The organism is Serratia sp. CC22-02 (assembly GCF_900182895.1).
Classification (GTDB): domain Bacteria; phylum Pseudomonadota; class Gammaproteobacteria; order Enterobacterales; family Enterobacteriaceae; genus Serratia; species Serratia nevei.
Map to the genome: position 1 here is coordinate 1 of NZ_FXUD01000009.1, position 52,062 is coordinate 52,062.

Annotated in this window: 74 protein-coding genes (1 of these 74 only partly in view); 13 read left to right on the forward strand and 61 right to left on the reverse strand. The window is 56.6% G+C overall.

The features are described from left to right. Positions 1-343: 343 nt before the first annotated feature. The gene (locus tag QOL81_RS22360; RefSeq protein WP_004929699.1) at positions 344-886 is read left to right on the forward strand and encodes a gamma carbonic anhydrase family protein; all 543 of its coding nucleotides are present in this window, start codon (positions 344-346) and stop codon (positions 884-886) included. Between the two features lie 38 nt (positions 887-924). Here the strand turns inward: QOL81_RS22360 and aroE are convergent, their stop codons facing one another. Genes aroE through dprA form a run of 5 tightly spaced genes read right to left on the reverse strand, consistent with a single transcriptional unit; the run spans position 925 to position 4,469 of the window. Then, the gene (gene aroE / locus QOL81_RS22365; protein ID WP_283440035.1) at positions 925-1,743 is read right to left on the reverse strand and encodes a shikimate dehydrogenase; all 819 of its coding nucleotides are present in this window, start codon (positions 1,741-1,743) and stop codon (positions 925-927) included. Positions 1,744-1,754: 11 nt separating this feature from the next. After that, the gene (gene tsaC / locus QOL81_RS22370; RefSeq protein ID WP_047729720.1) at positions 1,755-2,324 is read right to left on the reverse strand and encodes an L-threonylcarbamoyladenylate synthase type 1 TsaC; all 570 of its coding nucleotides are present in this window, start codon (positions 2,322-2,324) and stop codon (positions 1,755-1,757) included. Between the two features lie 7 nt (positions 2,325-2,331). Next, positions 2,332-2,877 (reverse strand): DNA topoisomerase family protein, encoded by a 546-nt coding sequence (locus tag QOL81_RS22375; protein ID WP_019456195.1) that lies wholly within the window; start codon positions 2,875-2,877, stop codon positions 2,332-2,334. 25 nt (positions 2,878-2,902) lie between these two features. Beyond that, entirely contained in the window at positions 2,903-3,376 is a 474-nt protein-coding gene (gene smg / locus QOL81_RS22380; RefSeq protein WP_033650013.1) for a DUF494 family protein Smg, read from the reverse strand. Next, positions 3,348-4,469, reverse strand: a complete 1,122-nt coding sequence (gene dprA / locus QOL81_RS22385) for a DNA-protecting protein DprA (protein WP_060441500.1) — start codon at positions 4,467-4,469, stop codon at positions 3,348-3,350. The genes smg and dprA overlap by 29 nt, the downstream gene beginning before the upstream one ends. A 133-nt stretch (positions 4,470-4,602) precedes the next feature. Here dprA and def point away from each other — a divergent pair, with 133 nt between their 5' ends. From def to mscL, 5 genes are all read left to right on the forward strand, one after another. Then, positions 4,603-5,112 (forward strand): peptide deformylase, encoded by a 510-nt coding sequence (gene def, locus QOL81_RS22390; protein ID WP_015379260.1) that lies wholly within the window; start codon positions 4,603-4,605, stop codon positions 5,110-5,112. 17 nt (positions 5,113-5,129) lie between these two features. Beyond that, a complete protein-coding gene (gene fmt / locus QOL81_RS22395; RefSeq protein WP_060424591.1) occupies positions 5,130-6,074 on the forward strand; it encodes a methionyl-tRNA formyltransferase in 945 nt (314 codons plus the stop codon). Positions 6,075-6,147: 73 nt separating this feature from the next. Then, the gene (rsmB, locus tag QOL81_RS22400; protein ID WP_169318807.1) at positions 6,148-7,437 is read left to right on the forward strand and encodes a 16S rRNA (cytosine(967)-C(5))-methyltransferase RsmB; all 1,290 of its coding nucleotides are present in this window, start codon (positions 6,148-6,150) and stop codon (positions 7,435-7,437) included. 55 nt (positions 7,438-7,492) lie between these two features. After that, entirely contained in the window at positions 7,493-8,869 is a 1,377-nt protein-coding gene (gene trkA, locus QOL81_RS22405; protein ID WP_004929716.1) for a Trk system potassium transporter TrkA, read from the forward strand. 136 nt (positions 8,870-9,005) lie between these two features. After that, positions 9,006-9,422 (forward strand): large-conductance mechanosensitive channel protein MscL, encoded by a 417-nt coding sequence (mscL, locus tag QOL81_RS22410; RefSeq protein ID WP_025304493.1) that lies wholly within the window; start codon positions 9,006-9,008, stop codon positions 9,420-9,422. Between the two features lie 57 nt (positions 9,423-9,479). Here mscL and QOL81_RS22415 read toward each other — a convergent pair whose 3' ends face one another. The 42 genes from QOL81_RS22415 to fkpA all read right to left on the reverse strand — a co-directional run bounded on the left by QOL81_RS22415 (position 9,480) and on the right by fkpA (position 33,176). Then, entirely contained in the window at positions 9,480-9,686 is a 207-nt protein-coding gene (locus QOL81_RS22415) for an alternative ribosome-rescue factor A (RefSeq protein ID WP_033639242.1), read from the reverse strand. A gap of 75 nt (positions 9,687-9,761) precedes the next feature. Continuing rightward, positions 9,762-10,193 (reverse strand): Zn(2+)-responsive transcriptional regulator, encoded by a 432-nt coding sequence (zntR, locus tag QOL81_RS22420; RefSeq protein ID WP_033636251.1) that lies wholly within the window; start codon positions 10,191-10,193, stop codon positions 9,762-9,764. Further along, positions 10,181-10,567, reverse strand: a complete 387-nt coding sequence (locus QOL81_RS22425; RefSeq protein WP_060424588.1) for a DnaJ family domain-containing protein — start codon at positions 10,565-10,567, stop codon at positions 10,181-10,183. Before QOL81_RS22425 ends, zntR begins: the two co-directional genes overlap by 13 nt. A gap of 148 nt (positions 10,568-10,715) precedes the next feature. Then, positions 10,716-11,105: a 50S ribosomal protein L17 gene (gene rplQ / locus QOL81_RS22430; RefSeq protein ID WP_004929726.1), complete on the reverse strand. Its 390-nt coding sequence runs from the start codon at positions 11,103-11,105 to the stop codon at positions 10,716-10,718. Positions 11,106-11,145: 40 nt separating this feature from the next. Beyond that, positions 11,146-12,135: a DNA-directed RNA polymerase subunit alpha gene (locus QOL81_RS22435; protein ID WP_002919219.1), complete on the reverse strand. Its 990-nt coding sequence runs from the start codon at positions 12,133-12,135 to the stop codon at positions 11,146-11,148. Between the two features lie 25 nt (positions 12,136-12,160). Continuing rightward, positions 12,161-12,781: a 30S ribosomal protein S4 gene (gene rpsD, locus QOL81_RS22440; protein ID WP_025304496.1), complete on the reverse strand. Its 621-nt coding sequence runs from the start codon at positions 12,779-12,781 to the stop codon at positions 12,161-12,163. 30 nt (positions 12,782-12,811) lie between these two features. Then, a complete protein-coding gene (rpsK, locus tag QOL81_RS22445; RefSeq protein WP_004929731.1) occupies positions 12,812-13,201 on the reverse strand; it encodes a 30S ribosomal protein S11 in 390 nt (129 codons plus the stop codon). Positions 13,202-13,217: 16 nt separating this feature from the next. After that, entirely contained in the window at positions 13,218-13,574 is a 357-nt protein-coding gene (rpsM, locus tag QOL81_RS22450; protein ID WP_004929734.1) for a 30S ribosomal protein S13, read from the reverse strand. A gap of 148 nt (positions 13,575-13,722) precedes the next feature. Further along, on the reverse strand, positions 13,723-13,839 hold the full coding sequence (gene rpmJ / locus QOL81_RS22455) for a 50S ribosomal protein L36 (RefSeq protein ID WP_002227352.1): 117 nt from the start codon (positions 13,837-13,839) through the stop codon (positions 13,723-13,725). Between the two features lie 33 nt (positions 13,840-13,872). After that, positions 13,873-15,204, reverse strand: a complete 1,332-nt coding sequence (gene secY, locus QOL81_RS22460) for a preprotein translocase subunit SecY (protein WP_004929740.1) — start codon at positions 15,202-15,204, stop codon at positions 13,873-13,875. A gap of 7 nt (positions 15,205-15,211) precedes the next feature. Continuing rightward, the gene (rplO, locus tag QOL81_RS22465; RefSeq protein ID WP_004929742.1) at positions 15,212-15,646 is read right to left on the reverse strand and encodes a 50S ribosomal protein L15; all 435 of its coding nucleotides are present in this window, start codon (positions 15,644-15,646) and stop codon (positions 15,212-15,214) included. 3 nt (positions 15,647-15,649) lie between these two features. Continuing rightward, positions 15,650-15,829 carry a 50S ribosomal protein L30 gene (gene rpmD / locus QOL81_RS22470; protein WP_048232028.1) on the reverse strand — a complete coding sequence of 60 codons (180 nt, stop codon included), beginning with the start codon at positions 15,827-15,829 and terminating at the stop codon, positions 15,650-15,652. A 6-nt stretch (positions 15,830-15,835) separates the two neighbouring features. Next, positions 15,836-16,336, reverse strand: a complete 501-nt coding sequence (gene rpsE, locus QOL81_RS22475) for a 30S ribosomal protein S5 (protein WP_004929747.1) — start codon at positions 16,334-16,336, stop codon at positions 15,836-15,838. Positions 16,337-16,350: 14 nt separating this feature from the next. After that, positions 16,351-16,704 (reverse strand): 50S ribosomal protein L18, encoded by a 354-nt coding sequence (gene rplR / locus QOL81_RS22480; protein WP_004929748.1) that lies wholly within the window; start codon positions 16,702-16,704, stop codon positions 16,351-16,353. Positions 16,705-16,713: 9 nt separating this feature from the next. Then, the gene (rplF, locus tag QOL81_RS22485; RefSeq protein WP_004929751.1) at positions 16,714-17,247 is read right to left on the reverse strand and encodes a 50S ribosomal protein L6; all 534 of its coding nucleotides are present in this window, start codon (positions 17,245-17,247) and stop codon (positions 16,714-16,716) included. Positions 17,248-17,261: 14 nt separating this feature from the next. Further along, the gene (gene rpsH, locus QOL81_RS22490) at positions 17,262-17,654 is read right to left on the reverse strand and encodes a 30S ribosomal protein S8 (RefSeq protein ID WP_004929753.1); all 393 of its coding nucleotides are present in this window, start codon (positions 17,652-17,654) and stop codon (positions 17,262-17,264) included. A gap of 30 nt (positions 17,655-17,684) precedes the next feature. After that, positions 17,685-17,990 (reverse strand): 30S ribosomal protein S14, encoded by a 306-nt coding sequence (gene rpsN / locus QOL81_RS22495; RefSeq protein WP_019456186.1) that lies wholly within the window; start codon positions 17,988-17,990, stop codon positions 17,685-17,687. Positions 17,991-18,003: 13 nt separating this feature from the next. Further along, positions 18,004-18,543 (reverse strand): 50S ribosomal protein L5, encoded by a 540-nt coding sequence (gene rplE, locus QOL81_RS22500; RefSeq protein WP_004929756.1) that lies wholly within the window; start codon positions 18,541-18,543, stop codon positions 18,004-18,006. 14 nt (positions 18,544-18,557) lie between these two features. Further along, a complete protein-coding gene (gene rplX / locus QOL81_RS22505) occupies positions 18,558-18,872 on the reverse strand; it encodes a 50S ribosomal protein L24 (RefSeq protein ID WP_019456185.1) in 315 nt (104 codons plus the stop codon). 9 nt (positions 18,873-18,881) lie between these two features. Beyond that, positions 18,882-19,253: a 50S ribosomal protein L14 gene (rplN, locus tag QOL81_RS22510; protein WP_000613954.1), complete on the reverse strand. Its 372-nt coding sequence runs from the start codon at positions 19,251-19,253 to the stop codon at positions 18,882-18,884. Positions 19,254-19,425: 172 nt separating this feature from the next. Continuing rightward, the gene (gene rpsQ, locus QOL81_RS22515) at positions 19,426-19,680 is read right to left on the reverse strand and encodes a 30S ribosomal protein S17 (protein ID WP_004929760.1); all 255 of its coding nucleotides are present in this window, start codon (positions 19,678-19,680) and stop codon (positions 19,426-19,428) included. Continuing rightward, positions 19,681-19,872, reverse strand: a complete 192-nt coding sequence (gene rpmC / locus QOL81_RS22520; RefSeq protein ID WP_004929762.1) for a 50S ribosomal protein L29 — start codon at positions 19,870-19,872, stop codon at positions 19,681-19,683. Continuing rightward, on the reverse strand, positions 19,872-20,282 hold the full coding sequence (gene rplP, locus QOL81_RS22525) for a 50S ribosomal protein L16 (protein WP_004929764.1): 411 nt from the start codon (positions 20,280-20,282) through the stop codon (positions 19,872-19,874). Before rplP ends, rpmC begins: the two co-directional genes overlap by 1 nt. A 12-nt stretch (positions 20,283-20,294) precedes the next feature. Beyond that, a complete protein-coding gene (gene rpsC / locus QOL81_RS22530; protein ID WP_004929766.1) occupies positions 20,295-20,993 on the reverse strand; it encodes a 30S ribosomal protein S3 in 699 nt (232 codons plus the stop codon). A gap of 17 nt (positions 20,994-21,010) precedes the next feature. Then, a complete protein-coding gene (rplV, locus tag QOL81_RS22535; RefSeq protein WP_002223844.1) occupies positions 21,011-21,343 on the reverse strand; it encodes a 50S ribosomal protein L22 in 333 nt (110 codons plus the stop codon). Positions 21,344-21,357: 14 nt separating this feature from the next. Beyond that, positions 21,358-21,636, reverse strand: a complete 279-nt coding sequence (gene rpsS, locus QOL81_RS22540; RefSeq protein WP_004929772.1) for a 30S ribosomal protein S19 — start codon at positions 21,634-21,636, stop codon at positions 21,358-21,360. 14 nt (positions 21,637-21,650) lie between these two features. Beyond that, entirely contained in the window at positions 21,651-22,475 is an 825-nt protein-coding gene (rplB, locus tag QOL81_RS22545; protein WP_004929775.1) for a 50S ribosomal protein L2, read from the reverse strand. 18 nt (positions 22,476-22,493) lie between these two features. Further along, positions 22,494-22,796, reverse strand: coding sequence for a 50S ribosomal protein L23 (gene rplW, locus QOL81_RS22550; protein ID WP_004929776.1), 303 nt, complete (start codon positions 22,794-22,796; stop codon positions 22,494-22,496). Then, positions 22,793-23,398: a 50S ribosomal protein L4 gene (gene rplD, locus QOL81_RS22555; RefSeq protein ID WP_004929779.1), complete on the reverse strand. Its 606-nt coding sequence runs from the start codon at positions 23,396-23,398 to the stop codon at positions 22,793-22,795. The genes rplW and rplD overlap by 4 nt, the downstream gene beginning before the upstream one ends. 10 nt (positions 23,399-23,408) lie before the next feature. Continuing rightward, a complete protein-coding gene (gene rplC, locus QOL81_RS22560; RefSeq protein ID WP_015379265.1) occupies positions 23,409-24,038 on the reverse strand; it encodes a 50S ribosomal protein L3 in 630 nt (209 codons plus the stop codon). 32 nt (positions 24,039-24,070) lie between these two features. Beyond that, positions 24,071-24,382, reverse strand: coding sequence for a 30S ribosomal protein S10 (rpsJ, locus tag QOL81_RS22565; protein ID WP_001181005.1), 312 nt, complete (start codon positions 24,380-24,382; stop codon positions 24,071-24,073). A gap of 379 nt (positions 24,383-24,761) precedes the next feature. After that, entirely contained in the window at positions 24,762-25,241 is a 480-nt protein-coding gene (gene bfr / locus QOL81_RS22570; RefSeq protein ID WP_060424586.1) for a bacterioferritin, read from the reverse strand. A gap of 73 nt (positions 25,242-25,314) precedes the next feature. Continuing rightward, the gene (gene bfd / locus QOL81_RS22575; RefSeq protein WP_015379266.1) at positions 25,315-25,509 is read right to left on the reverse strand and encodes a bacterioferritin-associated ferredoxin; all 195 of its coding nucleotides are present in this window, start codon (positions 25,507-25,509) and stop codon (positions 25,315-25,317) included. Positions 25,510-25,639: 130 nt separating this feature from the next. Then, positions 25,640-26,824, reverse strand: coding sequence for an elongation factor Tu (tuf, locus tag QOL81_RS22580; protein WP_015376315.1), 1,185 nt, complete (start codon positions 26,822-26,824; stop codon positions 25,640-25,642). A 70-nt stretch (positions 26,825-26,894) separates the two neighbouring features. Further along, positions 26,895-29,009 carry an elongation factor G gene (gene fusA, locus QOL81_RS22585; RefSeq protein ID WP_028127620.1) on the reverse strand — a complete coding sequence of 705 codons (2,115 nt, stop codon included), beginning with the start codon at positions 29,007-29,009 and terminating at the stop codon, positions 26,895-26,897. Between the two features lie 93 nt (positions 29,010-29,102). After that, a complete protein-coding gene (gene rpsG / locus QOL81_RS22590; RefSeq protein WP_004956203.1) occupies positions 29,103-29,573 on the reverse strand; it encodes a 30S ribosomal protein S7 in 471 nt (156 codons plus the stop codon). Positions 29,574-29,669: 96 nt separating this feature from the next. Beyond that, positions 29,670-30,044, reverse strand: a complete 375-nt coding sequence (rpsL, locus tag QOL81_RS22595) for a 30S ribosomal protein S12 (protein WP_004930426.1) — start codon at positions 30,042-30,044, stop codon at positions 29,670-29,672. A gap of 143 nt (positions 30,045-30,187) precedes the next feature. Continuing rightward, positions 30,188-30,475 carry a sulfurtransferase complex subunit TusB gene (gene tusB / locus QOL81_RS22600; RefSeq protein WP_019456119.1) on the reverse strand — a complete coding sequence of 96 codons (288 nt, stop codon included), beginning with the start codon at positions 30,473-30,475 and terminating at the stop codon, positions 30,188-30,190. 9 nt (positions 30,476-30,484) lie between these two features. Beyond that, complete coding sequence (gene tusC, locus QOL81_RS22605; protein WP_070914501.1) at positions 30,485-30,844, reverse strand: sulfurtransferase complex subunit TusC; 360 nt, start codon at positions 30,842-30,844, stop codon at positions 30,485-30,487. A gap of 7 nt (positions 30,845-30,851) precedes the next feature. Then, complete coding sequence (tusD, locus tag QOL81_RS22610) at positions 30,852-31,241, reverse strand: sulfurtransferase complex subunit TusD (RefSeq protein ID WP_015379269.1); 390 nt, start codon at positions 31,239-31,241, stop codon at positions 30,852-30,854. Next, positions 31,241-31,963: a helix-turn-helix transcriptional regulator gene (locus QOL81_RS22615; RefSeq protein ID WP_004930418.1), complete on the reverse strand. Its 723-nt coding sequence runs from the start codon at positions 31,961-31,963 to the stop codon at positions 31,241-31,243. The genes tusD and QOL81_RS22615 overlap by 1 nt, the downstream gene beginning before the upstream one ends. A gap of 373 nt (positions 31,964-32,336) precedes the next feature. Continuing rightward, positions 32,337-33,176 (reverse strand): FKBP-type peptidyl-prolyl cis-trans isomerase, encoded by an 840-nt coding sequence (fkpA, locus tag QOL81_RS22620; protein WP_038878056.1) that lies wholly within the window; start codon positions 33,174-33,176, stop codon positions 32,337-32,339. Positions 33,177-33,532: 356 nt separating this feature from the next. Here fkpA and QOL81_RS22625 point away from each other — a divergent pair, with 356 nt between their 5' ends. Further along, positions 33,533-33,760, forward strand: coding sequence for a SlyX family protein (locus tag QOL81_RS22625; protein ID WP_033649297.1), 228 nt, complete (start codon positions 33,533-33,535; stop codon positions 33,758-33,760). Positions 33,761-33,775: 15 nt separating this feature from the next. Here QOL81_RS22625 and QOL81_RS22630 read toward each other — a convergent pair whose 3' ends face one another. The 7 genes from QOL81_RS22630 to kefG all read right to left on the reverse strand — a co-directional run bounded on the left by QOL81_RS22630 (position 33,776) and on the right by kefG (position 40,913). Then, positions 33,776-34,948, reverse strand: coding sequence for a MalY/PatB family protein (locus QOL81_RS22630; protein WP_060424580.1), 1,173 nt, complete (start codon positions 34,946-34,948; stop codon positions 33,776-33,778). Between the two features lies 1 nt (position 34,949). Next, on the reverse strand, positions 34,950-36,389 hold the full coding sequence (nhaC, locus tag QOL81_RS22635; RefSeq protein WP_060424576.1) for a Na+/H+ antiporter NhaC: 1,440 nt from the start codon (positions 36,387-36,389) through the stop codon (positions 34,950-34,952). A gap of 122 nt (positions 36,390-36,511) precedes the next feature. Continuing rightward, the gene (locus tag QOL81_RS22640) at positions 36,512-37,540 is read right to left on the reverse strand and encodes a LacI family DNA-binding transcriptional regulator (RefSeq protein ID WP_102985419.1); all 1,029 of its coding nucleotides are present in this window, start codon (positions 37,538-37,540) and stop codon (positions 36,512-36,514) included. Between the two features lie 92 nt (positions 37,541-37,632). Beyond that, positions 37,633-38,220, reverse strand: a complete 588-nt coding sequence (slyD, locus tag QOL81_RS22645) for a peptidylprolyl isomerase (protein ID WP_038878063.1) — start codon at positions 38,218-38,220, stop codon at positions 37,633-37,635. Between the two features lie 112 nt (positions 38,221-38,332). Then, positions 38,333-38,536, reverse strand: coding sequence for a YheV family putative zinc ribbon protein (locus QOL81_RS22650; RefSeq protein WP_015379274.1), 204 nt, complete (start codon positions 38,534-38,536; stop codon positions 38,333-38,335). Positions 38,537-38,550: 14 nt separating this feature from the next. Next, positions 38,551-40,359: a glutathione-regulated potassium-efflux system protein KefB gene (kefB, locus tag QOL81_RS22655; RefSeq protein ID WP_169318808.1), complete on the reverse strand. Its 1,809-nt coding sequence runs from the start codon at positions 40,357-40,359 to the stop codon at positions 38,551-38,553. A gap of 2 nt (positions 40,360-40,361) precedes the next feature. Further along, on the reverse strand, positions 40,362-40,913 hold the full coding sequence (kefG, locus tag QOL81_RS22660) for a glutathione-regulated potassium-efflux system ancillary protein KefG (protein ID WP_033645385.1): 552 nt from the start codon (positions 40,911-40,913) through the stop codon (positions 40,362-40,364). 129 nt (positions 40,914-41,042) lie between these two features. Between kefG and QOL81_RS22665 the strand changes: the two genes are divergently transcribed. Next, positions 41,043-42,956, forward strand: a complete 1,914-nt coding sequence (locus QOL81_RS22665; RefSeq protein WP_060424569.1) for an ABC transporter ATP-binding protein — start codon at positions 41,043-41,045, stop codon at positions 42,954-42,956. A 3-nt stretch (positions 42,957-42,959) separates the two neighbouring features. On the opposite strand, the gene tauD is transcribed toward QOL81_RS22665, so the two are convergent. The 6 genes from tauD to QOL81_RS22695 all read right to left on the reverse strand — a co-directional run bounded on the left by tauD (position 42,960) and on the right by QOL81_RS22695 (position 47,920). Beyond that, positions 42,960-43,808 carry a taurine dioxygenase gene (tauD, locus tag QOL81_RS22670; RefSeq protein ID WP_033636267.1) on the reverse strand — a complete coding sequence of 283 codons (849 nt, stop codon included), beginning with the start codon at positions 43,806-43,808 and terminating at the stop codon, positions 42,960-42,962. Continuing rightward, positions 43,805-44,641 (reverse strand): taurine ABC transporter permease TauC, encoded by an 837-nt coding sequence (gene tauC / locus QOL81_RS22675; protein ID WP_033645254.1) that lies wholly within the window; start codon positions 44,639-44,641, stop codon positions 43,805-43,807. Before tauC ends, tauD begins: the two co-directional genes overlap by 4 nt. Further along, positions 44,638-45,405: a taurine ABC transporter ATP-binding subunit gene (gene tauB / locus QOL81_RS22680; RefSeq protein ID WP_283440036.1), complete on the reverse strand. Its 768-nt coding sequence runs from the start codon at positions 45,403-45,405 to the stop codon at positions 44,638-44,640. Before tauB ends, tauC begins: the two co-directional genes overlap by 4 nt. Positions 45,406-45,414: 9 nt before the next feature. Continuing rightward, positions 45,415-46,410, reverse strand: coding sequence for a taurine ABC transporter substrate-binding protein (gene tauA, locus QOL81_RS22685; protein WP_060424564.1), 996 nt, complete (start codon positions 46,408-46,410; stop codon positions 45,415-45,417). 114 nt (positions 46,411-46,524) lie between these two features. Then, positions 46,525-47,307: a PhzF family phenazine biosynthesis protein gene (locus QOL81_RS22690; RefSeq protein ID WP_070914496.1), complete on the reverse strand. Its 783-nt coding sequence runs from the start codon at positions 47,305-47,307 to the stop codon at positions 46,525-46,527. 10 nt (positions 47,308-47,317) lie between these two features. Continuing rightward, positions 47,318-47,920: a LysE family translocator gene (locus QOL81_RS22695; protein ID WP_060424559.1), complete on the reverse strand. Its 603-nt coding sequence runs from the start codon at positions 47,918-47,920 to the stop codon at positions 47,318-47,320. 119 nt (positions 47,921-48,039) lie between these two features. Here QOL81_RS22695 and QOL81_RS22700 point away from each other — a divergent pair, with 119 nt between their 5' ends. The 3 genes from QOL81_RS22700 (at position 48,040) to QOL81_RS22710 (ending at position 50,271) form a co-directional block, all read left to right on the forward strand. Beyond that, positions 48,040-49,020 carry a hydrolase gene (locus QOL81_RS22700; RefSeq protein WP_047729705.1) on the forward strand — a complete coding sequence of 327 codons (981 nt, stop codon included), beginning with the start codon at positions 48,040-48,042 and terminating at the stop codon, positions 49,018-49,020. Then, entirely contained in the window at positions 49,017-49,250 is a 234-nt protein-coding gene (locus QOL81_RS22705; protein WP_004930376.1) for a YheU family protein, read from the forward strand. The genes QOL81_RS22700 and QOL81_RS22705 overlap by 4 nt, the downstream gene beginning before the upstream one ends. A 151-nt stretch (positions 49,251-49,401) precedes the next feature. Beyond that, positions 49,402-50,271: a phosphoribulokinase gene (locus QOL81_RS22710; protein ID WP_033636275.1), complete on the forward strand. Its 870-nt coding sequence runs from the start codon at positions 49,402-49,404 to the stop codon at positions 50,269-50,271. Between the two features lie 38 nt (positions 50,272-50,309). Here QOL81_RS22710 and QOL81_RS22715 read toward each other — a convergent pair whose 3' ends face one another. Beyond that, the gene (locus tag QOL81_RS22715; RefSeq protein ID WP_004930372.1) at positions 50,310-50,717 is read right to left on the reverse strand and encodes an OsmC family protein; all 408 of its coding nucleotides are present in this window, start codon (positions 50,715-50,717) and stop codon (positions 50,310-50,312) included. A 382-nt stretch (positions 50,718-51,099) separates the two neighbouring features. On the opposite strand from QOL81_RS22715, the gene crp reads away from it, so the two are divergent. Beyond that, the gene (gene crp, locus QOL81_RS22720; protein WP_004090925.1) at positions 51,100-51,732 is read left to right on the forward strand and encodes a cAMP-activated global transcriptional regulator CRP; all 633 of its coding nucleotides are present in this window, start codon (positions 51,100-51,102) and stop codon (positions 51,730-51,732) included. 50 nt (positions 51,733-51,782) lie between these two features. Then, positions 51,783-52,062: the beginning of a YccS/YhfK family putative transporter gene (locus QOL81_RS22725; RefSeq protein ID WP_060424556.1), read on the forward strand. The gene runs 1,799 nt beyond the window's last position; the window shows 280 of its 2,079 coding nt (coding positions 1-280); it begins with the start codon at positions 51,783-51,785; the stop codon falls past the right edge of the window.

Genomic DNA, 52,062 nt, shown 5'->3' on the forward strand with positions numbered 1-52,062 from the left:
GCAGTGAGTTAGGCGCTTTCGCTTGCTAACTCGAGGTGGCGTATATTACGCTTTCCTCTTTCAGAGTCAACCCTAATTTTCAGGATTTTTTCTCTTTCTTCCCGGCCGCCGTGTGAAGTGAATCACTTGCGCCGTGTCGATGGAGGCGCATTATAGGGATCCGAGTTTTTTGCACAACCCCTTTTTTGATCTTTTCTTTCTGTTTGCACACTTTTCAGCCCTTCCGGGTGGATCTTGTGCGATCAGGGCCATTTTCCGCAGGATCCGGTGCTGCTGTTGGTTGTAATTCCATCGCCAGAGTCTAGTATTGCCGGTAAATATGATCCCGACGTGAGGCAGCATTATGTCCGATGCAGTACGTTCTTATCTTCAATACACCCCCAAACTCGGTCAGCGCGTCTTGATCGATCCTTCCAGCGTCGTGATCGGCGACGTCGATCTGGCGGATGACGTCAGCATCTGGCCGCTGGTCGCTATCCGCGGCGACGTCAATGCGGTAAAGATCGGCGCGCGCAGCAATATTCAGGACGGCAGCGTACTGCATGTGACTCACCGTTCCGAACACAACCCAGACGGTTATCCCCTGCTGATTGGGGAAGACGTGACCGTGGGCCATAAAGCGATGCTGCACGGCTGCGCCATCGGCAACCGGGTGCTGGTCGGTATGGGATCGATCCTGTTAGACGGTGTAGTAGTAGAAGACGACGTAATGATTGGTGCCGGCAGTTTGGTGGCGCCGGGCAAGCGCCTGGCGAGCGGCTATCTTTATATGGGCAGCCCGGCACGCCAGGTTCGGCCGTTGACCGCCGCCGAGTTGGAGGGATTGCTTTATTCTTCTAACAACTATGTACGCTGGAAAGACGAATACCTGTCGGAAGATATCTGATGGGCGCCCCGTTCCCTATAAAGAGAACGGGGTAGGATTTATGCCGCCAGCTCGCTGCGCAGCTGGCGCAATACCGGCTCGATCTCTGGCATCACTTCGTGCCAAAGCAGGAAAGCATGCGCCGCCTGCCCCACCAGCATACCCAGCCCATCGGCATATTCCGTTGCCCCCCGCTGCTGCGCCCAGGCCAGGAATGGCGTGACGCCCTGCTGATAGAACATGTCATAACAACGGGTTTTCGCGTTGACTACGCCCGCGGGCAAGGCCGGGATCTCCCCGCTGATGCCGGACGCCGTCGCATTGATCACCAGATCGAACGCTTGCTGATCCAGTTGATCCATCGGCGCCGCCGAGATTTCCCCCAAATGCCGGAAAGCGTGGGCCAACTCTTGAGCCCGGCTGAAGGTGCGGTTGGTGATCGTGAGCCGGCAGCCGAAAGACAGCAGCGGTAGGATCACACCGCGCGCTGCGCCGCCGGCGCCCACCAGCAGAATGCGATCCTGCGGCCGGATCAATTGTTGACGCTGCAGATCGGTCAGCAAACCGACGCCGTCGGTGTTATCCCCCAATAGACCGCCATTCGGCAATACCTTCAGGGTATTGACCGCCCCGGCCATCGCTGCACGCTCGCTCAGCTCGGAGGCGAGCTCATAAGCACGCTCTTTGAAAGGCACCGTGACGTTCGCCCCCAGCCCTCCGGCGTGGATAAACGCCTGCAGGCTGGTTTCAAAACTGTCCAACGGCGCCAACACCGCTCCATAAGGATGCTCAATGCCAGTCTGGGCAGCGAACAGCGCATGAATTCGCGGCGACTTGCTGTGACCAATAGGGTTGCCAAATACCGCAAACTTCTCCATGCCCATTACCTCTAGCCCTGACGGATCTGTTCGCCGGTCAGAGCATCTCTGATTTCGGAAGGATTAAGACGGCCACCCACCTCGCCGGCCAATACCGGGAAAGCAGTGCCGAATTGTCGTGTGACTTCATCCGCACTGCGGCACGGCTCCAACCCACTGAGATTGGCACTGGTCGATACCAGTGGCTTGCCGTACTGCCGACACAGCCGCTGCACCAACGGGTGATCGCTAACGCGCACCGCCAGCGAGCTGAAACGCCCGGTCAGTAAACGTGGCGTCTCCGGGCGAGCAGGCAACACCCAGGTTACCGGCCCAGGCCAGCTGGCGAACATCGTCGCGCGCTGCTGTTCGCTGAGCGCACTGTCGTCGATATAAGGCTTAAGCTGCGCATAGTCGGCGGCGATCAGAATCAGCCCCTTTTCCCACGGCCGCTGTTTCAACGCCAGCAGCGCATTGACCGCCTGTTCGCTGTCGGGATCGCACCCCAGGCCGAATACCGCTTCGGTAGGATAGGCAATCACCTGCTGTTGATGCAAAGCATCGATGATAGATACAAGGTTCGGGCTTAATTCTGAGTTCATGATGTGATTATTCTGTAGTCGCGACGGGTTTTCCGCACAGCTTGCTGGCACAGCACAGGACGGGGCCTTTTGCCGTGCGCTTTTCCATCAGCAGCGGATAATGGCAATAGGCACATTCACCGGCGACGGGTTTAACATTGAGGGCAAATTGGCATTCCGGGTAACGATCGCAGGAGTGAAAAACCTTGCCATAGCGCGATTTACGCTGCAGCAGTTTGCCCTGACCGCACTGCGGACAGGTAATGGCGGTTTCGTCAGGCTTATCGATCACTTCAGTATGATCGCACTGCGGATAATCGCTGCAACCGATAAACATGCCATAGCGCCCCTGGCGCAGCACCAACGTCGCCTGGCACTTCGGGCACTGCTGCCCATCCAGCACTTTGACGATATGCCCATCGGCCTGCGCTTTCAGCGGGCGAATATATTGGCATTCAGGGTACTGGGAACAGCCGAGGAAGGGGCCATGGCGACCGCTACGGATCACCAGCTCGGCCCCGCATTCCGGACAGGGTTCATTTTGCCTGGCGGCAAAAATCGCGTTTTTTGTCATAACGTCTTCTATGCGCGTTATCAGCTCAATGCAGATAACCTTCGTTCACTTCAAACAACAGTTCTTCCATTTGCTGATAGGCGCTTTCATATCCGGGGATATTAAACAGCACCATCAACACGACCCATTTCAGATCTTCGAGATCGAATTCCGCATTATCCAAGGCCATAACGCGGTCGATAACCATTTCACGGGTTTCGAGGTTCAATACCTGAATCTGTTCCAGGAACAGGAGAAAACCACGGCAGCCGGCGTCCAAACGCGCGCTCTCCTCTTCGGTATAGATCCGCATCGCCAGCGGATCGGCATCCATAAAGTAAGGCGCATTTTGACCTTCTTGCAGGTCAGCCAACTTCTCAAGCCAATTCAACGCGTTGTAGATATCATCCCGATGAAACCCCGCCTGAGCGAGATCATCAGTCAGTTGATCCTGATCGACGCGCATCTCTGGTTCATTGTGGATATAAGTTTCAAACAAGTACATGAGTACGTCGAACATGGCTTGCCCTCCTTATTCGGACATAGCCGCCGGGTACAGCTGCGATCCAACCTGCTAACTCCAGTTCGAGTAACTTGATTACCACCACTGGCACAGGTTGGCCGGCACGTTCAGCGACGACGTCAACAGGTGTCACCTCATCTCCTACGTTAGCCAACACATCGGCAAATGGCAATTCAACTTCAGCCTGCGACGCACAAATAGTTGTATTTTCGTTCAGTGGCAGCCAGTGAAGGCCGCTTCCCAGCAATTCTGCGATATCTTTAGGCCCGGTGACCAGGTGCGCGCCCTGTTGGATCAGCCAATGTGTCCCCTCGCTCATCGGGTTCCCTAACGGCCCCGGCAAGGCGAACACTTCACGCCCCTGCTCCAGCGCATAGCGAGCCGTCACCAGAGTACCGCTGCGCAACGAGGCTTCTATGACCAGAACGCCCTGGCTCAGCCCGCTGATAATACGGTTACGGCGCGGAAAATGGTCGGCCAGAGGTAAATCAGTGACCAAATGATCTGAAATCACCGCGCCGCCCTGCTCGACAATATGCTCCGCGAGCCTGCGGTGCCGGCGTGGATAAACATTGGCCAGCCCGCTGCCCAGCACCGCTACCGTGCAACCCCCGACCGCCAGCGCTGCGCGATGGCAAATGCCGTCGATGCCGATCGCCAAACCGCTGGTGATGGTGAAACCGCAACGCGCCAATTCCTCGGCGAAATAATTGGCCCAACGCTCACCGTAGTGGCTGAACTGCCGGCTGCCAACCATGGCGAGCTGCGGGCGCAGCAACGCCTGAGGATCGCCCTCGATCAGCAGAAACAGCGGCGCATCGTCGATCTGGGCCAGGCGTTCCGGATAACCGGCCGCTCCGTAGTTCAGCATACGGTGCGCCGGCTCCTCCAGCCAACGCAGGGTCGCGGCCAGATAACCGGGATCCACCTGGTTGAACTGCGTCTGCTGCCGTTCGTCCAACCCTAGCTCATGCAGCACGCGGCGAGGCTCGCACCCCATTTGCGATAGCTGCCGCACGAGCCGGCTGGCCACAACGGTCTGCAGCCCCGTTACCCCTCGCATCCGTAAAGCGATCTCTTCCGGCCGCATCGTCTGTTCCCTCAGCAAAAACGGTGGTATTACCAATCTGAGCAATTGGTGCGCAATGCTGTCAATCAGGCCGGGAAATGTCTAGAATAGAGGTTAAACCTCGTTCATTACTCGGATACAGATCTAAAGATATATGTCAGTCTTGCAGGTATTACATTTCCCAGACGAGCGTCTGCGCAAAGTCGCAGCGCCGGTAAAAGAAGTCAATGCAGATATCCAGCGCATCGTGGATGATATGTTTGAAACCATGTACGCAGAGGAAGGCATTGGCCTGGCTGCGACTCAGGTGGATATCCATCAGCGCATTATCGTGATCGACGTCTCCGAGAATCGCGATCAGCGCCTGGTGCTGATCAACCCGGAACTGCTGGAAAAAAGTGGCGAAACCGGCATCGAGGAAGGCTGTCTTTCCATTCCCGAACAGCGTGCGTTGGTACCCCGTGCCGCGCAGGTGAAGATCCGCGCGCTGGATCGCGAAGGCAAACCTTTCGAGCTGGAAGCGGACGATCTGTTGGCGATCTGCATCCAGCACGAGATGGATCACCTGATGGGTAAACTGTTCGTCGATTACCTGTCGCCGCTCAAGCGTCAGCGCATTCGTCAGAAACTGGAAAAAATGGCCAAGCTTCAAGCCCGCGCCTAACCGATCAGGAAATCAACGTGTCTGACTCTTTACGGATTATTTTCGCCGGAACACCAGACTTCGCAGCGCGTCATCTTGACGCGCTGTTGTCATCTGAGCACCAGATTGTCGGCGTTTTTACCCAGCCCGACCGCCCGGCAGGCCGCGGCAACAAGCTGACGCCAAGCCCGGTCAAAGTACTGGCTGAACAACACCAACTGCCGGTCTTTCAGCCCAAATCGCTGCGCCCCGAAGAAAACCAACGCCTGGTGGCCGATCTCCACGCCGACGTGATGGTGGTGGTTGCCTACGGGCTAATCCTGCCGCAGGCGGTGCTGGATATGCCGCGTCTCGGTTGCATCAACGTACATGGCTCGCTGCTGCCTCGCTGGCGCGGCGCGGCACCGATCCAGCGTTCGCTCTGGGCCGGCGACAGCGAAACCGGCGTGACCATCATGCAGATGGACGTCGGTCTCGATACTGGCGACATGATGCACAAGATTGCCTGCCCGATTGAGAGCAGCGATACCAGCGCCAGTCTCTACGACAAGCTGGCACAGCTCGGCCCGCAGGGCATGCTGACTACGCTGCGCCAAATGGCAGACGGCAGCGCCACCCGCGAAGTGCAGGACGAAGCGCTGGTCACCTACGCAGAGAAGCTGAGCAAAGAAGAAGCCCGTCTGGACTGGAATCTGTCCGCCGCTCAGTTAGAGCGTTGTATCCGCGCCTTCAACCCTTGGCCGGTCAGCTACTTCACCATCGACGATCAACCGGTGAAAGTGTGGCAAGCCAGCGTACTGACGCAAAGCACCAACGCGGAGCCAGGCACCGTTGTCCATGCCGACAAGCACGGCATTCAGGTGGCGACCGCCGACGGCATCCTCAATCTGATCCAACTGCAGCCCGCCGGCAAGAAACCGATGTCGGCGCAAGACCTTTTAAATTCACGTCGTGAATGGTTTACCCCGGGTAACCGGCTGTAAGTCAACCCCACTGCCCGGCCGTTCATCGCCGGGCCGTTATTTTCTTAATGCCGATCGTTATCAGCTTCAGCCTATGAAAAATAATTACAATCTCCGCAGCATCGCTGCCAAAGCCATCGGCCAGGTGCTGGATCAAGGGCAGTCGCTCAGCACCGTCCTGCCGGCGCTCCAAACCACCATCAGCGATAAAGATCGCGGGTTGCTGCAGGAACTGTGTTTCGGCACGCTGCGCGTGCTGCCACAGCTCGAATGGTGCATTCAGCAATTGATGGCTAAGCCGCTGACCGGCAAGCAGCGCACGCTGCACTATTTGCTGATGGTCGGCCTGTATCAGCTGCTGTATACCCGTATCCCGGCGCACGCCGTATTGGCGGAAACCGTGGAGGGCGCGGTAGCGCTGAAACGCCCGCAGTTGAAAGGCCTGATTAACGGCGTCTTGCGGCAATTCCAGCGCCAGCAGGAAGAGCTGCTGCAGCGCGCCGCCAACAATGACAGCCGCTATCTGCACCCAAGCTGGTTGCTGAAACGCCTTCAACAAGCCTATCCCGCCAACTGGGAACAGATCGTCGACGCCAATAACCAGAAGCCACCGATGTGGCTGCGCGTCAACCGCCTGCATCACACCCGGGAAGCTTATCTGCAGTTGTTGACCGACGCCGGCATCGCCGCAGAACCTCACGCAGACTATGCCGATGCAGTGCGTTTGCTGGCGCCTTGCGCCGTGACCGATCTGCCTGGGTTCGCCGACGGCTGGGTCACCGTGCAAGATGCCTCAGCCCAGGGCTGTGTCGATCTATTGGATCCGCAAGACGGTGAACAGATCCTCGATTTGTGCGCCGCGCCTGGCGGCAAAACCACGCATATTCTGGAAGCGGCACCGAAAGCGCACGTCATGGCGGTCGATATCGACGAACAGCGCCTGGCGCGGGTGAAAGAAAACCTGCAGCGCCTGCGTTTGCATGCCGAAGTTAAGCTGGGTGATGGCCGCACCCCGCAGCAATGGTGCGGTGACAAGCAGTTCGACCGGATCCTGCTGGACGCGCCTTGTTCCGCCACCGGCGTGATCCGCCGTCACCCCGACATCAAATGGCTGCGCCGCGATCGCGACATCGCCGAACTCGCCGCGCTGCAGGCCGACATCCTGGAAGCCGTCTGGCCCCATCTGAAATCGGGCGGCGTGATGGTTTACGCGACCTGCTCTATCCTGCCGGATGAAAACAGCAGCCAGATCGCCGCGTTCTTTCAGCGCCACGCCGATGCCAAACTGGTTGAAACCGGTGATGCGCAGCGGCCAGGGCGGCAGAATATCCCGCATCCCGAGGACGGCGATGGCTTCTTTTACGCTAAGCTGATTAAAATGTAATGCTTCGGGGCGTGCACGCGCGCCCTAAGTCTTTCAGTGTGAAGCAGAGAACACGATGAAAATAATTATTCTTGGTGCCGGTCAGGTTGGCGGGACGCTGGCGGAAAACCTGGTGGGTGAAAACAACGATATCACCGTCGTCGATACCGATTCCGGTCGTCTGCGTCAGCTGCAGGATAAATTCGATCTGCGCGTGGTTCAGGGGCACGGCTCTCACCCTCGAGTGCTGCGCGAAGCCGGCGCGGAAGACGCCGACATGCTGGTCGCCGTCACCAACTCCGACGAAACCAACATGATCGCCTGCCAGATCGCCTATTCTCTGTTTAATACCCCCAACCGTATCGCCCGTATCCGCGCGCCGGAATATATCCGCGAGTCGGAGAAACTGTTCCTGCCGGAAGCGGTGCCGATCGACCATCTGATTTCACCGGAACAGTTGGTCATAGACTATATCTACAAGCTGATTGAATACCCCGGCGCGCTGCAGGTGGTCAATTTCGCCGAAGGCAAGGTCAGCATCGCCGCGGTTAAAGCCTATTACGGTGGCCCGCTGGTCGGCAATGCGCTCTCTTCGATGCGCGAACACATGCCACATATCGACACCCGCGTCGCCGCAATTTTCCGCCAGGACAGACCGATCAGGCCGCAAGGCTCGACCATTATCGAAGCCGGTGATGAAGTGTTCTTCGTCGCCGCATCACAACACATCCGCGCGGTGATGAGCGAACTGCAGCGGCTGGAAAAACCGTATAAGCGCATCATGATCGTCGGTGGCGGCAACGTCGGCGCCGGCCTGGCCGCCAAGCTGGAAAAAGACTACAACGTCAAACTTATCGAGCGAAACCAGCAACGCGCCGCCGAACTGGCCGAGCAGCTGCACGATACCATCGTGTTCTACGGCGATGCCTCCGACCAGGAGCTGCTGGCCGAAGAGCACGTCGAGCAAGTGGATGTCTTCATCGCTATCACCAACGACGATGAGGCCAACATCATGTCCGCCATGCTGGCCAAGCGCATGGGCGCCAAGAAGGTAATGGTATTGATCCAGCGCCGCGCCTATGTCGATCTGGTGCAAGGCAGCGTGATCGATATTGCCATTTCCCCCCAACAGGCGACCATCTCCGCCCTGTTGGGGCACGTGCGCAAAGCGGATATCGTCAGCGTTTCGTCACTGCGCCGCGGCGTGGCGGAAGCGATCGAAGCGATTGCCCACGGCGATGAAAGCACGTCCAAAGTGGTCGGCCGCATCGTCGAAGACATCAAGCTGCCACCAGGTACCACCATCGGTGCGATCGTGCGTGGCGACGACGTTATCATCGCCAATGGCAACAGCAAAATCGAACAGGGCGATCACGTCATCATGTTTATTACCGACAAGAAATTCGTGCCGGACGTTGAACGCTTGTTCCAACCGAGCCCGTTCTTCTTGTAGAACGAATTTATTAGGCGATGGTCTATAATCGCGTAGTTGTTCTCTGCCTTGGGGGAGATAAAACTTCTCTCCTTTTGTGGCAAAGGGAAATTGCTTTGTTAAACTTGAGTTATTAATTCTGCAAGGGGTGCGTTCTATGAGTATGTTGAAAGAGTTTCGCGAATTTGCCATGCGTGGCAACGTGGTCGATTTGGCCGTCGGTGTGATTATCGGTGCTGCATTCGGCAAGATTGTTTCGTCCTTCGTGGCCGATATCATCATGCCACCTCTGGGCCTACTGATCGGCGGCGTCGACTTTAAACAGTTCCATCTGGTTTTACGTGAAGCTCAGGGCGCCGTCCCGGCGGTGGTAATGAACTACGGTTCATTCATTCAAACCGTATTCGACTTCGTGATTGTCGCCTTCGCCATCTTCCTGGCGATTAAATTGATGAACAAAATGCGCCGCAAGCAGGAAGAAGCCCCGGCAGCGCCGCCAGCACCTACCGCAGAAGAGAAACTGCTGACGGAAATTCGTGACTTGCTGAGCCAGCAACAGCAGCCAAAACTGTAAAACAGCGTTTGGTTATGCCAATAAAAAGCCACCTGATGAAGGTGGCTTTTTTAATGCTTAAAACCAGAAGGCCAGTGGTAAATTATCGCTTGATAGTTTACCACTGGCCTCCCAGTTACCGCCTTTGTTGTGTTTTTCTTTACGCCGGTAGCTACCTTTGCCTTTCACATTCTTTTCTACTCGTTGACGGAATAGCGGATCATGCAGCAGCGCCTCAATGGCGTTATCTTGAATCTGACCTTTAGTGTGACGATATTTCGTCATGATAATGCTCCTGTAAAAGATGGGGTAATAAAACGAGGCGATAATACTGCCGGCGGTATAAAAATTAAAGTGCCGTCAGCAACCTTTTTTGCCTTTTTCATCGCTGGCGCCCTGTTCCAAAGCTTCCAGAATAGAGCAATAATTGCTGGTATGGGCTGTACCGCAGCAGGCATCACTCAGCCGCTTCAGCGATTCGCGCATACGAGTCAGCTCCGCCAACTTGCTTTCCACTTCGCTCAGGCGCGCATCGACGATCGACTTCGACTCTTGGCAGGTATGATGCTCAGGATCGACGCGGATCGACAGCAGCTCGGCGATCGTTTCCAGAGTAAACCCCAGCTGCTTAGCATAGCGAATGAAACGCAGCCGCTGCAGGTCCTGTTCGGTATACAACCGATAGCCGCCTTCGGTGCGGACATTGTGATCCATCATGCCCTGCTTTTCATAGTAACGCACGGTATCCGGCGTCACTTCGGCAAGCTTGGCCAGCTGACCTATCTTGAACATGGCTTCTCCTCCCGGGTGAATTTGCCGTCCAATGCACGCTGATATTCGCCATGCAAGAAATCCGTACTCATCCCTGCCTGACGCAATCGATGCTCCAGCAGCGCCATGCGTTTGCTGAGTTCGACATAGTCCGGATGCTCACTGCTAATCCCTTGCAGCAAGCGAGCAACGGTCAACGCCTCTTTGCGATCTTCCAGCTCCGGTGGCAGGTAACCGGCATTTTTCAGCAGACGGTAACCGGCGCGTAGCTCAGCCGGCACCGCGCTGTCATCTTCCAGCGCCAACGGTTGGCCCTGGCCGGGCAGATTGTCGAACTCGCCTTTATCCTGGGCATCAAGGATATGACGTTCCGCCCATTGATCGAGCAACCCCATGACAGACAGCCTCGGTAAGCCTAATGATGAAGCCTTAGCATAGCGGATAGGGGCGGGGATCTTAAGCGCAGCGGGAGAATTACGCACATTTGGCTGGGTTTGGACGTAAAAAAACCGGGCAAGCCCGGTTTTTTTACGCGTCTACAGATTACTCTGCAGTTGCTACTTCTGCTTGAGACTCAGCACGATCAACCAGCTCGATGTATGCCATCGGCGCGTTGTCGCCTGCGCGGAAGCCACACTTCAGAATGCGAGTGTAACCACCGGCACGGCTCGCGAAACGCGGGCCCAGCTCGTTAAACAGTTTTGCCACGATCTCGTTATCACGAGTACGGGCGAATGCCAGACGACGATTAGCTACGCTGTCGGTCTTGGCAAGAGTAATCAGCGGCTCAACAACGCGACGCAGCTCTTTTGCTTTTGGCAGGGTCGTCTTGATGATCTCATGACGAACCAAAGAGCCGGCCATGTTACGGAACATAGCCTGGCGATGGCTGCTGTTACGGTTCAGTTGACGACCACTCTTACGATGGCGCATGACCTTATCCTTCTCAGTAAAACCTTAACCTGTGATCCGGTTACTCGTCAGCAATGCTTGCCGGCGGCCAGTTTTCCAGGCGCATGCCCAGAGACAGACCACGTGAGGCCAGCACGTCTTTAATCTCGGTAAGAGATTTTTTACCCAGGTTTGGCGTTTTCAGCAACTCAACCTCGGTACGCTGTACCAGATCACCGATGTAGTGGATAGCTTCTGCCTTGAGGCAGTTAGCAGAGCGGACAGTCAATTCCAGATCGTCAACAGGGCGCAGCAAGATCGGATCGAACTCTGGTTTCTCTTCTTTAACTTCCGGCTGACGTACATCACGCAGGTCAACGAAAGCTTCAAGTTGTTCAGCCAGAATGGTGGCCGCACGGCGGATCGCCTCTTCAGGATCGATCGTGCCATTGGTCTCCATCTCGATGACCAGCTTATCCAAGTCAGTACGCTGTTCTACACGCGCAGCTTCAACATTGTAGGCGATACGCTCTACAGGGCTGTAGCAGGCGTCAACCAACAGACGACCGATTGGGCGCTCATCTTCTTCCGAATGAATTCGGGCAGAAGCCGGCACATAACCGCGACCGCGCTGAACTTTGATACGCATGCTGATAGCCGCGTTCTCATCAGTCAGGTGGCAAATCACGTGCTGAGGCTTGACGATTTCGACATCACCATCATGGGTGATGTCGGCAGCGGTCACAGGGCCAATGCCAGATTTATTCAGGGTAAGAATAACTTCGTCTTTGCCTTGAACTCTCACCGCCAGCCCTTTCAGGTTGAGCAGGATCTCCAGGATATCTTCCTGTACGCCTTCTTTGGTGCTGTACTCATGCAGTACACCATCAATCTCAACCTCGGTCACCGCGCAACCCGGCATAGATGAAAGCAGAATACGGCGCAGTGCGTTGCCAAGAGTATGGCCAAAGCCACGCTCTAAAGGCTCAAGGGTCACCTTGGCGTGCGTCGAACTGACTTGCTCGATATCTACCAGGCGCGGTTTTAGAAACTCTGTCACAGAACCCTGCATTGTGTCCTCTCTTTGGTACTAAGCTTTACTTGGAGTAAAGCTCGACGATCAGGTGTTCGTTAATGTCCGCAGACAGATCGGTACGTTCAGGCATACGCTTGAACACGCCTTCCATCTTAGCAGCATCAACTTCCAGCCAAGTCGGCTTTTCACGCTGCTCAGCCAGCTCCAGAGAAGCTTTAACACGAGACTGCTTTTTAGCTTTCTCGCGGATGCTGACTACGTCATTCGGAGATACCTGATAAGAAGCGATGTTAACAACGTGACCGTTTACCATAACTGCTTTGTGGCTAACCAGCTGACGTGACTCTGCACGAGTAGCGCCGAAGCCCATACGGTAAACAACGTTGTCCAGACGACCTTCCAGCAGCTGCAACAGGTTTTCACCGGTGTTGCCCTTCAGGCGGGTTGCTTCTTTGTAATAGTTACGGAATTGACGCTCCAGAATGCCGTACATACGGCGAACTTTCTGCTTCTCACGCAACTGAACACCGTAATCAGACAGACGCGGTTTACGCGCACCGTGCTGACCAGGTGCTTGTTCAATTTTACACTTGGAATCGATCGCGCGAACGCCAGACTTAAGGAACAGGTCTGTGCCCTCACGACGGCTCAGCTTGAGCTTAGGACCCAAATATCTTGCCATTTTCTTTCTCCAACAATCCTAAAAGCTGCGTTACACGCGGCGCTTTTTCGGCGGACGACAACCGTTATGAGGGATCGGAGTCACATCAGTAATATTAGTGATGCGGAAACCAGCCGCGTTCAGAGCGCGGATAGTAGACTCACGACCAGGACCAGGTCCTTTAACCATAACTTCCAGGTTCTTGATACCGTATTCTTTTACTGCGTCAGCACAACGTTCTGCTGCAACCTGTGCTGCGAACGGAGTGGACTTACGAGAACCACGGAAACCGGAACCACCGGCTGTTGCCCAACCCAAAGCATTACCCTGACGATCAGTGATGGTAACGATGGTGTTGTTGAAAGAAGCATGGATATGAGCCACGCCGTCAGAGACTTGCTTTCTTACACGCTTACGTGTACGAACAGGTGCCTTTGCCATTATTCAATAACCCCGATTATTTCTTGATCGGCTTGCGCGGACCCTTACGGGTACGAGCGTTGGTCTTGGTGCGCTGACCGCGTACCGGCAGACCACGACGATGACGCAAACCACGATAGCAACCAAGGTCCATAAGACGCTTGATGCTCAGGGTAATTTCACGACGCAAATCACCCTCAACGGTGTATTTGGCAACTGCATCACGAAGCTTTTCGATTTGCTCTTCAGACAGCTCACTGATCTTAACATTTTCAGCAATACCCGTGGATGCACAGATAGCCTGTGAACGGGTTTTACCGATACCGAAGATCGACGTTAAGGCGATAACGGTATGTTTATGATCAGGAATGTTAATGCCTGCTATACGGGCCACTATGCACTCCTACTATTTTATACAGCAACACCATTCTGAAAAGCCCGTTTTCAGGATACTCAAATAGTGTTGCAGTGCGACATACAAAAGATTGGCTGGCTAATCTAGCCAGCTCAACCCAACTTTGCAAGAAAAATATGCGAGATAATCAGCCTTGACGCTGTTTATGCTTCGGCTCGGCGCTGCAAATCACACGAACGACACCGTTACGCTTAACGATTTTGCAGTTACGACATAATTTCTTGACGGAAGCACGAACTTTCATTTTTACTCTCCGTAACTTCTCAAACGAATCTGACTAGCGGTTATAGCCTTTCAGATTTGCTTTCTTCAATGCAGACTCGTACTGACTTGACATCATCAGAGTTTGCACTTGAGCCATAAAGTCCATGATGACGACAACCACGATCAGTAGCGAGGTACCACCAAAGTAGAATGGTACTTTCATTGCATCACGCATGAACTCCGGGATCAGGCAGATGAAAGTAATGTACATCGCGCCCACCAGGGTTAAACGCGTCATTACTTTATCGATATACTTCGCCGTTTGCTCTCCCGGACGAATTCCTGGTACGAAGGCACCGGACTTCTTCAGGTTATCTGCTGTCTCACGCGGGTTGAAGACCAACGCCGTGTAGAAGAAACAGAAGAAGATGATTGCAGACGCATAGAGTAACACATAAAGCGGTTGCCCTGGCTGCAAATACAGCGAAATCGTAGTCAGCCAGTTCCAACCGGTACCGCCCCCAAACCATGATGCAATCGTGGCCGGGAACAGAATAATGCTGGAAGCGAAAATCGCCGGGATAACACCCGCCATGTTCACTTTCAACGGTAAGTGTGTACTCTGTGCTGCATAAACACGACGACCTTGTTGACGCTTCGCATAGTTAACGACGATACGACGTTGACCACGCTCGATGAAAACAACGAAGAAGGTTACTGCAAACACCAATACTGCAACCAACAGCAGCAGGAGGAAGTGCAGGTCGCCTTGCCGCGCTTGCTCGATAGTATGGGCCACTGCCGGCGGGAGCCCCGCTACAATACCCGCGAAGATAATGATCGAGATACCGTTGCCGATACCGCGCTCAGTAATCTGCTCACCCAGCCACATCAGGAACATTGTCCCGGTCACCAGGCTCACAACCGCAGTAAAGTAGAATGCAAAGCCTGGGTTTAACACCAGGCCCTGCATACCAGGCATATTCGGCAGACCGGTAGCAATACCGATCGACTGGAATATGGCCAATACCAGCGTACCGTAACGGGTGTACTGGCTAATCTTGCGACGGCCAGCCTCCCCTTCTTTCTTGATTTCCGCCAACGCTGGATGAACCACCGTCAGCAGCTGGATAATGATCGACGCCGAGATATACGGCATGATCCCCAGAGCAAAGATAGAAGCACGGCTGAGGGCACCACCAGAGAACATGTTAAACATTTCAATGATAGTGCCTCTCTGCTGCTCAAGCAATTTGGCAAGCACAGTGGCATCGATACCAGGAATCGGAATGAAAGAGCCGATACGGAAGACAATCAGCGCGCCGATTACAAACAAAAGTCTGCGCTTCAGCTCGCCGAGCCCGCCTTTAGCACTTTGAAAATCTAATCCTGGTTGCTTAGCCATCTGCTACTTATTCCTCAATTTTACCGCCAGCAGCCTCGATAGCAGCACGAGCGCCTTTGGTGACACGCAGACCACGCAGGGTTACCGGACGAGCGACTTCGCCAGAAAGTACAACTTTCGCGAATTCGATCTGGACACCAACTACGTTAGCGGCTTTCAGCGCGTTCAGGTCGATAACATCGCCTTCAACCAGAGCCAGTTCAGACAGACGAACTTCTGCCGTGATCATCGCTTTGCGTGAAGTGAAGCCGAATTTCGGCAGACGACGGTACAGAGGCATCTGACCACCTTCGAAACCACGACGTACGCCACCGCCAGAACGAGACTTCTGACCTTTGTGACCACGGCCGCCGGTTTTACCCAGGCCAGAACCAATACCACGACCTACACGCTTAGGCGCATGCTTGGCACCTTCAGCCGGAGACAGAGTATTTAAACGCATCTGTTACTCCTCAACTTTAACCATGTAGGAAACCAGGTTGACCATACCGCGAACAGCAGGAGTATCCTCGCGCTCTACGGTGTGACCAATACGACGCAGACCCAGACCGAGCAGAGTAGCTTTATGCTTCGGCAGACGGCCAATTGAGCTGCGAGTTTGTGTAACTTTAATAGTCTTAGCCATGGTCAATTACCCCAGAATGTCGGCAACGGATTTACCACGCTTAGCAGCGACCATTTCAGGAGACTTCATATTCGCCAGAGCGTCGATAGTTGCACGAACCACGTTGATCGGGTTGGTGGAACCATAAGCTTTAGCCAATACGTTGTGCACCCCAGCAACTTCGAGAACGGCGCGCATTGCACCACCCGCGATGATACCGGTACCTTCATGAGCAGGCTGCATGAACACGCGAGAACCCGTGTGAGCGCCCTTAACAGGGTGCTGCAGGGTGCCGCTGTTCAGCGCGACGTTCATCATGTTGCGACGGGCTTTTTCCATCGCTTTCTGGATCGCTGCTGGAACTTCGCGTGCTTTGCCGTAGCCAAAACCAACGCGACCGTTACCATCACCAACTACAGTCAGTGCGGTAAAGCTGAAAATACGGCCACCTTTTACGGTTTTAGATACGCGGTTTACCGCGATCAGCTTTTCCTGCAGTTCGCCAGCTTGTTTTTCGATGTGAGCCATCTTAAACCTCTTCCTTAGAACTGAAGGCCAGCTTCACGGGCAGCATCTGCCAGTGCCTGGACTCGACCATGATATTGGAAACCGGAACGGTCAAAGGATACTTTCGCAATCCCTTTTTCCAACGCGCGCTCAGCCAGAGCTTTACCTACGGCTGCTGCTGCGTCTTTGTTACCGGAATACTTCAGTTGCTCCGCGATAGCTTTTTCTAAAGTAGAAGCGGCTACCAGTACTTCAGAACCGTTTGGAGCAATCACCTGTGCGTAAATGTGACGCGGGGTACGATGTACCACCAGGCGGGTTGCACCCAGCTCTTGGAGCTTGCGGCGTGCGCGGGTCGCACGACGGATACGAGCAGATTTCTTATCCATAGTGTTACCTTACTTCTTCTTAGCCTCTTTGGTACGCACGACTTCGTCGGCGTAACGAACACCTTTACCTTTGTAAGGCTCAGGACGACGGTAAGCGCGCAGATCTGCTGCTACCTGGCCAATAACCTGCTTATCAGCGCCTTTCAGCACGATTTCAGTTTGGCTTGGGCATTCAGCAGTGATACCTGCCGGCAGCTGGTGATCGATAGGGTGAGAGAAGCCCAGGGCCAAATTCACCACGTTGCCTTTAACGGCAGCACGATAACCAACACCTACCAGTTGAAGCTTTTTGGTGAAGCCTTCGGTAACACCAACAACCATTGCGTTCAGCAGAGCGCGCGTGGTACCCGCTTGAGCCCATGCGTTAGCAAAACCTTCGCGCGGAGCGAAAGTCAGTGCGTTAGCTTCTTGCTTCACTTCAACGGCGTCGTGGATAGTACGAGTCAACTCGCCGTTTTTACCCTTAATCGAAATAACCTGACCGTTGAGTTTTACCTCTACGCCGGCAGGAATGACGACGGGTGCTTTTGCAACACGAGACATTCTTTCCTCCCGAATTAAGCTACGTAGCAGATAATCTCGCCACCAAGACCAGCCTGGCGAGCTGCACGATCGGTCATAACACCTTTAGAGGTAGAAACAACAGCGATACCCAAACCGGCCATAACTTTTGGCAGCTCATCTTTTTTCTTGTAGATGCGCAGACCTGGACGGCTGATACGTTGAATGCTTTCTACCACAGCTTTGCCCTGGAAGTACTTCAGTACCAGTTCCAGAACAGGCTTGGCGTCGCCTTCGATTTTGAAATCTTCAATAAAACCTTCTTCCTTCAGCACGTTGGCAATTGCCACTTTCAGCTTGGAGGAAGGCATGGTGACCGCAACTTTGTTCGCGGCTTGACCGTTACGGATACGGGTCAGCATATCCGCGATCGGATCTTGCATGCTCATCTGTCTTTACTCCCGTGATTCAATTGGTAATTACCAGCTAGCCTTTTTCAAGCCTGGTACTTCACCGCGCATAGCGGCTTCACGAAGCTTAATACGGCTCAACCCGAATTTGCCCACATAACCATGTGGACGGCCAGTTTGGCGGCAGCGTTTACGCTGACGAGACGGGCTGGAATCACGCGGCAGAGTTTGCAGCTTGAGAACGGCATCCCAACGATCTTCATCGGACGCGTTCACATCAGAGATAATAGCTTTCAGTTCAACGCGTTTTGCAAAGAACTTGTCAGCTAATTTCACGCGCTTGACTTCGCGTGCTTTCATTGATTGCTTAGCCATCAGTAACCCTGCCTTACTTGCGGAACGGGAAGTTAAAAGCAGCCAGCAGCGCGCGGCCTTCATCATCAGATTTCGCAGTAGTGGTAATGGTAATATCCAAACCACGAACGCGATCGACTTTGTCGTAGTCGATTTCTGGGAAGATGATTTGCTCACGCACGCCCATGCTGTAGTTGCCACGACCATCGAATGACTTGGCGGACAGGCCACGGAAGTCACGGATACGTGGAACAGCAATGGAGATCAGGCGCTCAAAGAACTCCCACATGCGTTCGCCACGCAGAGTTACTTTACAGCCGATCGGATAGCCCTGACGGATTTTGAAGCCTGCAACAGATTTGCGGGCTTTGGTGATCAGCGGTTTTTGACCGGAGATGGCTGCCAGGTCCGCTGCGGCGTTATCCAGCAGTTTCTTGTCAGCAATCGCTTCACCAACACCCATGTTCAGGGTGATCTTCTCGACCCGAGGGACTTGCATGACAGAGTTGTAATCAAACTGAGACATCAGTTGTTTGACTACCTCGTCTTTGTAGTAATCATGCAGTTTCGCCATCGTATTACTCCAAATTACTTGATAGTTTCGCTGTTAGACTTGAAGAAACGGACTTTTTTGCCCTCTTCGAATCTAAAGCCTACACGGTCAGCCTTGCCGGTAGCCGCGTTGAAGATAGCAATGTTAGAAACCTGAATTGCAGCTTCTTTTTCAACAATGCCGCCTGGTTGGTTCAGAGCCGGAACCGGCTTCTGGTGTTTCTTAACCAGGTTGATGCCTTCAACAATGACCTTGCCAGCAGACAGGACATTTTTTACTTTACCGCGCTTACCTTTGTCTTTCCCGGTAATCACGATAACTTCGTCATCACGACGGATCTTCGCTGCCATGTTCGCTCCTTAGAGTACTTCTGGTGCCAGAGAGATAATTTTCATGAACTTCTCATTACGCAGTTCACGAGTTACCGGCCCAAAAATACGCGTACCGATAGGCTGCTCGCTGTTATTGTTCAAAATAACGCATGCATTGCCATCGAAGCGAATGACAGAACCGTCCGGGCGACGTACACCCTTCTTGGTGCGCACCACTACCGCCTTCAGAACATCGCCTTTCTTCACCTTACCGCGAGGAATTGCTTCCTTGATGGTAATTTTGATGATGTCGCCGACGCCTGCGTAGCGACGGTGCGAGCCACCTAGAACCTTGATACACATTACGCGACGTGCACCGGAGTTGTCGGCGACGTTCAGCATAGTCTGTTCTTGGATCATTTTAGTGCTCCGCTAATGTCAACTACTACTTTAAAGACCCAAGTAAAAATTAGGCCGTTGAAAAGCCCCATAACCGAGGGCGCAGCATTATAACACCGCTTACTTGGTATGGGTAGAAAAAATAAACGGCTCATTTTCTGAGCCGTTTATTAAGTGAGAGCCAGCTACTCTATTACAGAATCGCTTTCTCTACAACGCGAACCAACGTCCAGGACTTAGTCTTGGACAGTGGGCGGCATTCGCGGATTTCCACCACGTCGCCGGTACCACATTCGTTGTTCTCGTCATGTACGTGCAGCTTGGTCGTACGTTTGATGAATTTCCCGTAGATCGGGTGCTTCACAGTACGCTCGATAGCAACAACGATGGATTTCTCCATTTTATCGCTAACAACACGACCCTGCAGGGTACGGATAACTTCAGTCATTTACACACCCGCCTTTTGAGTCAGTAAAGTCTTAACGCGTGCGACGTCACGACGCACTTGTTTCAACAGGTGAGTTTGTTGCAGCTGGCCACTGGCCGCCTGCATGCGCAAGTTGAATTGCTCACGCAGCAGGTTGAGCAGCTCGGCATTCAGCTCTTCAACGCTTTTTTCACGCAGCTCTTGTGCTTTCATTACATCACCGTCTTAGTTACAAAGGTGGTTTTGATCGGCAGTTTCGCTGCTGCCAGTTTGAATGCCTCGCGGGCAACCTCTTCTGGCACGCCGTCCATTTCGTACAGGACCTTACCAGGCTGGATCAGGGCAACCCAATACTCCACGTTACCCTTACCTTTACCCATACGCACTTCCAGCGGCTTCTCGGTGATCGGTTTGTCCGGGAATACACGGATCCAGATCTTGCCTTGACGCTTAACTGCACGAGTCATTGCACGACGAGCTGCTTCGATTTGACGAGCAGTCAGACGGCCACGGCCAACAGCTTTCAGACCGAAAGTGCCGAAGCTAACATCCGTACCTTGCGCCAGACCACGGTTGCGGCCCTTGTGCACCTTACGGAATTTTGTACGCTTTGGTTGTAACATCAGCGACTCTCCTTACTTGCGGCCTTTACGCTGCTGCTTTTTAGGTTGAGCAGCCGGTTCCGGTTGTTCAACTGCAGCCATACCACCCAGGATCTCACCTTTGAAGATCCATACCTTAACGCCGATTACACCATAAGTGGTGTGCGCTTCAGATGTGTTGTAGTCGATGTCCGCACGCAGAGTGTGCAATGGAACACGACCTTCGCGGTACCATTCGGTACGTGCGATTTCAGCGCCGCCAAGACGGCCGCTTACTTCAACTTTGATACCTTTAGCGCCAAGACGCATTGCGTTCTGTACTGCACGCTTCATAGCACGACGGAACATAACGCGACGTTCCAGCTGAGAAGTGATGCTGTCAGCAACCAATTTAGCGTCGAGTTCCGGTTTACGGACTTCGGCGATGTTGATCTGTGCAGGAACGCCAGCGATGTCCGCTACGACCTTGCGCAGTTTTTCGACGTCTTCACCTTTCTTGCCGATAACGATGCCTGGGCGAGCAGTGTGAATGGTCACACGGATGCTCTTCGCAGGACGCTCGATAACGATGCGAGAAACGGAAGCTTTCGACAGTTCCTTAGTCAGGAATTGACGAACTTTAAAGTCGCTGTCCAGGTTGTCAGCGAATTCTTTGGTATTCGCATACCAAGTAGAGTTCCAAGGTTTGACAATACCCAGGCGAATACCATTAGGATGTACTTTCTGACCCATTGCTAGTCTCCAGAGTCTCAGCGATCGGACACAACCACAGTAATGTGGCTGGTGCGCTTCAGGATGCGATCTGCACGACCTTTTGCACGCGGCATAATGCGCTTCATGCTTGGGCCTTCGTCTACGAAGATTTTCGTAACTTTCAGATCATCGATGTCAGCGCCATCGTTGTGTTCTGCGTTAGCAATGGCAGACTCCAGCACTTTCTTAACCAGACCAGCAGCTTTCTTGTTGGTGTAGGTCAGAGTTTCCAGAGCTTGCGACACTTTCTTACCGCGAATCAGGTCAGCAACAAGGCGAACCTTCTGAGCAGAAGAACGAGCGTGGCGATGTTTAGCGATAGTTTCCATCTCTTCCTCCTACCTTAGCGCTTTTTAGCTTTTTTATCAGCCGCATGGCCGCGATAAGTACGAGTCGGCGCGAATTCACCCAGTTTGTGACCGACCATTTCATCGGAAACGAACACTGGTACGTGCTGACGACCATTATGGACAGCGATGGTCAAACCGATCATGTTAGGAAAGATCGTTGAACGACGGGACCAAGTGCGCAAAGGCTTCTTGTCACCGCTTTCCACCGCTTTCTCTACCTTCTTCAGCAAGTGCAGGTCAATAAAAGGACCTTTCTTGAGAGAACGTGGCATGGCTTATCCTCTAATTATTTTTTGCTACGGCGACGTACGATGAACTTATCAGTACGCTTGTTGCTACGGGTCTTCTTACCTTTGGTCTGAACGCCCCACGGAGTTACCGGGTGCTTACCAAAGTTACGACCTTCACCACCACCGTGCGGGTGATCTACCGGGTTCATCGCCGTACCGCGAACGGTAGGACGAACACCACGCCAACGTGCAGCACCTGCTTTACCCAGAACGCGAAGCATGTGTTCAGCGTTACCGACTTCACCCAGGGTGGCGCGGCAATCAGCTGGAACTTTACGCATTTCGCCGGAGCGCAGACGCAGAGTTACGTAGGAACCATCACGAGCAACGATCTGAACGTAGGCGCCAGCGGAGCGAGCCATCTGGCCGCCTTTACCTGGTTTCATTTCTACGTTGTGAACCGTTGAACCAACTGGAATGTTGCGCATCGGCAGGGTGTTACCCGCTTTGATTGCAGCATCAACGCCAGATTGAATCTGGTCACCAGCTTTCAGGCCTTTCGGCGCCAGGATGTAACGGCGTTCGCCGTCTTTGTACAGAACCAGCGCGATGTTCGCGGAACGGTTCGGATCGTACTCCAGACGCTCAACCACAGCAGGGATACCGTCTTTGTTGCGCTTGAAGTCAACCAGACGATAATGTTGCTTGTGGCCACCACCGATATGACGGGTGGTGATACGGCCATTGTTGTTACGACCACCGCTTTTGCTCAGTTTTTCCAGCAGCGGGGCATAAGGTTTACCCTTGTGCAGCTCAGGGTTAACCACTTTAACAACGTGGCGACGACCCGGAGATGTAGGTTTACATTTAACAATTGCCATTGTTCTTACTCCTCCGACTTACTCTGCGCCGCCGATGAAGTCCAGATTCTGGCCTTCTTTCAGGGTGACGTAAGCTTTTTTCCAGTCGCTACGACGACCAACACGCTGACCGTGACGCTTCACTTTCCCTTTAACTACCAGGGTGTTCACGTCTTTGACTTCGACTTCAAACAGTTTCTGCACTGCAGCTTTGATTTCTGCTTTGGTCGCGTCTTTGGCAACTTTGAGAACGATGGTGTTGCTTTTTTCCATCGCAGCGGATGCTTTTTCAGATACGTGCGGTGCACGCAGCACTTTCAGCAAACGTTCTTCACGGATCATGCCAGCATCTCCTCAACTTGCTTCACAGCATCAGCAGTCATAACCACTTTGTCGAAGGCGATCAGGCTAACCGGATCGATACCTGCTACATCGCGCACGTCAACCTTGTACAGGTTGCGAGCTGCCAGGAACAGATTCTCATCCAGTTCACCGGTCACGATCAGCACGTCTTCCAGAGCCATATCTTTCAGTTTCTGTGCCAGCAGCTTAGTTTTAGGCGCTTCTACAGAGAACTTCTCGACAACGATCAGACGATCTTGACGTACCAGTTCGGACAGGATGCTTTTCAGCGCGCCGCGGTACATCTTTTTGTTTACTTTCTGACTGTGGTCCTGTGGCTTAGCAGCAAAGGTCACGCCGCCTGAACGCCAGATCGGGCTCTTTACAGAACCTGAACGCGCACGGCCGGTGCCTTTCTGACGCCATGGCTTTTTGCCGGAACCAGTTACTTCAGCACGGGTCTTCTGAGCACGAGTACCTTGACGGGCACCTGCTGCATAAGCAACAACAACCTGGTGTACCAGCGCTTCGTTGAAATCACGACCGAAGGTAGTTTCGGAAACAGTCAGCGCGCTTTGCGCGTCTTTCAATACTAATTCCATTGCTATCCCCTTACGCCTTCACAGCTGGTTTAACGATCAGGTTGCCACCGGTTGCGCCCGGTACAGCACCCTTAACCAGCAGCAGGTTGCGCTCAGCGTCAACACGTACTACGTCCAGGCTTTGAACGGTTACGCGCTCATCACCCAGGTGGCCAGCCATTTTCTTGCCTTTGAACACTTTGCCCGGAGTCTGGTTCTGACCGATAGAACCCGGAACGCGGTGAGACAAGGAGTTACCGTGGGTAGCGTCTTGGGTACGGAAGTTCCAGCGCTTAACAGTGCCAGCAAAACCTTTACCTTTAGAAGTACCGGTAACATCGACTTTTTTAACGTCAGCGAAGATTTCTACGCTAATTTCCTGACCTGCAGCGAATTCTTGACCTTCTTCCAGGCGGAATTCCCACAGACCACGGCCAGCTTCAACGCCAGCTTTAGCGAAATGGCCCGCTTCCGGCTTGGTTACACGGTTAGCTTTTTTGCTACCAGTGGTAACCTGAACGGCACGGTAACCGTCGGTGTCCAGGCTTTTAACCTGAGTCACGCGGTTCGCTTCAATTTCAATTACGGTTACTGGGATAGAAACGCCATCTTCAGTGAAGATACGGGTCATACCCACTTTTTTACCGACTAAACCAATCATTGTTTCAACCTCTCAATCGCTCAATGACCTGATTAACCCAGGCTGATCTGCACGTCTACACCGGCAGCCAGATCCAGACGCATCAGAGCATCAACGGTTTTCTCGGTTGGCTCAACGATGTCAACCAGACGCTTGTGAGTGCGAATCTCGTACTGATCGCGCGCGTCTTTGTTGACGTGCGGAGAGATCAGAACGGTAAAGCGCTCTTTGCGAGTTGGCAGCGGGATCGGACCACGGACTTGCGCACCAGTGCGCTTTGCAGTCTCGACGATTTCCGCGGTTGATTGATCGATCAGACGATGATCAAACGCTTTCAGGCGGATACGGATTCTTTGGTTCTGCATGAGACCAGAGCTCCAATTATTTATAAACGTAAATAATTACTCCTCACACCCATTTCGATTGATGGGGGAGTGTAATCGTCAACATATAACCCCCATATCGGGAGTATTGTTCGAAAGGCAAAAAAGGCCTGCCAATCGACTGATTCGCTAAAATCAGGCTTACCAAGATTAGGTAAGCCCGCGCATTATACGCAAAATGGCCCAGGAAGCAAGCCGCAGTTGGAAATATGCTCAGGAAATCGTCATTTTTGCGCGTTCAGCGGCAGTCGCGAGATGAGGACGGCTAGCAGGGTATGAATTATGCTTGGCGGGGAAGCTCCCCTGCCCCACCGTAAAAACGGCCGCCGGCAGGAGAGACGATGACGAACGGAAGACAGGCTTACTCTTTGCGCTCTAGAACCTGGGCCTGGGCATAGTTTTGAATACCGAGGCGAGCGATGAGGTCCAGCTCGGTTTCCAGCCAGTCGATATGCTCTTCTTCATCAGCCAGGATATCGATCATCAAATCGCGGCTGACGTAATCATGAATCGAGTCGGCATAGGCGATACCTTCACGCAGGTTTTTAGCGCCTGCCAGCTCCAGCGCCAGATCGGAACGCAGCATCTCTTCAATGTCTTCGCCGATGTTCAGCTTGCCGAGATCCTGCAGGTTAGGGAGCCCTTCCAGGAACAGGATACGCTCAATGTAGCGATCGGCATGCTTCATTTCGTCGATCGACTCGTGGTATTCCTTGTCGTTGAGGCGCATTAAGCCCCAATTCTTGAACATGCGGGCGTGCAGGAAATATTGATTGATGGCAACCAGCTCGTTGCCGAGCAGCTTGTTGAGGTGAGCAATGATCTTTTTATCGCCTTTCATAGGTAACTCCTCCTGGCCAGTTCTAAAAGTGTAGAACCTGTAAGCCAAGAGTCAAAAATAACCTTACCCTTTGTTAGGCAACTTCATGCATTGGGATGATAGTTCCGCGTTCCTCCACCATAATCTGTCTTGCCTGACGAATGCACTTTCCACAATCGGTACCAATCGGCACAAGTTCACGCAGCTGCTTCATGGTATGGGGATTGTGCTGACGCACCGCATTACGGATCGCTTTGTCAGTCACCGCATTACACAGACATACATACATAGAGAGACTCACTTCTTAACCAATGCATTGAGTCTAAATAGGAATGGTTTTTATTTCAATTAAGATTTGAACAAATTGCATAAAAAAAGGGCACCGAAGTGCCCTTTTTGTGTCGAAAAATTATTCGCGATTAAGCGATAACTTTAGCAACAACACCAGCGCCTACAGTACGGCCGCCTTCACGGATTGCGAAACGCAGACCGTCGTCCATCGCGATTGGGTGAATCAGGGTTACAACCATGTTCACGTTGTCGCCTGGCATTACCATCTCTACGCCTTCTGGCAGTTCGATGGTACCGGTCACGTCAGTAGTACGGAAGTAGAACTGTGGACGGTAGCCTTTGAAGAATGGCGTGTGACGACCACCTTCATCTTTGCTCAGGATGTACACTTCAGATTCGAACTGGGTGTGCGGCTTGATGGAGCCTGGCTTAGCCAGTACCTGACCACGTTCGATTTCTTCACGTTTGATACCACGCAGCAGAACACCTACGTTCTCACCAGCACGGCCTTCGTCCAGCAGTTTGCGGAACATTTCAACGCCAGTACAGGTAGACTTAACGGTGTCTTTGATACCAACGATTTCAACTTCTTCGCCAACTTTGATGATACCGCGCTCAACACGACCGGTAACAACGGTACCACGACCGGAGATGGAGAATACGTCTTCGATTGGCAGCAGGAACGGCTTGTCGATAGCACGCTCTGGCTCTGGGATGTAGCTGTCCAGGGCTTCGGCCAGTTCGATGATTTTCGCTTCCCACTCAGCTTCGCCTTCCAGCGCTTTCAGCGCGGAACCGCGGATTACCGGCAGGTCGTCGCCTGGGAAGTCGTAAGCGGACAGCAGTTCGCGAACTTCCATTTCTACCAGTTCCAGCAGCTCTTCATCATCTACCATGTCGCATTTGTTCATGAATACGATGATGAAAGGAACGCCAACCTGACGACCCAGCAGGATGTGCTCACGGGTCTGAGGCATTGGGCCGTCAGTCGCAGCTACTACCAGGATCGCGCCGTCCATCTGAGCAGCACCGGTGATCATGTTTTTCACGTAGTCGGCGTGCCCTGGGCAGTCAACGTGCGCGTAGTGACGAGTCGGGGTGTCATATTCAACGTGAGAGGTGTTGATGGTGATACCACGAGCTTTTTCTTCTGGCGCGTTATCGATCTGGTCGAAAGCACGTGCAGAACCGCCGTAGGTTTTAGCCAGTACGGTGGTGATCGCTGCAGTCAGGGTAGTTTTACCGTGGTCAACGTGGCCGATAGTACCAACGTTAACGTGCGGTTTTGTACGTTCAAATTTTTCTTTAGACACGGCTATATTCCTTACTATAGCGCTCTCCCCTTCTGGAGAGAGCACGGGACTTTGGTTTTAACCCTGCGGCTTATTTGCCACGGGCTTCGATTACGGCCTGAGCGACGTTGTTCGGTGCATCATCATACTTCAGGAATTCCATGGTGTATGATGCGCGACCTTTAGTCAGAGAACGCAGCTGAGTTGCGTAGCCGAACATTTCGGACAACGGTACTTCAGCGTGGATCTTAACGCCAGTCACTTCAGATTCCTGACCGCGCAGCATGCCGCGACGACGGCTCAAGTCACCGATAACGTCACCGGTGTTCTCTTCTGGAGTCTCAACTTCAACCTTCATGATAGGCTCAAGCAGAACTGGTTTCGCTTTCTTAAAGCCTTCTTTAAAGGCGATAGACGCGGCCAGTTTAAACGCCAGTTCAGAGGAGTCAACGTCGTGGTAAGAACCGAAGTGCAGACGAATACCCATGTCTACTACCGGGTAACCAGCCAACGGACCAGACTTCAGCTGCTCCTGGATGCCTTTATCAACGGCAGGGATGTATTCGCCAGGAATTACACCACCTTTGATGTCGTTGATGAACTCGTAACCTTTCGGGTTAGAGCCCGGCTCCAGTGGGTACATGTCGATCACAACGTGACCGTACTGACCGCGACCACCAGACTGCTTGGCGTGCTTACCTTCAACATCGGTAATCTTCGCGCGAATCGCTTCGCGGTAAGCTACCTGAGGTTTGCCCACGTTAGCTTCAACGTTGAATTCACGCTTCATGCGGTCAACGATGATGTCGAGGTGCAGTTCACCCATACCGGCGATGATGGTCTGGTTAGACTCTTCGTCAGTCCATACGCGGAATGACGGGTCTTCTTTAGCCAGACGGCCCAGAGCCAGACCCATTTTTTCCTGGTCAGCTTTGGTTTTCGGTTCAACGGCGATAGAGATTACCGGCTCAGGGAATTCCATACGCTCCAGGATGATTGGAGAGTCTGGGTCACACAGGGTGTCCCCGGTGGTCACGTCTTTCAGACCGATCGCAGCGGCGATGTCGCCTGCGCGAACTTCTTTGATCTCTTCACGCTTGTTGGCGTGCATCTGAACGATACGGCCGAAACGCTCACGCGCAGCCTTAACGGAGTTCAGCACGGTGTCGCCGGAGTTAACAACGCCGGAGTACACGCGGAAGAAGGTCAGGTTACCCACGAACGGGTCGGTTGCGATTTTGAACGCCAGCGCAGAGAACGGCTCGTCATCACTTGCGTGACGCTCAGCCGGAGTGTCTTTACCGTCGTCCAGGATACCGTTGATCGCAGGAACGTCAGTTGGTGCTGGCAGGTATTCGATTACCGCATCCAGCATCGCCTGTACGCCTTTGTTCTTGAACGCAGAACCACAGGTAACCAGGATGATTTCGTTGTTCAGCACGCGCTGACGCAGAGCGGATTTGATTTCTTCCTCGGTCAGCTCTTCGCCGCCCAGGTATTTTTCCATCAGCTCTTCGGAAGCTTCCGCAGCGGACTCGATCAGGTTCTGGCGCCATTCTTCAGCCAGATCCATCATGTCAGCCGGCACGTCTTCGTATTCGAAGGTTACGCCTGCGTCTTCTTCGTTCCAGTTGATCGCCTTCATCTTCACCAGGTCGATAACGCCGGTGAATTTGTCTTCTGCGCCGATAGCCAGCTGCAGAGGAACAGGGTTAGCGCCCAGACGAGATTTGATCTGGCCAACAACTTTCAGGAAGTTAGCACCCATACGGTCCATTTTGTTAACGAACGCGATACGTGGCACTTTGTATTTGTTAGCCTGACGCCATACGGTTTCAGACTGTGGCTGAACACCACCAACAGCACAGTAAACCATTACCGCGCCATCCAGCACACGCATGGAACGTTCTACTTCGATGGTGAAGTCAACGTGCCCTGGGGTGTCGATGATGTTTACGCGATGCGGTTCGAACTGCTTGGCCATACCAGACCAGAAAGCAGTAGTCGCTGCAGAAGTGATGGTAATACCACGCTCCTGCTCCTGTTCCATCCAGTCCATGGTGGCAGCGCCGTCATGAACTTCACCGATTTTGTGGTTTACACCGGTGTAGAACAGAATACGTTCGGTAGTGGTGGTTTTACCGGCGTCGATGTGAGCACTGATACCGATGTTGCGGTAGCGTGCAATGGGTGTTGTACGAGCCATTTGATTCCTCTATTCCTAGGGCGTTCAAGTTCAGTTAACCCAAGCGGGCCGATTTGACGCGCCCGCTTGGTTAGCATGACTACAGCCGGGTGATTACCAGCGGTAGTGGGCGAACGCCTTGTTGGCTTCGGCCATACGGTGAACGTCTTCACGCTTCTTAACAGCAGAACCTTTGTTCTCTGCTGCGTCAGACAGCTCGTTCGCCAGGCGCAGAGCCATGGATTTATCACCGCGTTTACGTGCAGCATCAACGATCCAACGCATTGCCAGAGCATTACGACGAACCGGGCGGACTTCAACTGGTACCTGATAAGTAGAACCGCCAACGCGACGCGACTTAACTTCTACAGTCGGGCGAACGTTGTCGAGAGCGACTTCGAAAGCTTCCAGGTGATCTTTACCAGAACGCTGAGCCAGGGTCTCCAGCGCGGTATAGACGATTGCTTCTGCAGTAGATTTTTTACCGTCTACCATCAGGATATTTACAAATTTGGCCAGCAGCTCAGATCCGAACTTAGGATCTGGCAGGATTTTACGTTGGCCGATTACGCGACGACGTGGCATGGAAATACTCCGTTGTTAATTCAGGATTGTCCAAAACTCTACGAGTTTATTTTGACATTAAAGTTAAAACGTTTGGCCTTACTTAACGGAGAACCATTAAGCCTTTGGCTTCTTCACGCCGTACTTGGAACGAGCTTGCTTACGGTCTTTAACACCGGAGCAGTCAAGTGCACCACGGACGGTGTGGTAACGCACACCTGGCAGGTCTTTTACACGACCGCCACGGATCAGGATTACGGAGTGTTCCTGCAGGTTGTGGCCTTCGCCACCGATGTAGGAAGTTACTTCGAAACCGTTGGTCAAACGCACACGGCAAACTTTACGCAGTGCGGAGTTTGGTTTTTTCGGGGTAGTGGTGTATACGCGGGTGCATACGCCACGTTTCTGCGGGCAGGCTTCCAGCGCTGGAACGTTGCTTTTAGCAGCCTTCACAGAGCGTGGTTTGCGAACCAGCTGGTTAATTGTTGCCATTAAAAAAGCTCCTGGTTTTTGCTTCGTACTAGCTTCGTAAACATGTGATAAATCCCCTCGTATGCACTATTGGCAAAGTACGAGGACGCAGAATTTTAGGGCTGACCAGTATGGGTGTCAAGAAATATACAACATCACTCTCATCACCAGGCCATTTGGCTGCGGTGTTGTTCGGTTAATTCAACGAAGTGATTATAGCCGACGACAGTGATTTTGTGCGAAAAATGGCCAACCAATCCCCGAGCTTCCAGGTCGTCCTGCAGCGCGTAAAGGGATATGGGGGCGGCGAGCAGCAATTCAAGATGGGCGCTGCCGGCAAGGCCGGCAAGCACGCCGTCCTGCAGCAGCAGCAGCGCGTCGCCCTCGGCCGTCAGGCGCAGCAGCGCAGGTAAGTCACATTGGTTTGGCGAATGGCTCAGGGTATATAGCATCAGAGGATCCTAAAACGTCATCACAGCGTCGTAGCCGGCCAGTTCGCGGCGCAGTTCGTCCGGCGCCAGCACCTCGGCGTTCAGCACCCAATCGGTCACCTGGCTCAGCCCACGCTCCTGCAGCGAAGCCTGGCACAGATAGCAGCGCTCCACGTCATACAGCGGCAGCACGCCGAAGGTGGCAATGTAATTGCGCGCCAAAATCTTTTCCGGTTGCTGGCCCGGCAACAGCTGCAATACGCCATCGCCGACAAAAAACACTCCCAAGTCTTCGCTGAGCGCCGACGTGGCGAGCAGCGCATCCAGCCCTTCCCTGCCGCCGGCGCCGCCGTGCGGCCCGTGGGTGAAAACAAAAGCGACTCGTTTCATCATATCCTCAGAACTGCACCAGACGGTCGCAACTCAGCGACGCTTCGGCCAGGGAACCCAGCCCGCTCAGGGTAAAACCGGGCTGCAGGTTGGCGCTTGCCAGCCCCTGCTGCGCCGCCTCCTGCTCGTCGGTGACGCCACGGCGCAGCGCAGCAGCAACGCAGACGTTGAGCGCCACGCCGTGTTGCTGCGCCAGCTGCGCCCAGCCGCGCACCAGGTCGAACTCGTCGCTGGCCGGCGCGGTCAGCTGGTTGGCGTTCAACACCCCTTCACGGTAGAAAAAAACGCTGGAAAGCCGGTGCCCTTTCGCCAGCAAAGCCTGAGCGAACTGATAGGCGCTGCTGGCCTGCTGCGTGCCGTAAGCCGGGCCGGTGACCAACAGGCAATAATCGAGCATCAACGGTCGCTTCCCAACAGATCGCCGCTCTTGAACTGGCGGATGTACAGATACACGGTGTGTTTGGAGATATTCAGGCGATCCGCCACCTGGTTGATCGCATCCTTGATGTCGAAGATGCCTTTCTCATAGAGATTGAGCACCACCTGACGATTCTTGGCGTTATTGGACACCGAGCGGTCGGCGTTCACCTCTTCGATGGTGAACTCCAGCGTCTGCGCCACCAGATCGTCGACGGAAGAAGCGAAATTCACCGACGACGGCACGTCCTGCGTGGCCGGCGGCATAAAGGTCTGCATGATCTGCGAGAACGGCACGTCGAGGTTCATGTTGATGCACAGCAAGCCGATCACCCGCTGCTCGCGATTGCGAATGGCGATGGTCACCGACTTCATCAACACGCCGCTCTTGGCGCGGGTAAAGTAGGCTTTCGACACGCTGCTGTCGTCGCCGGCCATGTCGTGCAGCATGCGCAGGGCCAGGTCGGTGATCGGCGAGCCGATTTTACGCCCGGTATGTTCACCGTTGGCGATGCGTACCGCAGAGCTGTTCAGGTCTTCCAGCGCGTGCAGTACGATCTCGCAGTGGCCACCGATCAACATCGCCAGCCCGTCGACCACCGCTTCATAGGATTTCAGGATTTCATGATCCGTTTGAGTAAACGGACGTTCATTCAGCAAATCAAGTTCGCTGGCTTCGCTGGATAAAAGCGAATTCGACATCGAAGATACCACCCTCATAGATCGCCTGTGCCAGGGGGCGCAGCTAAAACCGCTCGGACCGGATCGCTGCCGTCGTCGGCACGCCGCAGCGCGGCCGGCTGAGAGCGGCATCAAACGGCACGATGACATCCGCGGGCGAGGCGGCCGGGAACAATTTTAGGTACACGCCCTAAGGGGCAGACGCATGACTGATAAATCAGAATTATTAGTCTAGCAAAGCGGCCGGAGCAAAGTCCTTGCGTTTGCGCGTGGTATTGACGTTAAGCCCGATGCCCGGCAGGCGTCAAGCGTTCAATGGAGAGAGAGGCGGCGGCTGCCGAAATGAAAACCGCCGCGGAGGGCATCCGCGGCGGTGGCAAACAGAGCGACGATGTTATTTCGCTTTGGTAGCGGCTTTCGCGTCAGCCGGTTTTTCAGCTTTCGCGTCGGCTTTCGGCGCCGCTTTCACGTCCAGCAGCTCAACGTCGAAGACCAGCGTGGAGTTAGCCGGGATGCCCGGAACGCCGGTTTTACCGTAGGCCAGCGCCGGTGGGATCACCAGCTTGATTTTGCCGCCTTTCTTGATGTGCTTCAGGCCTTCGGTCCAGCCTGGGATCACGCCGTCCAGACGGAACGACAGCGGCTCGCCGCGGGTGTAGGAGTTATCGAACTCGGTACCGTCGGTCAGGGTGCCTTTGTAGTTCACTACCACGGTGTCGCTGTCTTTCGGTGCTTCACCCGCGCCCGGTTTCTCTACCTGGTACAGCAGGCCGGATTCGGTTTTCTTCACGCCTTTTTCTTTAGCGAAGCTGTCGCGGTACTTGGCGCCTTTGGTTTCGTTGTCCTTGGCGTCCTGTTCCATCTTCGCCTGAGCGGAAGCCTTCACGCGCGCTTCGAAGCCCTGCAGGGTCTTCTCGATGTCGGCATCGTTCAGCTTGCTCTTGTTGGCGAACGCGTCCTGAACGCCGGCGATCAGCTGATCTTTGTCCAGCTTGATGCCCAGCTTCTCTTGCTCTTTCAGAGAGTTGTCCATGTAACGACCGAGAGAGGCGCCCAGTGCGTAAGCCGCTTGCTCGTCGTCGTTTTTGAACTTGCCGGTGCTCGGTGCTGCTGCCGCGTCCGCTGGTTTAGCGGCTTCTGCCGGTTTGGCGGCATCGGCTGCCATGACCTGGGTCGCATTCAGAGCAAAAGCCATGGTGGTTGCCAGAAGCGTGACTTTAAACAAAGATTTCATCCATTTCTCCAGTGTCTGAAGCAATGCCCCAAACAATCATTAGGTAAGATAACCGGGCTACTATAGCTGCCTGAAACAAAACAAAACAGTCGCACAGGTAACCAATCGAGTCAAAGTGTGACTCCCGCTTTGCCAAGAAGTTTCCCACCGCGTGCTACTCGCATGATAAATCAGATTTTTCTTGCAGAATATTCGGCGAGGTTAGCAAAAAACGGCGTATCAGGCGCGCAACTTTTCAGCACTTTACACTGCCGATCGCAACGTTGCGCGCCGTCTGGAGAAATAGCGCGAGCAAACCCGGCGCCAGCTGTTACCATAGCGCCGAATCAGGATTTTATCGCGTCAGAGGTAGCCTCATGCACAACGCCGACACTCAACGCCTGCTACAGCGGCTTGAAGAACTGGAGAGCCGTCAGGCCTTCCAAGAGCTCACCATCGAAGAGCTCAACCAGACCGTCATCCAGCATCAAATGGAAATGCTGAAGATGCGCGAACATCTGCGCATGTTGACCGACAAGCTGCGCTCGACCCAAACCTCAATGATCGCCTCGCAATCGGAAGAAACGCCTCCGCCGCACTATTGAGGGCCCGCCATGCGGTTATTTCAGGCGTGCCAGCCCTGCGACGGCACGCTCGAGATACCGGCGCGGGCATCCCAGGTTGATGCGGATAAAACCGCTCCCCTGCGGGCCGAAACCGCTGCCCATCGACGGCGCCAGCTTCGCCACCGCCACCAGCGCCTGCTGCAAGTCAGCATCGTTCAAACTCAGCGAGCGGCAATCCAGCCAGGCGAGATAGGTCCCTTCAGCCTGGGTCATCGTGCACCAGGGCGCGGCGTCCGCCAGCGCCTGCTTAAACCAACGCCGGTTCTCCGCCAGGTAGTCGAGCAGCTCATCAAGCCAGGCCGCGCCCCGTTGATAGGCCGCGGTCGCCGCCGTCATCGACAGCGCGTTGAACACATCCAGCCCGTGGGCGTTCAGCCGATCGACAAACGCCTGCCGAAGCCGGGCATTGGGGATCAGGAAATTCGAAATGCGCAGCGAGGAAAGGCCGAACGTTTTGCTGGCGGACGTCGCCGCAATGACCCGCTCGCGATATTCCTCGCCCAGATGCAACACCGACGTAAACGTCTCGCCGGGCAGCAGCAGATCGGCCCAAATTTCATCGGAGATCACCGTGACGTCGTGGGCGTGGCAGAGCGCCATGAGCCGCTCCAGTTCATCACGGCGCCAGCAACGGCCGGTCGGGTTGTGCGGATTGCACAGTAACAACAGCGGCGGTTTACGCTGCGCCAGACAGGCGGCCAGCTGGTCGAAATCGATCCGGTATCCCTGCGGGGTTTCCAGCAGCGGGTTTTCAATCACCTCTCTGCCGTTCATGGTGACTATCTTGGCGAACGAGCCATAGTACGGCCCCTGCACCACCACGCCATCCCCCGGCCTGCTGAGCAGTTGGATCAGCATCGCCAACCCCGGCACTACCCCTTCAATCGACGTGAACCATTCGCGCCGCAGCGGCAAGCCGTGCCGCTTGGCAAACCAGTCGATCGCCGCCTCATAGTAAGCGTCGTCGCGTTCGCTGTAGCCAAAGACGCCGTGGTCCACCCGCTGATGCAGCGCCTGCTGCACCTCCGGCGGGCACGGAAAGTCGAAATCGGACACCCACATCGGCAACAGTTCACTGCCGTCCAGTTGCAGATAGCGGTCGATGAAGTCCCACTTCACGGAGCCGGTGTTGTGGCGATCGATGATGGCGTTGAAATGACTCGTCATGTCAGGCTTCCTTACGCTGCAAGTCGTTCTGAGGTTGGAGTTTGGCGATACCGAAGCCGGTAAACCCATAAATCAGGGCGAACACCACCGCGGCATAACATTGGATCGCCCACGGCAGCAGATCGAGGGTGCTGACCCCCAGCGTGGTGGCCATGTAAATGCCGGCGGCCGTCCACGGGATCAGCGGTTCGATGACGGTGCCCGCATCTTCGACGGTGCGCGACAGATTTTTGTTGTCCAGCCCCATGCGTCGATAGGCCCCTTTGAACAGCTCCGCCGGGATCAGCAGCGCCAGCTTGCCGTCGCTGGTCGCGCCGGTCACCAGGATAGTGGTGGCAACGGTGGCGGCGATCAGCTGGCCGGTGGTGTGCACTACTTTCAGCAGCCGGCTGATGATCACCGTCAGCGCGCCGGTCAGCGTCAGGGCGCCGGCGAAGGAAAAGGCGCAGAACACCAGCAGGATCGTACTCATCATCGAGAACATGCCGCCGCGGTTCAGCAGGCGCGGCACATCGGCGACGATCCCTTCGACGTTATGGCCCTGAGTGGCGAACATCGACAGATTGAAGCCGTCCATCAACGCATTCAGCCCCTGCTGCAGGCTAAAGCCCTGCAGCACGACGCCGATGGCGATCGCCAGCGCGCAGGCGGCCAGCATGACGGGGATCACCGGCCGTTTGGTCACCGCGCCCCACAGCACCAGCACCGGCGGCAGGATCAGTAGCAGATTGAAGTGGTACAGCCCCTCGAGCGCACCGACAATTTCGGTCACTTTCTCGGGCGTTGCCACGCTGCCCACCGCACCGGTGTGGCCGGCGATCAGGTACACCACGGCGGCCAGGATAAAACTCGGCAGCGTCGTGTACATCAGATGCTGGATATGGCTGTAGAGATCGGTATCCGCAACGATAGCCGCGAAGTTCGTCGAATCGGACAACGGCGAAATTTTGTCGCCGAAGTAAGCGCCGGACACCACCGCCCCGGCCGCGGCGGCCAGCGGCACGTCCAGACCGGCGGCCACGCCCATCAGCGCCACGCCCACGGTGCCGGCCGCCCCCCACGAGGTGCCGGTGCACACCGAGATCACGCTGGTGATGAAGAACGCGGCGATCAGAATGTATTGCGGGCTGATCAGCTTCAGCCCCCAATACACCATGTAAGGGATGGTGCCGCTGATCATCCAGGTGCCGATCAGGCCGCCCACGCAGATCAGGATCAGGATAACCGGCATCGCCTTCGCCAGCTTGGCCACGATGGCCTCGATGATGTCATCCCAGCGGTAGCCTTGCCACCAGGCTAACGCGGCGGCGATGGCGGCGGAAACCAGCAGCAGCGGTTCAATGCGCAGGCCGAACTGGCCATAGCCGATGATGAGCAGCAATAGCATGGCCACAATCGGCAGCGTCGCCAGCCCAAGGTTGAGCGTTTTCTTATTATCCATATACGGCTCCTGTTGAAGATGGGGTACTGCAACAGCGTAATGGCTTTGGTAATCGGAGGATGTGAGCGCAGGCAACCGGCCATGTAATCGGTTTCATGAGATGGCGTTGTGTGAGCCGTCTCTCATTCGCCGCGCTTGCTTTGCTCATGCGGTTCGCCGTCGGCTACAGAGTCTCGCAGGATAAGTTCGGCCGAAAAGCGGTTGTTCCGTGGCGCGACGTCGCTGCCGCTGTGGATCTGTAGCGCCAGGCGCGCGGCACGCCGAGCCATTTTCTCGATGGGATAATGCACGGTGGTCAACGCAGGGTGGAGATACTTCGCCAGGGCAATGTCGTCAAAACCGACGATCGACAGCGCCTCAGGCAGCTGAATGTGCCGTTGGTGGCAGGTGCGCATCATGCCGGCGGCCATTACGTCGTTGAAGGTCACTGCGGCGGTGAAGCATGGGTCGCTGGCCAGCACGCGCTCGGCCGCCAGTTCGCCCCCTCGCTCGTTGAAGGGCACGCTGATGATCCAGCTGCCGGGTACCTCAATGCCGGCGGCGGCCATGGCCTTGCGGTAACCCGCTAACCGCTGCGCGCGGTCGTCGATCGGCAGATCCGCCGTCACGCAGGCAATTCTCCGATGCCCCTGGCGTATGAGCAACTCGGTCGCCGTCTGCGCCGCATTGGCGTTGTCGAGCCAGATGCAACGGTTGGCGATGGCGGGCAGATAACGATTGATCAGCACCAGCGCAGGCGTGTGGGCGGCGTAGCGCAGCAGCTCCTCCTCCCCCATACGCGTGACGTGCGCCACGATGGCTTCGCATCCCTGGTTGATGAGAAAATCGAGGCCGCTTTTTTCCAGCTCGGCCTGATGCCCGCCGCTGCACAACATCAACCGCACGCCGGCCTGCCGCGTGATGTCTTCCACGCCCCGCGCCAGGCGTGAAAAAAACGGATCGTCGAGGTTGCCGGTCAGCAATCCCAGCATATTGCCGCTTCTTTTCGCCAGCGCCAGCGCGGCGGCGTTGCGATGGTAGTTAAACTCGCGCATCGCTTTCTCGACGCGTTCGCGGGTCACCGGTTCAACGTAGGCGGTATTATTGATCACCCGGCTGACGGTGGCCGTGGAAACGCCGGCGCGGCGCGCAACGTCTTTCATGGTGGCCATGGCATGTCCTGTTGTGCCGTTCGGCGCCCGGTGCGCCGCGCATAAAAAAGGGCAGCCGATGGCCGCCCTCTTGTCTCGTCACTGCGCTCTGCTTAGTGGCAGCCGCAGCCGCCGTTACCGCAACCACCTTTACCGTGGTCGTGACCATGGTCGTGATCGTGGCTGTGGCCGTGACCGCCGCAGCAGCCTTCACCGTGCTCGTGGTGATGGTCGTGCTCGCCGTGTACGTGGCCGTGCGCCAGTTCTTCTTCGGTCGCTTCGCGGATCGCGACAACTTCCACGTTGAAGTTCAGGTTTTGGCCGGCCAGCATGTGGTTGCCGTCAACCACCACGTGGTCGCCGTCAACTTCGGTGATTTCAACCGGTACCGGGCCCTGATCGGTGTCAGCCAGGAAACGCATGCCGACCTGCAGTTCGTCAACGCCCATGAAGACGTCTTTCGGTACGCGTTGCACCAGGTTTTCGTCGTAGTTGCCGTACGCGTCGTTCGCGCCGACGTGAACGTCAAAACGATCGCCAACGTCGTGGCCTTCGAGTGCTTTTTCCAGACCTGCGATCAGAGAACCATGCCCGTGCAGATAGTCCAGCGGTGCGCTCACCGGAGACTCATCAACCAAAACACCGTCTTCTGTACGTACTTGGTAAGCCAGGCTGACCACCAAGTCTTTTGCTACTTTCATGATATCTCCTACCGTTGGCTACTAGGACGCACACCGTTATCGGGATGCGCGCCTTTTCCGGACAGATTGTAACGGAAATCTGCCTCGCTGTACCCTCCGGGATAAAAAAACGCTACTTCGGCTGGAAAATGCCGATCACCTGCTCTTGCGGGCGAACGTGTTTTTCCACCTGTTGTTCGGTCTGGCGCTGATGGTGGCCGCACTTGACGCACTCCACCACCTCCACCTGATCCTCCCGCCATACCGCCAGCGTATCCATGGCGCTACAGCTTGGGCACACCGCCCCGGCGATAAATCTTTTACGTGTTGCAGACATCGTTATGCTCCCGCTTATTCGTATTCGTCCCAGCCGTCGAACTGGCGGCTTTCTTTTTGCATTTCGCGATGGAACAGCTCTTCCAGCTCGCGCCGCGCCTCTTTCACGCGGGAAATTTGCGCCACATCGCCCTGATGCGGCGGCATCAGTTCACGCAGCATGCGCATATCCAGGCGGCGGAAATGCTGCTGGGCGCGGAAGGCCTGATGCGGGTGCATCCCCAACTCCATCAGCGCCTTGCGCCCCAGTTCCAGCGCGCTGGAGAAGGTTTCGCGGCTGAACTGTTTCACCCCCGCCTGCAGCAACTCATGCGCCTCCACGCGGCCGCGCGCGCGCGCCAGAATGCTCAGGTTCGGGAAGTGTTGCTGGCACAGCCGCACGATCTCCATGGTGTCTTCCGGCTCATTGCAGGTGATCACGATCGACTTGGCCTTCTCGGCGCCCGCCGCGCGCAGCAGCTCCAGCTCGGTGGCATCGCCGTAATAAACCTTGTAGCCGTAGCGCCGCAGTACGCCAACGGCGCTGACGTCGCGCTCCAGAACGGTAATGCGCATTTTGTTGGCCATCAACAGGCGGCCGATCACCTGGCCGAAACGCCCGAAGCCGACGATGATCACCTGCGGATCGTCATCTTCCACGTACGGCGTCTCCTCGTCTTCGTCTTTGGCGTTATAGCGGCGCGCCAAAATGCGGTCGACGGCCTGCATCAACAGCGGCGTGGTCATCATCGACAGCGTCACCACCACCAGCAGCAAAGAGAGTTGATCCGGCTGCAGCACCTTTTGGGCGCCCGCCGCCGAAAACAGCACGAAGGCGAACTCACCGCCCTGGCTGAGCACCCCGGCAAACTGCAGCCGCACCGAACTGCGCAGGCCGAACAGGCGCGACACGCCGTAGAGCACGCCGGATTTGACCGTCACCAGCACCAGCACGCCGATCAACACCTCGGCCAGATGGGTGTAGAGCACGCCGATATTCAACACCATGCCCACCGAGATAAAGAACAACCCCAGCAGCAGCCCTTTAAACGGCTCGATGGAAATTTCCAGTTCGTGGCGGTATTCGCTCTCCGCCAGCAGCACCCCGGCAATGAAGGTGCCGAGCGCCATCGACAGGCCGAGCGCTTCCATAAACAGCGCCGAGCCGAGCACCAGCAACAGCGCCGCGGCGGTGAAGATCTCGCGCACGCCGGAAGCGGCGATATAGCGGAACAGCGGCCGCAGCAGGAAACGGCCGCCGATCAGCATGCCGCCGAACGCCGCCACCTTAAGCGCGATCTTCGCCCAGTCGTCGCTGGTGCCGCCGGCGCCGGCCAGAATCGGGATCAGCGCCAGCGCCGGGATCACCGCCATATCCTGGAACAGCAGCACCGAGAAGCCGAGCTGCCCCCCTTCGTTGCGGTTCATGCCCTTCTCGCGCATCAGCTGCAGCGCCATGGCGGTGGAAGACATCGCCAGGCCGACACCGCCGATCACCGCCGCCTGCCAGGCGAAGTGCGTCAGGTACAGCAACGCGCCCAGCACCGCCGCGGTGATCAACACCTGGCCGGCGCCGGCGCCGAAGATCGAACGCCGCAGCTCCCACAGCTTGCTGGGGTTCAGCTCCAGGCCGATGATGAACATCAGGAACACCACGCCCAGCTCGGAGAAGTGCAGGATCTCGTCGACGTCGCGAATGAAGCCCAATCCCCAGGGGCCGATGGCGATGCCGGCGATCAGATAGCCCAGCACCGCGCCGATCCCCAGGCGACGGGCGATCGGCACCGTCACCACCGCGGCGAACAGGAACAGTAAAATGGCGGTCAGTAAGGTCGATCCTTCCATGCTCACCGCCCTCCGCGCGGCAGCGGGTGGCTCAGCCACTCGCCGTAGGCGTCCGCATGGCTACGCAGCACCTCCGGCTTTTGCCGCCGCGCCCAATACACCACGAACGGCGTCAGCCAATGCATATGGCACATCCCGGCGGTCAGCTCGAACGGCCGCAGAATATCTTCCATCGGGTAGTGGTTATAACCGCCGGTGCGGTAGGCGCCTTCCGGTTCGCCGGTGGTGATCACCGAACGCCAGTATTTGCCCGCCAGCGCATTGCCGCCCACGCCGCTGGCAAAGCCGCGCGACAGCACGCGATCCAGCCACTCCTTCAGCAGCGCCGGGCAGCTGTAGGTATACAGGGGGTGCTGAAACACGATGACCTGATGCTCACGCAGCAGCTGTTGTTCGTGATGGATATCGATAAAAAAATCAGGGTAGTGCGCGTAGAGATCGTGCACGGTGACATGTTCCAACTGCTGCGCCGGTCGAAGCAAAACCCGGTTCGCCACCGAGTCATGGGATTCCGGATGGGCATACAGCAGCAAGACCTTGGGCGGCTGCGACATCATTCCCCTCCAAAGCGTCGTCAGGGTAGCGGTTTTCCGTTACCATGCATCGCAAAGACAAAAACAGCGCGCGGTGCGCGTTCTGTTACCTTAATGATAATTTAACATACTCTGAACATACGGCGCTTTATGATTGTATTCTCCTCGCTACAAATCCGACGCGGCATCCGCGTCCTGCTGGACAACGCCACGGCGACGGTTAATCCAGGTCAGAAGGTCGGCCTGGTGGGCAAAAACGGCTGCGGCAAATCCACGCTGCTGTCGCTGCTGAAGGGCGAGATCGCGGCGGACGGCGGCAGCTTCACCTTCCCCGGCAACTGGGCGCTGGCCTGGGTCAACCAGGAGACGCCGGCGCTGGACGTGCCGGCAATCGAGTATGTTATCGACGGCGACCGCGAGTTTCGCCAACTCGAAGCCGAATTGCAGGCGGCCAACGATCGCAACGACGGCCACGCCATCGCCACCCTGCACGGCAAGCTGGACGCCATCGACGCCTGGACCATCCGCTCCCGCGCCGCCAGCCTGCTGCACGGCCTCGGCTTCTCCAACGAACAGCTGCAAAGCCCGGTGCGCGACTTCTCCGGCGGCTGGCGCATGCGCCTCAACCTGGCGCAGGCGCTGGTGTGCCGTTCCGACCTGCTGCTGCTCGACGAACCGACCAACCACCTGGATCTCGACGCGGTGATCTGGCTGGAGCGCTGGCTGAAAAGCTATCCCGGCACGCTGGTGCTGATCTCGCACGACCGCGACTTCCTCGATCCGATCGTCGACAAGATCCTGCATATCGAACAGCAGACGATGAATGAATACACCGGCAACTATTCGTCGTTCGAACGCCAGCGCGCCACCAAACTGGCGCAGCAGCAGTCGCTGTATCAGCACCAGCAAGAAAAAGTGGCGCACCTGCAAAGCTACATCGACCGTTTCCGCGCGCAGGCCACCAAGGCCAAGCAGGCGCAGAGCCGCATCAAGATGCTGGAGCGCATGGAGCTGATCGCCCCGGCGCACGTCGACAACCCGTTCACCTTCAGCTTCCGTCCGCCGGAAAGCCTGCCAAATCCGCTGCTGCGCATGGACAAAGTCAGCGCCGGGTATGGCGACAAAGTGATCCTGAAGTCAATCAAGCTGAACCTGGTGCCCGGCTCGCGCATTGGCCTGCTCGGCCGCAACGGCGCCGGTAAATCGACGCTGATCAAACTGCTGGCCGGCACTCTGGAACCGCTGAGCGGCGAGATCGGCCTGGCGAAAGGCATCAAGCTGGGTTACTTCGCCCAGCACCAGCTGGAATTCCTGCGCGCCGACGAATCGCCGCTGCAGCACCTGAGCCGCATCGCGCCACGGGTGCTGGAGCAGCAGCTGCGCGACTATCTGGGCGGTTTCGGTTTCCAGGGCGACAAGGTCAGCGAAGTGACCGAACGTTTCTCCGGCGGCGAGAAGGCGCGGCTGGTGCTGGCGCTGATCGTCTGGCAGCGCCCTAACCTGCTGCTGCTCGATGAACCGACCAACCACCTGGATCTCGACATGCGTCAGGCGCTGACCGAAGCGCTGATCGATTTCGAAGGCGCGTTGGTGGTGGTCTCGCACGACCGTCACCTGCTGCGTTCCACCACCGACGATCTGTACCTGGTGCACGACGGCCAGGTCGAGCCTTTCGAGGGCGATCTCGACGACTACCAGCAGTGGCTTGTCGACCTGCAGCGCCAGGAAAGCCAGCAGGACGCACCGGAAAAAGAGAGCGGCGGCAACAGCGCGCAGGCGCGCAAGGATCAAAAACGCCGCGAGGCGGAGTTCCGTACGCAGACCCAGCCGCTGCGCAAGCAGATCGCCAAGCTGGAACAGCAGATGGAAAAACTGGGCGCCGAACTGGCGGCGGTTGAGGAACAGCTGGCGGATTCCGCACTGTACGACATCAGCCGCAAGGCCGAGTTGACCGACTGCCTGCAAAAGCAAAGCCAGGCCAAATCCGCGCTGGAAGAGACGGAAATGACCTGGCTGGATGCACAGGAACAGCTGGAACAGTTAACGCAGGCGTTCGAAGCCTAAGCCTCAGGCCTTGTAAAAAGGCCTATCCCCCAGAATGGTCGCGCGGTGCATAATGCGCCGCTGCGGCAGATAATCCGCGTTGGCGTAGTGCTGCGTCACGCGGTTATCCCAGATCGCCACGTCATTTTCCTGCCAGCGCCAACGCACCTGAAACTCCGGTTTGGTGATGTGAGCAAACAGGAAGTTCAGCAAAGCGTCGCTCTCTTTCGGCGCCAGATCGACGATCCGCGTGGTAAACCCTTCATTGACGAACAGCGCCTGCCGGCCACTGACCGGGTGGGTGCGTACCACCGGATGCAGCAGCGGCGGGTTTTTCTGCACCGCCAGCTGCCAGCGCTGATGCTCCTCTTCACTGCCGCGATGTTTGTGTTCCGGGAACGACTTGGTGAAGTCATGCTCCGCACGCAGCCCTGCGAGCAGCGTTCTGAACGGCGCCGACAGCGCCTCGTAGGCCGCGATGCCGCTGGCCCACAGCGTATCGCCGCCGGTGGAAGGCAAGGTCTTGGCCGCCAAGATCGCCCCCAGCGGCGGGTTCTCGATAAAGGTCACGTCGGTGTGCCAGTTATCGTTGTCCGGCGGGTTGTCGTCGTGGGTATCGAGCACGATGATCTCTTCCACGTCGGTGGCGTGCGGATAGACCGGATGGATATGCAGATCGCCGAAGCGGCCGGCCAGATCGCGCTGCTGCAGCGGCGTGATCGGCTGATTGCGGAAGAACAGCACCTGATGCTTCAGCAAGGCATGATAAAGCTGTTCAAACTGGCCGTCGCCCAGCGGCCGGGCCAATTCGACGTTTTCCACCAGCGCCCCGATGTAAGGCCCCAGCGGGGTGATATTCAGACGTTCGTTCATTGCTGTACTCCATGCCACGGGGTCAATCGGCGCTGCAGGGCACGCAGCCCCAGCTCCAGCCCAAATGCAATCACCGCAATCACGCCGATGCCGGCCAACACCACGTCGGTCGCCAGAAACTCACCGGCGGATTGCACCATAAATCCCAGGCCGCGCGTGGCGGCGATCAGTTCGGCGGCCACCAGCGTCGACCAGCCGACGCCCAGCCCGATGCGAATGCCGGTCAGGATCTCCGGCAGCGCACTCGGCAGCACCACGAAACGCAGCACCTGCCAACGCGTGGCGCCCAACGCGCGGGCGGCACGCACCCTCACCTGCGCCACGCTGCGCACGCCGGCCACGGCAGACAGCGTCACCGGCGCGAAGATCGCCAGATAAATCAGTAAGATCTTTGAGGTTTCGCCGATGCCGAACCAAATCACCATCAGCGGCAGATAGGCCAGCGGCGGCACCGGGCGATAGATTTCAATCAGCGGATCGAGGATGCCGCGTACCGTGTCGTTCAGCCCCATGGCAATGCCCACCGGAATGCCGACGATCACCGCCGCCAACAGCGCTACCAGAATGCGCCCCAGGCTGGCCGCCAGATGTTGCCACAGCGTGGCGTCCATAAAGCCTTGCGGGCTGGCGATGGTGATCAACTGGTGCAGCACCTGCTGCGGCGCCGGCAAAAACAGCGGGCTGATCAGCTGCAGCGCCGTCACGCCCCACCAGACGATCAACACCGTCAACAGCGTGGCGCCGCTCAGCCAAACGTTGCGCGGCACGCTGAAACGGCGCGTCGCTTTGCCCTGCGGCTGCGCCGCGGCCTTCAGAGTGGAATGCAGGCTCATAGCAAGGCCTCGCGCTGTTGGAAAACTTTGCCCAGCACGTATTCGCGCTGCGCGATAAATTCAGGATCTGACTTGATGGCGCGGCAGGCTTCGCCGTCGGCATAGCGTTGGCCGAAGTTCAGCGACAGCCGCTCCACCACTTGCCCTGGCCCCGGCGACAGCAGCAGCAGTTCGCTGGCGAGGAACACCGCCTCTTCGATATCGTGGGTGATCAGCAGCACCTGCTTGCCGGTATCACGCCAAATGGTCAGCAACAGCTCCTGCATCTGCTCGCGGGTAAACGCGTCCAGGGCGCCGAACGGCTCGTCCAACAACAACAGCCGCGGATCGGCGGCCAGAGCGCGGGCGATGCCGACGCGTTGGCGCATGCCGCCGGAAAGCTGCCAGATAAAGTGCTGTTCATAGCCCGCCAGCCCCACGCGCTGCAGCATCTGCTCCGCCACCTGGCGGCGCTGCGCCTTGCCGACGCCGGCCAGTTGCAGGCCGAACTCGACGTTGTCCACCACATTGCGCCACGGCAGTAAGCCCTCATGCTGGAACACCACGCCCCGTTCGGCGCCCGGGCCGTGAACGGGCGTTCCATCCAGCGTGATGCTGCCAGTTGAAGGCTCGATAAACCCGGCGATCAAATTCAGCAGCGTGGTCTTGCCGCAGCCCGACGGGCCGAGCACCACCACCAGTTGCCCGGCGGCGATCTGGAACGACACGTCACGCAGCGCGGGCCGCCCCTGATACTCTGCTGAAAGATGATTGACGTTTAGCATCCTGCTTCCTTACGACTGCGGCGCAGCCTGCACCTGTTTCACAAAGCGGTCGGTCACGTAAGCGCTGTAGTCGCTGTCGACCTGCGGGATCTTGCCCTGCTGCTTGAGGAATTCGGCGGTATCGCGGATCGCCTTGTCCACCGGCTGGCCGAGCTGGGCAACCTGATCCGCCACCGGCAGATAACGGTTTCCCTTCACCAGCTCCGGCACCTGCGCTTCCGGCACGCCGCTCAGGCGCGCCAGCGTGCTGAGGTGGTTCGGATCTTTCAGCCACTGTTCCGGCGCCGCCAGGTAGGCTTTTTGCGCCTGCAGGGCGCTGGCGGCAAAGGCGGTCACCACGTCGGGATGTTTCTCGGCAAAATCTTTGCGCACCACCCACACGTCCAGCGTCGGCGAGCCCCATTCGCCCACCTGCGCGGAGTCGGTCAACACCTTGCCCTGTTTGGCCAGTTCGTTGACCACCGGCGCCCAGACGTAGGCGCCGTCGATATCGCCGCGCTGCCAGGCGGCGGCGATGGCCGGCGGCTGCAGATTGAGGATCTTCACCTGCTCAGGCTTGATGCCCCAATGCTTGAGCGAGGCCAGCAGGCTGTAATGGGTGGTGGAGATAAACGGCACCGCAATGCGCTTGCCGATCAGATCCTGCGGGCTTTTGATGTCATTTTTCACCACCAGCGCTTCGGAACTGCCGAGCTGCGAGGCGATGAGGAACACTTCGATGGGGAGTTTCTGGCTGGCGGCCACCGCCAGCGGGCTGGAGCCGATATTGCCGATCTGCACGTCGCCGGAGGCCAACGCACGCAGCACGCTGGAGCCGCTGTCGAACTTACGCCAGTCGACGGTCGCGCCGGACCGTTTGGCGAAGCTGTTTTCCGCCTGCGCCACCTTGGCCGGTTCCGCCGACGTCTGGTACGCCACGGTCACATCCACCGCGTAGGCGCTGGTTGCGCTGAGCGACAGCGCCAACAGCGCCGCGTTGCGTAAGGAAAAGAGTTTGCCCGCCATGTTCCGCTCCGTTGATAAAAATCTGTTCAGTTGCTGACAGTTTTATCTGAGCGATGACGGGCTATAAAAGAATAAAAAAGTCTTCTTTATTACCGTGAGTAATATAAACGCGGGTTACAGCGCGATACTTCCGCGCAGGAACACATGAGCATAGCCGCCGAGCAGCGTGCGATCCCCGTGCAGTTCGCAGAACAGTTCGCCGCCGCGTGCCGAGATCTGCTGCGCATGCAGCCGATGGCGGCCGAGACGCGCCGTCCAGTAAGGCATCAGCGTGCAGTGCGCGGAGCCGGTAACCGGATCTTCACCGCCGTCGAGCGTGAAATAGCGCGACACGAAGTCCACGGTGTCACCCGGCGCGGTAACGATTACCGCACGCCCGGCCAGCGCGATCAGCGCCGGGATGTCCGGCCGCAGCGCGCGTACCTGCGCCTCATTTTCCAGCACCACCATCAGCGCTTTCGCCTGCCACACCTCCAGCGGCTGCACGCCCAGCAGCGCCGCGAGGCCCGCCGGTTCAGCCACCTTCTGCGGCGGCCGTGCGGGGAAGTCGAGCACCAGCCGTTCCCCGTCCTGCGCATCGCGCTTGACGAACAGCTCGCCGCCGGCCGAACGGAAGCGGATATCCTGCAGCGCCGGATTGATCGCGCTGAACATCACATGCGCCGCCGCCAGGGTGCCGTGGCCGCAAAGGTCGACCTCGCGTTCCGGGGTAAACCAGCGGATAGCGGTCATGTCGCCGTCATCCCAGACAAAGCTGGTTTCCGGCAGGCCGATCTCGTTGGCGATCGCCTGCAGCCGCTCCGCCGGCAGCGGCTGCGTCAGCAGGCAAACCCCGGCCGGGTTGCCGCGCAGCCCTTTGCCGGTAAAGGCAACCACGTGATAATAATTTTCCGCCATCGTTCGCTCCTTAATGCCAGATCAGTAACACACAGGCTGCGGTCAACAACCCCATGGAACCGTTGAAGATAACCCAGGCCTTTTTGCTGCGCAGCAGGCGGCCGATCACGGTGCCGAACGCCAGCCAGATAATGCCGGCGACAATGTTGACCACCAAAATGCCCAGCGCGATCGCCGCAATGGATCCGTTGTACTTATCGCCCGCCAGGCTGAAGCTGGCCACCGCCCCCAGCGCCATCAGCCAGGCTTTCGGGTTGAGGAACTGCAGCAGCCAGCCCTGATACAGCCGCACCGGCTGCGGCGGCGCCACGTCGGTTTCCAGCTTTTCATAGGCGGCGGTGGCGACTTTCCACGCCAGCCACAGCAGGTACAAACTGCCGAGGATTTTCAGGATCAGGTGCAGCGACGGGTAGACCAGGATCAGGCTGCCGACGCCGAAGGCCACCAGCAGCAAAATGCTTTGCATGCCGAGCATGATACCGACCATCAGCCACAGCGATCGCATAAAGCCGAAGTTAGCGCCAGAGGTGGTCAACAGCAGGTTATTGGGGCCAGGCGTGATGGCGGCGACCCACAGGAAGCCCAGCATCGAAAGGAATAAACTCGGTTCCATGGCACGGGTGCTCCTCACCCAAGGCGCTTTTTTGCAGTATCATTGTTAGTTCTTGGTATTGAAGCTAACAGTGCGCTAGGGATCTCACAATAGCCGCCCACAACATTTTTACTCAGCCTATGCCTAACACCTTTCGCCCTCTGACCGGGGCCAGTAACCCGCACCTGCAAACGCTGTTGCCGCGGTTGGTGCGCCGCCGCGTGTTATTGAAACCGCATTGGCAACGGCTGGAATTGCCCGACGGCGATTTCGTCGATCTCGCCTGGAGCGAAGATCCGGCGCAGGCGCGCGACAAACCACGCGCGGTGCTGTTCCACGGCCTGGAAGGCAGCTTCTACAGCCCCTACGCACATGGCCTGCTCAACGCCTGGCGTGAGCGTGGCTGGCTCGGCGTGGTGATGCACTTTCGCGGCTGCAGCGGCGTGCCCAACCGCAAGCAGCGCATCTACCACTCCGGTGAAACCGAAGATGCACGCTTCTTCCTGCGCTGGCTGCGCGACCGCTACGGCGAGGTGCCAACCGCGGCGGTAGGCGTTTCGCTCGGCGGCAACATGCTGGCCTGCTATCTGGCGCAGCAAGGCGCCGACAGCCTGCTGCAGGCGGCGGTGGTGGTCTCGGCGCCGCTGATGCTGGAGCCCTGTGCCTACCGCATGGAGCAAGGCTTCTCCCGCGTTTATCAGCGCTACCTGCTGGGGCAGCTGAAACAAAACGCCACCCGCAAGCTGTTGCACTACCCGGACACTCTGCCGCTCAAGCTGTCACAGCTGAACGGGTTGCGGCGCATCCGCGAATTCGACGACGCCATTACCTCGCGCATTCACGGCTTTAGCGACGCTATCGACTACTATCGCCGCTGCAGCGCCCTGCCGCTGTTGCCGGCTATTCAGACGCCGCTGCTGATCATCCATGCGAAGGACGATCCCTTCATGACCCATGAGGTGATCCCCGACGTCGCCGGCCTGCCGCGCAATATCGAATATCAACTGACCGAGTACGGCGGCCACGTCGGCTTCGTCGGCGGCACGCTGAAAAAACCGCACATGTGGCTGGAACATCGCATTCCGGCCTGGCTTTCCCCTTATCTGGACATCCCGACGTGATCATTCCCTGGCAAGAACTGGCAACCGACACCCTGAACAGCCTGATCGAATCCTTTGTACTGCGCGAAGGCACCGATTACGGCGAACACGAACGCTCGCTGGAACAGAAGGTGGAGGACGTGCGTCGCCAGCTGAAAAACGGCGAAGTGGTGCTGGTGTGGTCGGAACTGCACGAGAGCGTCAACATCATGCCGCGCGGCCAGTTCCGCGCCGGGCAGGAAGAAATTTAGTGGCGCTCGGTTCTATGACTGACGGAAAAAATCAGGTAACAATGGGGCATTGCAAACCAGCGCGCGCCATTTTTTCCTGAGATAGAGAGCGTCAACAAGAGCCACAATAATCCCCTGACGCCGGCGCATTCAACACGGAGTGACAACCATCATGTCTGCCAAACATCCCGTTATCGCGGTGACCGGTTCCAGCGGCGCCGGCACCACCACCACCAGCGTGGCGTTCCGTAAGATCTTCCAACAGCTCAACATCCGCGCCGCCGAGCTGGAGGGCGACAGCTTCCATCGCTACACCCGGCCGGAAATGGACGCGGCGATCCGCAAGGCGCGCGATCTGGGCAGACACATCAGCTATTTCGGCCCCGAGGCCAACGACTTCGGCCTGCTGCAGCAGAGCTTTATCGACTACGGCAAGAACGGCACCGGGCGCTCGCGCAAGTATCTGCACACCTACGACGAAGCGGTGCCCTACAATCAGGTGCCGGGTACCTTCACCCCGTGGGAACCGCTGCCGGCGCCGACTGACGTGCTGTTCTACGAGGGGCTGCACGGCGGCGTGGTCACCGAGCACCATGACGTGGCCAACCACGTCGATCTGCTGGTCGGCGTGGTGCCGATCGTCAACCTGGAGTGGATTCAGAAACTGATCCGCGATACCGGCGAGCGTGGCCACTCTCGCGAAGCGGTGATGGATTCGGTGGTGCGTTCGATGGAAGATTACATCAACTACATCACGCCGCAGTTCTCGCGCACCCACATCAACTTCCAGCGCGTGCCGACGGTGGACACCTCCAACCCGTTCGCCGCCAAGGCGATTCCCTCACTGGACGAAAGCTTCGTGGTGATCCACTTCCGCGGGCTGGATCAGATAGATTTCCCCTATTTGCTGGCGATGCTGCAGGGCTCGTTTATCTCACACATCAATACGTTAGTGGTGCCGGGCGGCAAGATGGGGCTGGCGATGGAGCTGATCATGGCGCCGCTGGTGCAGCGGTTGCTGGAAGGCAAGAAGATCGAATAAATGCGTTGAGCGCGGCGCCGGGCCGCGCTCCGTTTCGATTACGCCGGTTGGCGGATCTCGAAGCTGTGGGTCACCGTGGCAGCCTTGTTGAGCATCAGCGCCACCGAGCAGTACTTCTCCGCCGACAGGTTCACCGCACGCTCGACGATCTTGTCGGTCAGGTCCTGGCCGGTAACGATGAAGTGCAGGTTGATATGGGTGAACAACCGCGGGGCTTCTTCGCGGCGCTCGGAGGTCAGCTTCACCTCGCAGTCGCGCACGTCGTTGCGCCCTTTTTGCAGGATGGACACCACGTCGATCGCGCTGCAGCCGCCCACCGACATCAGCACCATCTCCATCGGGCTGGGCGCTTTATCACCGGCGTTGCCGTCCATCAGCACCTGGTGGCCGGAGGCCGATTCCCCCAAAAACGTTAACCCTTCCACCCATTTAACTCTTGCCTGCATTCTGGTCACTCCGGTTGATTTCTTAAAATCAGAGTACGCTTTCGCATAGAAACAGGCAACGTAACCTGATGCTAATCATGCTGAAGCGAGACAACACGAGACACCCGCCTTACTCTGTGCTACAAACAGAGCCGCAATAAATCTTTCCGGGACACTGAATTTCAGGGAAACGCCCAGAGAAAGGCTCCTTTACCGGTATGTTAACAGAATGTAGCTTGCAGCGCTTACGGCAAGTTAATATGCTAGAGCGACAGCGTATTTTTATGACACGCCTCAAAACTTGCCGGTAGCCCTCGCTCATGACTGCGGCTACAGGCGGGTTTTACAGGGAACTCTGACCCCTGTGACACAAGGCAGCGATAACAACAGAGGATAACAGCGAATGGTTCTCGGCAAACCGCAAACAGACCCTACTCTCGAATGGTTCCTGTCTCATTGCCATATCCACAAATATCCATCGAAGAGTACGCTGATTCACCAAGGTGAAAAGGCCGAAACGCTTTACTACATCGTGAAAGGCTCCGTCGCGGTGCTGATCAAGGATGAAGAAGGTAAAGAGATGATCCTGTCCTACCTCAACCAGGGGGATTTCATCGGCGAGCTCGGATTGTTCGAAGAAGGCCAGGAGCGCAGCGCCTGGGTTCGCGCGAAAACCGCCTGTGAAGTGGCCGAAATTTCCTACAAGAAATTCCGCCAGCTGATCCAGGTGAACCCGGACATCCTGATGCGTCTGTCCGCCCAAATGGCGAGCCGCCTGCAGGTCACCTCCGAAAAAGTGGGCAACCTCGCCTTCCTGGACGTTACCGGCCGCATCGCGCAAACCCTGCTGAATCTGGCGAAGCAACCCGACGCCATGACTCACCCGGACGGCATGCAGATCAAGATCACCCGTCAGGAGATCGGCCAGATCGTCGGCTGCTCGCGTGAAACCGTTGGCCGTATTCTGAAAATGCTGGAAGATCAAAACCTGATTTCCGCCCACGGCAAAACCATTGTCGTCTACGGCACCCGTTAATCCCTGAAAAAACGGCGCAGTCTGCGCCGTTTTTTTGTCTGCTCTCTGCCATGTGGCGCCGCCTGATCTACCACCCGGAAATCAACTACGCACTGCGACAAACGCTGGTGTTGTGCCTGCCGGTGCTGTTCGGCCTGCTGATAGGCCAGCTGCAGCTCGGCCTGATGTTCTCCCTCGTGCCCGCCTGCTGCAATATCGCCGGGCTGGATACGCCGCATAAGCGCTTCTTTAAACGACTGATCGTCGGCGGTTCGCTGTTCGCCTTCAGCAGCGTGCTGCTGCAACAGGCCCTGCTGTGGCACGTGCCGCTGCCGGCGCTGATGCTGGGCC

What these genes read in the sequence shown, in the direction of transcription:
- rpsH (WP_004929753.1), bottom strand. Translation starts at nt 17,654, where the DNA reads ATGAGCATGCAAGATCCGATCGCGGATATGCTGACCCGTATCCGTAAC.
- rplQ (WP_004929726.1), bottom strand. Translation starts at nt 11,105, where the DNA reads ATGCGCCATCGTAAGAGTGGTCGTCAACTGAACCGTAACAGCAGCCAT.
- QOL81_RS22425 (WP_060424588.1), bottom strand. Translation starts at nt 10,567, where the DNA reads ATGGGGTTGCTCGATCAATGGGCGGAACGTCATATCCTTGATGCCCAG.
- rpsC (WP_004929766.1), bottom strand. Translation starts at nt 20,993, where the DNA reads ATGGGTCAGAAAGTACATCCTAATGGTATTCGCCTGGGTATTGTCAAA.
- rpsK (WP_004929731.1), bottom strand. Translation starts at nt 13,201, where the DNA reads ATGGCAAAGGCACCTGTTCGTACACGTAAGCGTGTAAGAAAGCAAGTC.
- trkA (WP_004929716.1), top strand. Translation starts at nt 7,493, where the DNA reads ATGAAAATAATTATTCTTGGTGCCGGTCAGGTTGGCGGGACGCTGGCG.
- tauD (WP_033636267.1), bottom strand. Translation starts at nt 43,808, where the DNA reads ATGAACGAACGTCTGAATATCACCCCGCTGGGGCCTTACATCGGGGCG.
- bfd (WP_015379266.1), bottom strand. Translation starts at nt 25,509, where the DNA reads ATGTATGTATGTCTGTGTAATGCGGTGACTGACAAAGCGATCCGTAAT.
- tusC (WP_070914501.1), bottom strand. Translation starts at nt 30,844, where the DNA reads ATGAAACGAGTCGCTTTTGTTTTCACCCACGGGCCGCACGGCGGCGCC.
- fkpA (WP_038878056.1), bottom strand. Translation starts at nt 33,176, where the DNA reads ATGAAATCTTTGTTTAAAGTCACGCTTCTGGCAACCACCATGGCTTTT.
- rplB (WP_004929775.1), bottom strand. Translation starts at nt 22,475, where the DNA reads ATGGCAATTGTTAAATGTAAACCTACATCTCCGGGTCGTCGCCACGTT.
- def (WP_015379260.1), top strand. Translation starts at nt 4,603, where the DNA reads ATGTCAGTCTTGCAGGTATTACATTTCCCAGACGAGCGTCTGCGCAAA.
- secY (WP_004929740.1), bottom strand. Translation starts at nt 15,204, where the DNA reads ATGGCTAAGCAACCAGGATTAGATTTTCAAAGTGCTAAAGGCGGGCTC.
- QOL81_RS22715 (WP_004930372.1), bottom strand. Translation starts at nt 50,717, where the DNA reads ATGCAGGCAAGAGTTAAATGGGTGGAAGGGTTAACGTTTTTGGGGGAA.
- rplC (WP_015379265.1), bottom strand. Translation starts at nt 24,038, where the DNA reads ATGATTGGTTTAGTCGGTAAAAAAGTGGGTATGACCCGTATCTTCACT.
- slyD (WP_038878063.1), bottom strand. Translation starts at nt 38,220, where the DNA reads ATGAAAGTAGCAAAAGACTTGGTGGTCAGCCTGGCTTACCAAGTACGT.
- rpsS (WP_004929772.1), bottom strand. Translation starts at nt 21,636, where the DNA reads ATGCCACGTTCTCTCAAGAAAGGTCCTTTTATTGACCTGCACTTGCTG.
- QOL81_RS22710 (WP_033636275.1), top strand. Translation starts at nt 49,402, where the DNA reads ATGTCTGCCAAACATCCCGTTATCGCGGTGACCGGTTCCAGCGGCGCC.
- QOL81_RS22640 (WP_102985419.1), bottom strand. Translation starts at nt 37,540, where the DNA reads ATGGCCACCATGAAAGACGTTGCGCGCCGCGCCGGCGTTTCCACGGCC.
- rpsE (WP_004929747.1), bottom strand. Translation starts at nt 16,336, where the DNA reads ATGGCTCACATCGAAAAACAAGCTGGCGAACTGCAGGAAAAGCTGATC.
- QOL81_RS22360 (WP_004929699.1), top strand. Translation starts at nt 344, where the DNA reads ATGTCCGATGCAGTACGTTCTTATCTTCAATACACCCCCAAACTCGGT.
- tauC (WP_033645254.1), bottom strand. Translation starts at nt 44,641, where the DNA reads ATGAGCCTGCATTCCACTCTGAAGGCCGCGGCGCAGCCGCAGGGCAAA.
- QOL81_RS22415 (WP_033639242.1), bottom strand. Translation starts at nt 9,686, where the DNA reads ATGACGAAATATCGTCACACTAAAGGTCAGATTCAAGATAACGCCATT.
- rpsQ (WP_004929760.1), bottom strand. Translation starts at nt 19,680, where the DNA reads ATGACTGAAGTTATCCGTACCCTGCAGGGTCGTGTTGTTAGCGATAAA.
- rplW (WP_004929776.1), bottom strand. Translation starts at nt 22,796, where the DNA reads ATGATCCGTGAAGAACGTTTGCTGAAAGTGCTGCGTGCACCGCACGTA.
- rpmC (WP_004929762.1), bottom strand. Translation starts at nt 19,872, where the DNA reads ATGAAAGCACAAGAGCTGCGTGAAAAAAGCGTTGAAGAGCTGAATGCC.
- QOL81_RS22665 (WP_060424569.1), top strand. Translation starts at nt 41,043, where the DNA reads ATGATTGTATTCTCCTCGCTACAAATCCGACGCGGCATCCGCGTCCTG.
- rplD (WP_004929779.1), bottom strand. Translation starts at nt 23,398, where the DNA reads ATGGAATTAGTATTGAAAGACGCGCAAAGCGCGCTGACTGTTTCCGAA.
- rpsJ (WP_001181005.1), bottom strand. Translation starts at nt 24,382, where the DNA reads ATGCAGAACCAAAGAATCCGTATCCGCCTGAAAGCGTTTGATCATCGT.
- rplV (WP_002223844.1), bottom strand. Translation starts at nt 21,343, where the DNA reads ATGGAAACTATCGCTAAACATCGCCACGCTCGTTCTTCTGCTCAGAAG.
- QOL81_RS22650 (WP_015379274.1), bottom strand. Translation starts at nt 38,536, where the DNA reads ATGTCTGCAACACGTAAAAGATTTATCGCCGGGGCGGTGTGCCCAAGC.
- rpsG (WP_004956203.1), bottom strand. Translation starts at nt 29,573, where the DNA reads ATGCCACGTCGTCGCGTAATCGGCCAACGTAAAATCCTGCCAGATCCT.
- rplF (WP_004929751.1), bottom strand. Translation starts at nt 17,247, where the DNA reads ATGTCTCGTGTTGCAAAAGCACCCGTCGTCATTCCTGCCGGCGTAGAG.
- nhaC (WP_060424576.1), bottom strand. Translation starts at nt 36,389, where the DNA reads ATGGATAATAAGAAAACGCTCAACCTTGGGCTGGCGACGCTGCCGATT.
- zntR (WP_033636251.1), bottom strand. Translation starts at nt 10,193, where the DNA reads ATGTTCAAGATAGGTCAGCTGGCCAAGCTTGCCGAAGTGACGCCGGAT.
- QOL81_RS22625 (WP_033649297.1), top strand. Translation starts at nt 33,533, where the DNA reads ATGCACAACGCCGACACTCAACGCCTGCTACAGCGGCTTGAAGAACTG.
- tusB (WP_019456119.1), bottom strand. Translation starts at nt 30,475, where the DNA reads ATGCTATATACCCTGAGCCATTCGCCAAACCAATGTGACTTACCTGCG.
- tsaC (WP_047729720.1), bottom strand. Translation starts at nt 2,324, where the DNA reads ATGAACTCAGAATTAAGCCCGAACCTTGTATCTATCATCGATGCTTTG.
- mscL (WP_025304493.1), top strand. Translation starts at nt 9,006, where the DNA reads ATGAGTATGTTGAAAGAGTTTCGCGAATTTGCCATGCGTGGCAACGTG.
- tusD (WP_015379269.1), bottom strand. Translation starts at nt 31,241, where the DNA reads ATGCTCGATTATTGCCTGTTGGTCACCGGCCCGGCTTACGGCACGCAG.
- rpsL (WP_004930426.1), bottom strand. Translation starts at nt 30,044, where the DNA reads ATGGCAACAATTAACCAGCTGGTTCGCAAACCACGCTCTGTGAAGGCT.
- kefG (WP_033645385.1), bottom strand. Translation starts at nt 40,913, where the DNA reads ATGTCGCAGCCGCCCAAGGTCTTGCTGCTGTATGCCCATCCGGAATCC.
- rplN (WP_000613954.1), bottom strand. Translation starts at nt 19,253, where the DNA reads ATGATCCAAGAACAGACTATGCTGAACGTCGCCGACAACTCCGGTGCA.
- rpmD (WP_048232028.1), bottom strand. Translation starts at nt 15,829, where the DNA reads ATGGCTAAGACTATTAAAGTTACACAAACTCGCAGCTCAATTGGCCGT.
- tauA (WP_060424564.1), bottom strand. Translation starts at nt 46,410, where the DNA reads ATGGCGGGCAAACTCTTTTCCTTACGCAACGCGGCGCTGTTGGCGCTG.
- kefB (WP_169318808.1), bottom strand. Translation starts at nt 40,359, where the DNA reads ATGGAAGGATCGACCTTACTGACCGCCATTTTACTGTTCCTGTTCGCC.
- crp (WP_004090925.1), top strand. Translation starts at nt 51,100, where the DNA reads ATGGTTCTCGGCAAACCGCAAACAGACCCTACTCTCGAATGGTTCCTG.
- QOL81_RS22630 (WP_060424580.1), bottom strand. Translation starts at nt 34,948, where the DNA reads ATGACGAGTCATTTCAACGCCATCATCGATCGCCACAACACCGGCTCC.
- bfr (WP_060424586.1), bottom strand. Translation starts at nt 25,241, where the DNA reads ATGAAAGGCGATAAAAAGATCATTGCTCACCTCAACAAGCTGCTCGGC.
- QOL81_RS22695 (WP_060424559.1), bottom strand. Translation starts at nt 47,920, where the DNA reads ATGGAACCGAGTTTATTCCTTTCGATGCTGGGCTTCCTGTGGGTCGCC.
- rplR (WP_004929748.1), bottom strand. Translation starts at nt 16,704, where the DNA reads ATGGATAAGAAATCTGCTCGTATCCGTCGTGCGACCCGCGCACGCCGC.
- tauB (WP_283440036.1), bottom strand. Translation starts at nt 45,405, where the DNA reads ATGCTAAACGTCAATCATCTTTCAGCAGAGTATCAGGGGCGGCCCGCG.
- QOL81_RS22615 (WP_004930418.1), bottom strand. Translation starts at nt 31,963, where the DNA reads ATGTCGAATTCGCTTTTATCCAGCGAAGCCAGCGAACTTGATTTGCTG.
- rpsN (WP_019456186.1), bottom strand. Translation starts at nt 17,990, where the DNA reads ATGGCTAAGCAATCAATGAAAGCACGCGAAGTCAAGCGCGTGAAATTA.
- QOL81_RS22375 (WP_019456195.1), bottom strand. Translation starts at nt 2,877, where the DNA reads ATGACAAAAAACGCGATTTTTGCCGCCAGGCAAAATGAACCCTGTCCG.
- fusA (WP_028127620.1), bottom strand. Translation starts at nt 29,009, where the DNA reads ATGGCTCGTACAACACCCATTGCACGCTACCGCAACATCGGTATCAGT.
- smg (WP_033650013.1), bottom strand. Translation starts at nt 3,376, where the DNA reads ATGTTCGACGTACTCATGTACTTGTTTGAAACTTATATCCACAATGAA.
- rplE (WP_004929756.1), bottom strand. Translation starts at nt 18,543, where the DNA reads ATGGCGAAACTGCATGATTACTACAAAGACGAGGTAGTCAAACAACTG.
- rpmJ (WP_002227352.1), bottom strand. Translation starts at nt 13,839, where the DNA reads ATGAAAGTTCGTGCTTCCGTCAAGAAATTATGTCGTAACTGCAAAATC.
- dprA (WP_060441500.1), bottom strand. Translation starts at nt 4,469, where the DNA reads ATGCGGCCGGAAGAGATCGCTTTACGGATGCGAGGGGTAACGGGGCTG.
- QOL81_RS22700 (WP_047729705.1), top strand. Translation starts at nt 48,040, where the DNA reads ATGCCTAACACCTTTCGCCCTCTGACCGGGGCCAGTAACCCGCACCTG.
- QOL81_RS22690 (WP_070914496.1), bottom strand. Translation starts at nt 47,307, where the DNA reads ATGGCGGAAAATTATTATCACGTGGTTGCCTTTACCGGCAAAGGGCTG.
- rplX (WP_019456185.1), bottom strand. Translation starts at nt 18,872, where the DNA reads ATGGCAGCGAAGATCCGTCGTGATGACGAAGTTATCGTGATTACCGGG.
- rsmB (WP_169318807.1), top strand. Translation starts at nt 6,148, where the DNA reads ATGAAAAATAATTACAATCTCCGCAGCATCGCTGCCAAAGCCATCGGC.
- QOL81_RS22435 (WP_002919219.1), bottom strand. Translation starts at nt 12,135, where the DNA reads ATGCAGGGTTCTGTGACAGAGTTTCTAAAACCGCGCCTGGTAGATATC.
- rplO (WP_004929742.1), bottom strand. Translation starts at nt 15,646, where the DNA reads ATGCGTTTAAATACTCTGTCTCCGGCTGAAGGTGCCAAGCATGCGCCT.
- aroE (WP_283440035.1), bottom strand. Translation starts at nt 1,743, where the DNA reads ATGGAGAAGTTTGCGGTATTTGGCAACCCTATTGGTCACAGCAAGTCG.
- rplP (WP_004929764.1), bottom strand. Translation starts at nt 20,282, where the DNA reads ATGTTACAACCAAAGCGTACAAAATTCCGTAAGGTGCACAAGGGCCGC.
- rpsD (WP_025304496.1), bottom strand. Translation starts at nt 12,781, where the DNA reads ATGGCAAGATATTTGGGTCCTAAGCTCAAGCTGAGCCGTCGTGAGGGC.